The organism is Dietzia timorensis (assembly GCF_001659785.1).
GTDB lineage: Bacteria > Actinomycetota > Actinomycetes > Mycobacteriales > Mycobacteriaceae > Dietzia > Dietzia timorensis.
Genome location: NZ_CP015961.1, coordinates 2583054 through 2638896, shown reverse-complemented (window position 1 = coordinate 2638896; position 55843 = coordinate 2583054). Strand labels below are relative to the sequence as shown.

At 66.1% G+C, this 55843-nt stretch carries 58 protein-coding genes (2 of these 58 only partly in view); 41 read left to right on the top strand and 17 right to left on the bottom strand.

Annotated features, from left to right (window positions below):
• The 5 genes from BJL86_RS12225 to BJL86_RS12205 form a co-directional block, all read left to right on the top strand.
• Window positions 1–258 carry the end of a sigma 54-interacting transcriptional regulator gene (locus tag BJL86_RS12225; protein WP_197487548.1) on the top strand. It extends 1161 nt beyond the left edge of the window, so only the last 258 of its 1419 coding nucleotides appear in the window; the start codon falls outside the window, past its left edge; it ends in the stop codon at window positions 256–258.
• A gap of 5 nt (window positions 259–263) precedes the next feature.
• On the top strand, window positions 264–2258 hold the full coding sequence (locus tag BJL86_RS12220) for a vWA domain-containing protein (protein ID WP_067472863.1): 1995 nt from the start codon (window positions 264–266) through the stop codon (window positions 2256–2258).
• Window positions 2259–2308: 50 nt separating this feature from the next.
• Window positions 2309–2971 (top strand): pentapeptide repeat-containing protein, encoded by a 663-nt coding sequence (locus tag BJL86_RS12215; protein ID WP_067472860.1) that lies wholly within the window; start codon window positions 2309–2311, stop codon window positions 2969–2971.
• 142 nt (window positions 2972–3113) lie between these two features.
• Entirely contained in the window at window positions 3114–4226 is a 1113-nt protein-coding gene (locus tag BJL86_RS12210) for a ferredoxin reductase (protein WP_067472857.1), read from the top strand.
• Between the two features lie 10 nt (window positions 4227–4236).
• A complete protein-coding gene (locus BJL86_RS12205) occupies window positions 4237–5478 on the top strand; it encodes a fatty acid desaturase family protein (protein ID WP_067472854.1) in 1242 nt (413 codons plus the stop codon).
• 45 nt (window positions 5479–5523) lie between these two features.
• Here the strand turns inward: BJL86_RS12205 and BJL86_RS12200 are convergent, their stop codons facing one another.
• The 4 genes from BJL86_RS12200 to BJL86_RS12185 form a co-directional block, all read right to left on the bottom strand.
• Window positions 5524–6168, bottom strand: a complete 645-nt coding sequence (locus tag BJL86_RS12200; RefSeq protein ID WP_197487547.1) for a M23 family metallopeptidase — start codon at window positions 6166–6168, stop codon at window positions 5524–5526.
• 96 nt (window positions 6169–6264) lie between these two features.
• Entirely contained in the window at window positions 6265–7491 is a 1227-nt protein-coding gene (locus BJL86_RS12195) for an ATP-binding protein (RefSeq protein ID WP_067472848.1), read from the bottom strand.
• Between the two features lie 126 nt (window positions 7492–7617).
• A complete protein-coding gene (locus tag BJL86_RS12190) occupies window positions 7618–8178 on the bottom strand; it encodes a GNAT family N-acetyltransferase (protein ID WP_067472845.1) in 561 nt (186 codons plus the stop codon).
• Between the two features lie 10 nt (window positions 8179–8188).
• Window positions 8189–8878 carry a class I SAM-dependent methyltransferase gene (locus BJL86_RS12185; protein ID WP_067472842.1) on the bottom strand — a complete coding sequence of 230 codons (690 nt, stop codon included), beginning with the start codon at window positions 8876–8878 and terminating at the stop codon, window positions 8189–8191.
• 80 nt (window positions 8879–8958) lie between these two features.
• Here BJL86_RS12185 and BJL86_RS12180 point away from each other — a divergent pair, with 80 nt between their 5' ends.
• Entirely contained in the window at window positions 8959–10437 is a 1479-nt protein-coding gene (locus BJL86_RS12180; protein ID WP_067472839.1) for an acyclic terpene utilization AtuA family protein, read from the top strand.
• Here BJL86_RS12180 and BJL86_RS12175 read toward each other — a convergent pair.
• The 3 genes from BJL86_RS12175 to BJL86_RS12165 all read right to left on the bottom strand — a co-directional run bounded on the left by BJL86_RS12175 (window position 10434) and on the right by BJL86_RS12165 (window position 13376).
• Entirely contained in the window at window positions 10434–10745 is a 312-nt protein-coding gene (locus BJL86_RS12175) for a hypothetical protein (RefSeq protein WP_067472836.1), read from the bottom strand. The genes BJL86_RS12180 and BJL86_RS12175 overlap by 4 nt on opposite strands.
• A 126-nt stretch (window positions 10746–10871) precedes the next feature.
• The gene (locus tag BJL86_RS12170; RefSeq protein WP_231887155.1) at window positions 10872–12593 is read right to left on the bottom strand and encodes a long-chain-fatty-acid--CoA ligase; all 1722 of its coding nucleotides are present in this window, start codon (window positions 12591–12593) and stop codon (window positions 10872–10874) included.
• 132 nt (window positions 12594–12725) lie between these two features.
• Complete coding sequence (locus tag BJL86_RS12165) at window positions 12726–13376, bottom strand: mismatch-specific DNA-glycosylase (RefSeq protein ID WP_067472832.1); 651 nt, start codon at window positions 13374–13376, stop codon at window positions 12726–12728.
• Window positions 13377–13513: 137 nt separating this feature from the next.
• Here BJL86_RS12165 and BJL86_RS12160 point away from each other — a divergent pair, with 137 nt between their 5' ends.
• The 5 genes from BJL86_RS12160 to BJL86_RS12140 all read left to right on the top strand — a co-directional run bounded on the left by BJL86_RS12160 (window position 13514) and on the right by BJL86_RS12140 (window position 19585).
• Window positions 13514–15040 (top strand): CoA-acylating methylmalonate-semialdehyde dehydrogenase, encoded by a 1527-nt coding sequence (locus BJL86_RS12160; protein ID WP_067472829.1) that lies wholly within the window; start codon window positions 13514–13516, stop codon window positions 15038–15040.
• Between the two features lie 48 nt (window positions 15041–15088).
• Window positions 15089–16240, top strand: coding sequence for an acyl-CoA dehydrogenase family protein (locus BJL86_RS12155; protein WP_067472826.1), 1152 nt, complete (start codon window positions 15089–15091; stop codon window positions 16238–16240).
• Window positions 16240–17112, top strand: coding sequence for a 3-hydroxyisobutyrate dehydrogenase (gene mmsB, locus BJL86_RS12150; protein WP_067472823.1), 873 nt, complete (start codon window positions 16240–16242; stop codon window positions 17110–17112). The genes BJL86_RS12155 and mmsB overlap by 1 nt, the downstream gene beginning before the upstream one ends.
• A 13-nt stretch (window positions 17113–17125) precedes the next feature.
• A complete protein-coding gene (locus BJL86_RS12145) occupies window positions 17126–18022 on the top strand; it encodes a LuxR C-terminal-related transcriptional regulator (RefSeq protein ID WP_067472820.1) in 897 nt (298 codons plus the stop codon).
• A 132-nt stretch (window positions 18023–18154) separates the two neighbouring features.
• The gene (locus BJL86_RS12140; RefSeq protein WP_082908398.1) at window positions 18155–19585 is read left to right on the top strand and encodes an MFS transporter; all 1431 of its coding nucleotides are present in this window, start codon (window positions 18155–18157) and stop codon (window positions 19583–19585) included.
• 78 nt (window positions 19586–19663) lie between these two features.
• On the opposite strand, the gene BJL86_RS12135 is transcribed toward BJL86_RS12140, so the two are convergent.
• A complete protein-coding gene (locus tag BJL86_RS12135; protein ID WP_067472813.1) occupies window positions 19664–21286 on the bottom strand; it encodes a class I adenylate-forming enzyme family protein in 1623 nt (540 codons plus the stop codon).
• Between the two features lie 110 nt (window positions 21287–21396).
• On the opposite strand from BJL86_RS12135, the gene BJL86_RS12130 reads away from it, so the two are divergent.
• The 17 genes from BJL86_RS12130 (at window position 21397) to BJL86_RS12050 (ending at window position 41783) form a co-directional block, all read left to right on the top strand.
• Window positions 21397–22260, top strand: coding sequence for a TIGR03084 family metal-binding protein (locus tag BJL86_RS12130; protein ID WP_231887154.1), 864 nt, complete (start codon window positions 21397–21399; stop codon window positions 22258–22260).
• Window positions 22261–22262: 2 nt separating this feature from the next.
• Window positions 22263–24035, top strand: a complete 1773-nt coding sequence (locus BJL86_RS12125) for an acyclic terpene utilization AtuA family protein (protein ID WP_067472809.1) — start codon at window positions 22263–22265, stop codon at window positions 24033–24035.
• Window positions 24032–25195: an acyl-CoA dehydrogenase family protein gene (locus tag BJL86_RS12120; RefSeq protein WP_067472806.1), complete on the top strand. Its 1164-nt coding sequence runs from the start codon at window positions 24032–24034 to the stop codon at window positions 25193–25195. Before BJL86_RS12125 ends, BJL86_RS12120 begins: the two co-directional genes overlap by 4 nt.
• Window positions 25192–26790 (top strand): acyl-CoA carboxylase subunit beta, encoded by a 1599-nt coding sequence (locus tag BJL86_RS12115; RefSeq protein ID WP_067472803.1) that lies wholly within the window; start codon window positions 25192–25194, stop codon window positions 26788–26790. Before BJL86_RS12120 ends, BJL86_RS12115 begins: the two co-directional genes overlap by 4 nt.
• Before the next feature lie 7 nt (window positions 26791–26797).
• Complete coding sequence (locus BJL86_RS12110; RefSeq protein ID WP_075844993.1) at window positions 26798–29026, top strand: acetyl/propionyl/methylcrotonyl-CoA carboxylase subunit alpha; 2229 nt, start codon at window positions 26798–26800, stop codon at window positions 29024–29026.
• Between the two features lie 50 nt (window positions 29027–29076).
• On the top strand, window positions 29077–30270 hold the full coding sequence (locus BJL86_RS12105; RefSeq protein ID WP_067478288.1) for an acyl-CoA dehydrogenase family protein: 1194 nt from the start codon (window positions 29077–29079) through the stop codon (window positions 30268–30270).
• 44 nt (window positions 30271–30314) lie between these two features.
• The gene (locus tag BJL86_RS12100; RefSeq protein ID WP_083657642.1) at window positions 30315–31184 is read left to right on the top strand and encodes an enoyl-CoA hydratase family protein; all 870 of its coding nucleotides are present in this window, start codon (window positions 30315–30317) and stop codon (window positions 31182–31184) included.
• Entirely contained in the window at window positions 31169–31807 is a 639-nt protein-coding gene (locus BJL86_RS12095; protein WP_231887250.1) for a TetR/AcrR family transcriptional regulator, read from the top strand. Before BJL86_RS12100 ends, BJL86_RS12095 begins: the two co-directional genes overlap by 16 nt.
• A gap of 325 nt (window positions 31808–32132) precedes the next feature.
• Window positions 32133–32504 (top strand): 30S ribosomal protein S12, encoded by a 372-nt coding sequence (gene rpsL, locus BJL86_RS12090; RefSeq protein WP_067475782.1) that lies wholly within the window; start codon window positions 32133–32135, stop codon window positions 32502–32504.
• Complete coding sequence (gene rpsG, locus BJL86_RS12085) at window positions 32504–32974, top strand: 30S ribosomal protein S7 (protein WP_067475785.1); 471 nt, start codon at window positions 32504–32506, stop codon at window positions 32972–32974. The genes rpsL and rpsG overlap by 1 nt, the downstream gene beginning before the upstream one ends.
• Window positions 32975–33257: 283 nt before the next feature.
• A complete protein-coding gene (gene fusA / locus BJL86_RS12080; protein ID WP_067475787.1) occupies window positions 33258–35369 on the top strand; it encodes an elongation factor G in 2112 nt (703 codons plus the stop codon).
• A gap of 192 nt (window positions 35370–35561) precedes the next feature.
• Window positions 35562–36752: an elongation factor Tu gene (gene tuf, locus BJL86_RS12075; RefSeq protein WP_067475790.1), complete on the top strand. Its 1191-nt coding sequence runs from the start codon at window positions 35562–35564 to the stop codon at window positions 36750–36752.
• A 187-nt stretch (window positions 36753–36939) separates the two neighbouring features.
• Window positions 36940–37602: a hypothetical protein gene (locus tag BJL86_RS12070; RefSeq protein WP_067475792.1), complete on the top strand. Its 663-nt coding sequence runs from the start codon at window positions 36940–36942 to the stop codon at window positions 37600–37602.
• A gap of 191 nt (window positions 37603–37793) precedes the next feature.
• A complete protein-coding gene (locus tag BJL86_RS12065; RefSeq protein ID WP_067475794.1) occupies window positions 37794–39269 on the top strand; it encodes a PepSY-associated TM helix domain-containing protein in 1476 nt (491 codons plus the stop codon).
• A 118-nt stretch (window positions 39270–39387) separates the two neighbouring features.
• Window positions 39388–40263: a helix-turn-helix domain-containing protein gene (locus BJL86_RS12060; protein ID WP_067475796.1), complete on the top strand. Its 876-nt coding sequence runs from the start codon at window positions 39388–39390 to the stop codon at window positions 40261–40263.
• 4 nt (window positions 40264–40267) lie between these two features.
• Entirely contained in the window at window positions 40268–40678 is a 411-nt protein-coding gene (locus tag BJL86_RS12055) for a VOC family protein (protein WP_067475799.1), read from the top strand.
• 364 nt (window positions 40679–41042) lie between these two features.
• Window positions 41043–41783: a DUF1345 domain-containing protein gene (locus tag BJL86_RS12050; RefSeq protein ID WP_082908586.1), complete on the top strand. Its 741-nt coding sequence runs from the start codon at window positions 41043–41045 to the stop codon at window positions 41781–41783.
• A gap of 19 nt (window positions 41784–41802) precedes the next feature.
• Here BJL86_RS12050 and BJL86_RS12045 read toward each other — a convergent pair whose 3' ends face one another.
• From BJL86_RS12045 to BJL86_RS12015, 7 genes are read right to left on the bottom strand one after another with little or no spacing between them, the layout of a single operon-like run.
• The gene (locus tag BJL86_RS12045) at window positions 41803–42366 is read right to left on the bottom strand and encodes a hypothetical protein (protein ID WP_067475804.1); all 564 of its coding nucleotides are present in this window, start codon (window positions 42364–42366) and stop codon (window positions 41803–41805) included.
• The gene (locus BJL86_RS12040) at window positions 42363–43034 is read right to left on the bottom strand and encodes a DUF6286 domain-containing protein (protein ID WP_067475807.1); all 672 of its coding nucleotides are present in this window, start codon (window positions 43032–43034) and stop codon (window positions 42363–42365) included. The genes BJL86_RS12045 and BJL86_RS12040 overlap by 4 nt, the downstream gene beginning before the upstream one ends.
• Window positions 43031–43759 carry an Asp23/Gls24 family envelope stress response protein gene (locus BJL86_RS12035; protein WP_067475809.1) on the bottom strand — a complete coding sequence of 243 codons (729 nt, stop codon included), beginning with the start codon at window positions 43757–43759 and terminating at the stop codon, window positions 43031–43033. Before BJL86_RS12035 ends, BJL86_RS12040 begins: the two co-directional genes overlap by 4 nt.
• Entirely contained in the window at window positions 43746–43925 is a 180-nt protein-coding gene (locus tag BJL86_RS12030) for a DUF2273 domain-containing protein (RefSeq protein ID WP_067475984.1), read from the bottom strand. The genes BJL86_RS12035 and BJL86_RS12030 overlap by 14 nt, the downstream gene beginning before the upstream one ends.
• Before the next feature lie 47 nt (window positions 43926–43972).
• Window positions 43973–44269 carry a hypothetical protein gene (locus BJL86_RS12025; protein ID WP_067475812.1) on the bottom strand — a complete coding sequence of 99 codons (297 nt, stop codon included), beginning with the start codon at window positions 44267–44269 and terminating at the stop codon, window positions 43973–43975.
• A 2-nt stretch (window positions 44270–44271) separates the two neighbouring features.
• The gene (locus BJL86_RS12020) at window positions 44272–44691 is read right to left on the bottom strand and encodes a hypothetical protein (protein ID WP_067475815.1); all 420 of its coding nucleotides are present in this window, start codon (window positions 44689–44691) and stop codon (window positions 44272–44274) included.
• A gap of 28 nt (window positions 44692–44719) precedes the next feature.
• Window positions 44720–45238, bottom strand: coding sequence for an Asp23/Gls24 family envelope stress response protein (locus BJL86_RS12015; protein ID WP_067475818.1), 519 nt, complete (start codon window positions 45236–45238; stop codon window positions 44720–44722).
• Window positions 45239–45943: 705 nt separating this feature from the next.
• On the opposite strand from BJL86_RS12015, the gene rpsJ reads away from it, so the two are divergent.
• The 11 genes from rpsJ to rpsQ are packed head-to-tail and all read left to right on the top strand — an operon-like array spanning window position 45944 to window position 51255.
• Window positions 45944–46249, top strand: coding sequence for a 30S ribosomal protein S10 (rpsJ, locus tag BJL86_RS12010; protein WP_067475988.1), 306 nt, complete (start codon window positions 45944–45946; stop codon window positions 46247–46249).
• A 40-nt stretch (window positions 46250–46289) separates the two neighbouring features.
• Complete coding sequence (gene rplC / locus BJL86_RS12005) at window positions 46290–46955, top strand: 50S ribosomal protein L3 (protein ID WP_067475821.1); 666 nt, start codon at window positions 46290–46292, stop codon at window positions 46953–46955.
• Window positions 46952–47641 carry a 50S ribosomal protein L4 gene (gene rplD / locus BJL86_RS12000; protein ID WP_067475824.1) on the top strand — a complete coding sequence of 230 codons (690 nt, stop codon included), beginning with the start codon at window positions 46952–46954 and terminating at the stop codon, window positions 47639–47641. The genes rplC and rplD overlap by 4 nt, the downstream gene beginning before the upstream one ends.
• Window positions 47638–47940 (top strand): 50S ribosomal protein L23, encoded by a 303-nt coding sequence (gene rplW / locus BJL86_RS11995; protein WP_067475826.1) that lies wholly within the window; start codon window positions 47638–47640, stop codon window positions 47938–47940. The genes rplD and rplW overlap by 4 nt, the downstream gene beginning before the upstream one ends.
• 42 nt (window positions 47941–47982) lie before the next feature.
• On the top strand, window positions 47983–48819 hold the full coding sequence (gene rplB, locus BJL86_RS11990; RefSeq protein ID WP_067475829.1) for a 50S ribosomal protein L2: 837 nt from the start codon (window positions 47983–47985) through the stop codon (window positions 48817–48819).
• A 14-nt stretch (window positions 48820–48833) separates the two neighbouring features.
• Window positions 48834–49115, top strand: a complete 282-nt coding sequence (gene rpsS / locus BJL86_RS11985) for a 30S ribosomal protein S19 (RefSeq protein ID WP_067475832.1) — start codon at window positions 48834–48836, stop codon at window positions 49113–49115.
• Window positions 49112–49516, top strand: coding sequence for a 50S ribosomal protein L22 (gene rplV / locus BJL86_RS11980; RefSeq protein WP_067475835.1), 405 nt, complete (start codon window positions 49112–49114; stop codon window positions 49514–49516). Before rpsS ends, rplV begins: the two co-directional genes overlap by 4 nt.
• Window positions 49516–50325 (top strand): 30S ribosomal protein S3, encoded by an 810-nt coding sequence (rpsC, locus tag BJL86_RS11975; protein ID WP_067475838.1) that lies wholly within the window; start codon window positions 49516–49518, stop codon window positions 50323–50325. The genes rplV and rpsC overlap by 1 nt, the downstream gene beginning before the upstream one ends.
• 5 nt (window positions 50326–50330) lie before the next feature.
• On the top strand, window positions 50331–50747 hold the full coding sequence (gene rplP, locus BJL86_RS11970) for a 50S ribosomal protein L16 (protein WP_067475841.1): 417 nt from the start codon (window positions 50331–50333) through the stop codon (window positions 50745–50747).
• A complete protein-coding gene (rpmC, locus tag BJL86_RS11965) occupies window positions 50747–50974 on the top strand; it encodes a 50S ribosomal protein L29 (RefSeq protein WP_067475844.1) in 228 nt (75 codons plus the stop codon). Before rplP ends, rpmC begins: the two co-directional genes overlap by 1 nt.
• Window positions 50974–51255, top strand: a complete 282-nt coding sequence (gene rpsQ / locus BJL86_RS11960) for a 30S ribosomal protein S17 (protein ID WP_067475847.1) — start codon at window positions 50974–50976, stop codon at window positions 51253–51255. The genes rpmC and rpsQ overlap by 1 nt, the downstream gene beginning before the upstream one ends.
• 95 nt (window positions 51256–51350) lie before the next feature.
• On the opposite strand, the gene BJL86_RS11955 is transcribed toward rpsQ, so the two are convergent.
• Window positions 51351–51710: a hypothetical protein gene (locus BJL86_RS11955; RefSeq protein WP_067475850.1), complete on the bottom strand. Its 360-nt coding sequence runs from the start codon at window positions 51708–51710 to the stop codon at window positions 51351–51353.
• A 174-nt stretch (window positions 51711–51884) separates the two neighbouring features.
• Between BJL86_RS11955 and BJL86_RS11950 the strand changes: the two genes are divergently transcribed.
• Complete coding sequence (locus BJL86_RS11950) at window positions 51885–52619, top strand: YceI family protein (protein WP_082908587.1); 735 nt, start codon at window positions 51885–51887, stop codon at window positions 52617–52619.
• Between the two features lie 77 nt (window positions 52620–52696).
• Window positions 52697–54448 (top strand): pyruvate dehydrogenase, encoded by a 1752-nt coding sequence (locus BJL86_RS11945; protein ID WP_067475853.1) that lies wholly within the window; start codon window positions 52697–52699, stop codon window positions 54446–54448.
• 81 nt (window positions 54449–54529) lie between these two features.
• Here the strand turns inward: BJL86_RS11945 and BJL86_RS11940 are convergent, their stop codons facing one another.
• Window positions 54530–55843: the 3' portion of an alpha/beta hydrolase gene (locus BJL86_RS11940; RefSeq protein ID WP_075844992.1), read on the bottom strand. The gene runs 105 nt beyond the window's last position; 1314 of the gene's 1419 nt are visible here — the last part of the coding sequence; the start codon falls outside the window, past its right edge — the gene reads right to left on this strand; it ends in the stop codon at window positions 54530–54532.

Below are 55843 nucleotides of genomic sequence, written 5' to 3'. Positions count from 1 at the left end.
GGACTCGACCTGGGGCCGCTCGTCGACGCGTTTGACGGCTCGCTCCTCATCACCACAGGCGGTTCGGTGACGGCGCGCGAGTTCCTCGATTCGCTCCCCGAACTCGAAGAACCGGGCCTCTACGACGAGATCGCCGAGCGACTCGGCGCGACGAGCGAGGGGGAACGAGCCGGGGCGATCGAGCTCGCTCTCGAAGGTCTCTACCTCGCCCAGCGGCTGTCGAAAGACACTGGCGACGGCCAGACGGTGTACGGATAATTACGATGGCCAGGCCAGAACGACCTGCACGGTACGGCCGCTACCTGGGCGGCCCCGACCCGCTCGCCCCGCCGCTGGACCTCGGCGAGGCGCTCGATGCGGTGTCCGAAGGCGTGATGAGCGGGTACTCGCCGAAACAGGCGCTACGCGAATTCCTTCGCCGCGGCGGACGCGAACAGCTGGGGCTCGACGACCTGTCCGGCCAAGTGCAACAACGACGCCGAGAACTCTTGCGCCGGCACCGCCTCGGCGGCACCCTCGATGAGGTCGCGAAGCTCCTGGACAAGGCCCTACTTGCCGAACGAAGCCAGCTCGCCCGCGACGCACGCATGGATCCCACCGATCGCACGCTGCGGGAGATGACCATCGAGAACCTTCCCGAATCCACGGCTGGAAAAGTGGCCGGTCTCTCCGAATACGAATGGGCCTCGTCCGACGGCCGAGAGACGTACAAGCAGATCCAGGATCTCCTCGGCCGCGAGGCTCTCGAATCACGCTTCGCGGGGATGAAACGCGCGTTGGAGAACGCGGGCGAGTCCGAGCGCGAGGCCGTGACCGAGATGCTCGAAGACCTCAACGAGCTGCTCGAACTCCACGCCCGCGGCGAGGACACCGACGAGGACTTCGCCGACTTCATGTCGCGCTACGGCGACTACTTTCCGGAAAATCCGAAGGACGTGGATGAGCTCATCAATGTGCTCGCACAGCGGTCGGCGGCCGCCCAGCGCATGCTGCAGTCGATGAGCGAGGAGCAGCGCAACGAGCTGATGAACCTGTCGGCACAGGCCTTCGGCTCGGCGGACATCCAGAATCAGCTTTCCGCGCTGGATGCGAACTTGCGACGCCTGCGCCCGGACGAGGACTGGGACGGCGCGGCGGAATTCACCGGCGACGAGCCGGTCGGCTACGGCGAGGGCACGTCGGTGATGGCCGAGCTCGGCGAGCTCGATGCACTATCCGATCAGCTCGGGGACTGGGGGCCGGAGTCCCCGCTGTCCGAGCTCGACATCGAAGCGCTCGAGCGCCACCTCGGCCACGAATCGGCGGTAAGCGCGCGCACGCTCTCCGGGCTCGAGAAATCGATGCACGACTCCGGATACCTGCGCAGCAATGCCGAGGGAGATCTTCGCCTGTCACCCGCTGCGATGCGCAAGCTCGGGAAGTCGCTGCTGCGTGACGCCGCGACGCGGCTGTCCGGCCGCACAGGCACCCGCGACACACGCGCATCCGGAGCCGCCGGCGAGCAGACCGGCGCGAGTAGGCCGTGGCAGTTCGGGGACACCGAGTCCTGGAACGTGCCGCGCACCATTTCCAATGCGATCACCCGCACCGCAGGGGAGGGCGAGGATCCGCGCGAAGGGCTGCGATTGGCGCCGTCAGACATCGAGGTAAACGAGACCGAGGCGCGTACGCAGGCGGCCGTCGTGCTGCTCGTGGACACCTCGTTCTCGATGGTCATGGAGGGGCGCTGGGTGCCGATGAAGCGCACGGCGCTCGCGCTGCACCACCTCGTGAGCACGCGATTCCGCGGCGACGACCTCGAGCTCATCACGTTCGGGCGGTACGCGCAGCGGGTGGAGATCGGTGCGCTGCTCGAGCGAGACGTCGAATACGAGCAGGGCACGAACCTGCACCATGCGCTGCTGCTCGCGGGGCAGTTCTTCCGCAAGCATCCGACGATGCAGCCGGTGCTTCTCGTCGTCACCGACGGCGAGCCGACCGCGCACCTGGAACCCGGCGGCGAGCCGTGGTTCTCCTATCCGCCGGCGCGCGAGACGATCGCTACGACGGTCGCCGAGCTCGACCGGATCGCGCGCTTCGGCGCGCAGGTCACGTTCTTCCGGCTCGGCGAGAACCCGGGGCTCGCGAGATTTCTCGACGCTATGGCGCGTCGCGTGCACGGCACCGTCGTCGCGCCCGATCTCGAGGACCTCGGCGCCGCGGTCGTGGAGGAGTTCCTCAGCTCCCGGTTCGGCCCCGATTTCGGAGACATCGACTAACGGGCTCACGGAAGCCGACCGTACCGACACGCGACGAAGGAGCCCCGCCGATGGCGCGCACGACGCCGACCAAACCTCCGGTCATCAAGGCACTAACGCTTGGCGACCTCAAGGACGCCGACGCTGTGGAGCTCGGCGCCGGAGGTGACTATATGGACCTCGGGTTCTCCGGCGCAGATATCTCCGGACTCGACCTGGTGGGCGCGAACTTCGATGGCTGTGAGTTGTCGGGAATGACGGCGGACGGCGCGAAACTCTCGGACATCCGCGCCGTCGACACCCGGATCACGGGCGTAAACGCGCCGACCCTCAACCTGGCGGGTTCCTCGCTCGACACCGTGGTCTTCGAGGGGTGTCGTTTCGGGGCGATCGACATGGTGGAGGCGTCCCTGCGCTCTGTGCGCTTCACCGAATGCAAGATCGAGTGGATCAACCTGCGGGGCTCGCATCTTCGCGACGTCGAATTCGTCGGGTGCAAGTTGGGGGAGTTCGATCTCGCCGATTCGCGCCTCTCCAGGGTGCGGTTCGGCGAATGCGCGGTCACCGAATTGGACCTCGCCCGTTCCGAGCTTTCCCATGTCGATCTCCGGGGGCTGGAGGTCTTCGCTGTGCGTAACGCGGCCGACCTCGCCGGCGCGACTATGTCCGCGGAGCAGGTGGCGCAGATGGCCGAAGTATTCGCCGCGCACCTCGGAATCCATATTGAGAATTGACCCCGCGCACATCTAAAAGTGCTGGTCAATTTATCGGAGGGGTTGATTCCACACGCGTTCACCGTCTCGTGTTAAAAAAGTCACAGTTGGACGGTAAAGTATGATTTGTCAAGCTAAGGGGTGGCCGGACCAAAGGAGAGACATGGACTTTGTGAAGTGGAGCAAACGGCCGGCCGCCGGTGTCGGCTCCAATCGTAAGGGCATGAATGTCGTACGCGGGCTTGCCGCGCGTGCCACGACTCCTCTTCTCCCGGACGACTATCTCGGGTTGGTCAACCCGCTGTGGTCGGCCCGAGAATTGCGGGGCCGCGTCGTCAGCGTCGAGAAGGAAACCGAGGACACCGCGACGGTGACGATCCGCGCGGGATGGGGCTTTCCGGTCAATTACACCCCCGGCCAGTACGTCGGCATCGGAGTACAGATCGGCGGGCGTTGGCATTGGCGTTCCTACTCGCTCACATCGTTGGGGGAGTCCGGCGACAAGGTCATCTCGATCACCGTGAAGGCGAACCCGGACGGCTTCTTGTCCTCCCATCTCGTCGACGGGGTCGCGCCGGGGACGATCATCCGTCTCGCCGCGCCAAAGGGGGATTTCCACCTCCCCGAGCCGGTGCCGGACAAGATCCTGTTCGTCACCGCGGGAAGCGGCATCACTCCCGTGATCGGGATGCTCCGGTGGCTTGCAGCTCGCGGCGATCTCCCCGATATCGTCCACATTCATTCCGCGCCGACCCGCGAGGATGTCATCTTTCGCGAGGAGCTGGAAGCGCTCGAGGAATCGCCCGGCGGTTACACGTTGGTCCTCCAGCTCACCCGTTCCATGGGCAAGTTCGATGTGGCTCGCCTCGACGATGCCGCCCCGGATTGGCGGGAACGCGAGTGCTGGGCGTGCGGCCCCGTGGCGCTGCTCGACGACCTCGAAAACGAGTTCGAGACGCAAGAGTGTAGGGATCAGCTCCACGTCGAGCGGTTCACCATCGCCCGCACGGATCACGGCGGTGAGGGAGGCACGCTGACCTTCTCGATCTCCGACAAATCCGTGACTCTGGACGGTGCGACCACGATCCTCGAGGCGGGCGAAGAACTCGGCATCCAGCTTCCCTTCGGCTGTCGAATGGGAATCTGCCAAACCTGCGTCGTCCAACTCGCGAGCGGTTACGTCCGGGACTTGCGTACCGGCGAAGAGCGACGCGAGGGCGAACGCATTCAGACCTGTGTCAGCGCCGTGTCCGGCGAGTGCACCATCGATCACTAGGAGGCAAGACATGGCCATTACCGACATCGACGAGTACGCCCACCTGACCGAAGAGGACATCGAGAATCTCGGCGCCGAACTCGCGCAGATTCGCAAGGACATCGAGGAAAGTCGCGGGGAAAGGGATGCGAAGTACGTGCACCGGGTGATCGCCTGGCAGCGCGGGCTCGCTGCCGCCGGCCGCGCGAGCCTGTTCTTCAGCAACTACAAACCCGCATGGCTCGCGGGAACCGCGATGCTTTCGGTGGCCAAGATCCTCGAGAACATGGAACTCGGCCATAACGTGATGCACGGGCAGTGGGATTGGATGAACGACCCCGAGATCCATTCCTCCTCGTGGGAATGGGACAACACCTGCCCGAGCGTGCAGTGGAAGCATTCGCATAATTTCGTCCACCACAAGTACACCAACATCGTCGGGATGGATGACGATGTCGGATACGGGATTCTGCGCGTGACCCGCGACCAACCGTGGGAGTGGTGGAATATCGGTAACTCCTTCTACAACCTCCTACTGGGAACGTTCTTCGAGGTCGGTGTTGCGCTGCACCATGTCGAGGTCGCCAAGTTGCGCGAGAAGGAGAAGACCTGGCGTCAGGCGTTCAAGGACCTGGGCATCATCGGCCAGAAGGTGGGTAAGCAGGCCGCAAAGGACTACCTCATCTTCCCTTTGCTCGCCGGACCGAATTGGAAGAGCACGATCACGGCGAACTTCACCTCCAACATCGTGCGCAACTACTGGTCATACATGGTGATCTTCTGCGGGCACTTTCCCGACGGTGCGGAGAAGTTCACGATGGAGGAATATGAGGACGAAGACCAGGCGCGCTGGTACCTGCGTCAAATGCTCGGTTCGGCCAACTTCCATGCCGGTCCGGTGATGCGTCTCATGAGTGGCAACCTCAGCCACCAGATCGAGCACCACATGTATCCGGACCTGCCGAGCAATCGGTACGAGGAGATCGCGGTCCGCGTGCGCGACATCTGCGAACGCTACGACCTGCCGTACACGACCGGCTCGTTGCTCAACCAGTACTGGCAGTCGTTCCGCACGATCGCGAAGCTGTCCGTGCCCAATGCCATGCTAAAAGCCACCTCGGACGATGCCCCCGAAACCGCATCGGAACTCCGGTTCGCGATTCTCGAGGGCATGAACTCACACTTCGGCGTCGACCCGGCAACGGGGAAGCGGCGCGGCCTGCGCACGGCGCTCCGGGAACTGAGAAACGCGCCGGTTCGCGCGGCGAACTAGCGGCCGACCGAAGCGCTCGCTCGTCGGCGTCGGGGACCGCCGGGCTCAGACGTCGACGATTTCCGATTCTGCCGGCAGCTCTGGGGCGCCCGGGTGGCGGAACGCGAGCGGGAGCCCGTTCGCGTTCCGCCAGTCCGTGGAGTCGGTGACCTGAAGATGCACGTGCGGTTGCGTGCTGTTTCCAGAATTCCCACAGCAGGCCACCTGCTGCCCGGGCTCGACGAAATCACCATCGCGCACGCACACACTGCCGCGTTGCAAATGCGCGAGCAGGACGAAGGGCCCCTCCCCGGAAATGTCGATCACGACATAGTTGCCGGCCAGACCATGCACTCCTTCGCGCAATCGTTGCGCCTGGGTGAGTAGATATGGCACGAGCGTGAGTTGGGACCGCCGGGCGACATGGTCGTGTGCGCCGTCATACGATTCGACGATGCGGCCTGCGATCGGCGCGTTGACCGGGGCGCCGAAGCCGACGAACTTCTCCGGTGGTTCCGTGCCGAGCGCCGAGCCGAGGGATAACGGCGCGCCCCTATGGTCGTCCCCCACGGCGACGAAATCTATCGCGTACGTCGAGCCCATGAGATCCGTGCCGTGGCTCGGGATCCGGCGCGCGGGGCTGTTCCGGGCGAGCCAGCGCCCGGTAAACGGATACGACAAGACGAGGGGATCGGCGGAGGAGAGAGGCACCACTCCATAGTGCCCATGGCCGGGATACACCGCCGGAAACGACGAGGGACGTTTCGGTGAACGATTAGGCGTCGAAAGCTCGTAGCTCCCGCCGATTCAGGAACCGGGGAAGAGGAGCTTGGCGATCTCCGAATGCCGCGGCGGCTTATGTATCGGCGCGAGATCCGGGATAGAGGTGCCCTCGGTGTACACGTGTTCCTGCAGGTAGGGCACCGCGAAATCGAGTCTGCCGTGCTGGGGGCGATACATGACGCCGGCGGACACGAGCGCGGTGAGGGTGTTGTTCGCCGTCTGCTCGGTCCAGCCTAGGCGCTCGCGCACCGTGCGCGCCTCGGTGGGTAGCTCGAACTGGGCTGCCGCCGTGAGGTATTCGCGCTGGCGCTCGGTAAGCCCCTTGAGCGCCGTCCAATGCAGTTGTTGGCGCATGTGCTCGCGAAACCGCGGAATCGCAGTCGTCACGTCGTCGACGTCGACCGTTGCAGCGTCGCCCGCCTCGCGCTCGGACACCGAATCCCACAATTCTCGGCCGAAAAGCTGGATGAGGTGCGGGTTCGACTGCGTCACCTGGGCGGCGAGATCGGCGGCGTCGTCGGAGATGCGGCGTCCGGCGTCATAGAACGGGTCGAGCAGCGCCGTGCGCGTGTCCGGCAAGCCGAGAGGTCCGAGCTCGATGGATTGAGCGCGGCGCAGGAACGTGGTGCGCGGCTCCTCGAGAAGGGCGTGGACATTCGGTGGCAGCCCGGCGCCGACGAAGACGATGGGGAAGTTGTCGCGGGTCAGAGTCTGGGTCACCGCGGCGATCTCGGCGAGGTCCTCGAGCGCCTGGCGATGCATTTCGTCGACCGTGAGCAGCACGCCGGTGGGCCTGCCGGTCACGGCGGCGGCGGTGTCGACGAGCTCGCGCAGCCGCGATTCCAGCGTCGGCTTGCTCGGATGGATTTTCGTGCGTGTCGTCGAGATCTGCCCGACCGAGGCGATCTGCACGCCGGTGACCTGCGCCCGCTCGCTCTTTCCGCCTTCGAGCGTGCGGAGCATCTCGGGAATCTCGGTATGGATGATCTTCTCCACGAGAGTCGAAGACGCCGTCGTGGAAAGGGGGAGCCAGCCCTGCTCGAGCGCCGCGTCGACGGCCAGGCTGAGCAGCACGGTCTTGCCCATTCCGCGGTGCCCGCGGAGGAGGAAGTGCTCGCCGCCTCCGTCGACCATCGCATCGGTGATCCGGCCGATATGGATATCGCGCCCCGCGACGATCGGAGGCATCCGGCCGAAGCCCGGCCGAAACGGGTTGGCCTGCCGCCCGGGTGCGGCATTCGCGGTGCTCATGGACAGACCTCCCGATGACGCCGGACGCCGGATTCGCGCAAGCGATGCATGTATCGCAGTGTAGCCGCTACAGATGCTGTGGAGATGTGTATCTCGGTGTACGGCTCCGGGGCGCCACCTTCTCGATCAGAGTTCGACGACGAAGTATTGCGAGCGTGAGCGGCGTTCGGGATCCCACTCGTACAGCCTGGGCCCGGGTTCGACCTCGGCCTCCCTCGCGCCGATCTTGCGCATTGCCGCGCGCGAGCGGACGTTGGCAACGTCGGCACGCAGCCGCACGGCCGTAAAACCGTGCCGGGCAAGGGTGGCGAAAAGCGCGGCCTTGACCTTCGCATTGGCGCCGGTTCCGCGCGCCGTGAGGGACAGCCAGGTGTAGCCGACCATGCAGGTGCGCTCCGCAAGGTCCCAGTTGTAGAGGCTTGTACTGCCGAGCGGTTCGGCGGCGTTCCACACGCCGTACGTCACCCGCGGGGCGTCCTCGGCGAGGAACTGGGCAAGGCGCCCGCCCCCTGCGGGGATGGAGGTGAAGTAGTAGAACGTCTCTCGGATCGACTCGGGCGGCACCACTCCGTCGATCTCCTCGACGTCTGTGGCGTCCCCGCCGTGCTCGGGCGCGCGCAGGCGACGCAGCTCCAGCCCCTCGGCGGGGATCAGGTCGGGAAAGTCGATGGACGGAGAGTCGGACATGGCGCGAATATTACGCGCGCGGCGGCATCGGCGCGCCGATCTCTCCCGAGTCCCGGCGCAGCACGCGCAGCGAATCCTGGACGGCGACCTCGGTAAACTGCCCCGTCGCCAGAGCGCGCTCGTAGATCTCGAACGGCGGTCGGCCACCGTCCGCGGGATCGGGGAACACGTCGTGGATGAGCAGCGCTCCGCCGACCTCCACCCACGGCGCCCAGCCCTCGAAATCCGCGTGGGCGGCGGCCTCCGAATGCCCGCCGTCGATGAACACGAAGCGCGCTGGAGTCGACCACACCGACGCCGCCGCGGGCGAGGAACCGACGAGCGGGAGGACGGTATCGTCGAGCTGCGCATCCCAGAGCGTATGACGCAGGAGACCGAGGGTCTCGATGCGGCCGGTGTGCGCGTCGACGAGCTCGGCGTCGTGGTACTCCCAGCCCACCTGGTGTTCCTCGGAGCCGCGGTGATGATCGACGGTGACGATTCGGGCGCCGGCGGCGCGCGCGGCCTCCCCGAGCAGCACGGTCGAACGACCGGCGTAGGTGCCGATCTCCACGCCGACAGCGGGACGGGGGCCCTCGCCGGCGCCGACGAGATACGAGTAGGCGATCTCGTGCAGCACCCGCCCCTCGTCGAGCGGCATGAAACCCTTCGTGGACTCGAAGACGTCGAGCGCGGACTGCGGGATGGCGGGAGCGTTCATAGATTCCAACCTAGCCGGTTGCCGCCGCATGGCCTGCGACGGCGGTACGGTTGGAGACATACTTTCCGAAGGAGGCGAGGATGTCCCAGCCCGTCGCGCAGGCGCCGCAGGCGCGCGGCGATGCCGCCCTGCGTATCGCCAACATGTCCGCCCGCCGAGAAGACCGGGCGGGCGCGATGCGCGACTTCATCGCCGGGTCCCAGTTCGATGTGCTGGCGATGGACTTGCTCTCCGACGTCGCGATGGTGCGTCTCGCGGAAGAGGTATCCGTAGGTGGGGACGGCTTCGAGACCACCTTCCTCACCCAACTCGAATACGCCGTCGACATGGTCGCCGGTCGCGGCGTCACGATCGTCACCAACGCCGGCGCGCTCGCGCCCGAGACGCTCGCCGCGAAGGTGAGCGAGCTGTTGGCGGCGCGCGGAACGGACATCGCGGTGTCGTGGATCGATGCGGGGGAGTGCACTCCCGACCAGCTCGCCGGGCAGGTTCCCGCGGGCGAGCCGGAGCCGAAGGTCGCGACCGTTTCCTACGGCGCCTTCGGCATTGCGCACGCGCTCGACGGTGGCGCGCAGATCGTCATCACCGGGCGCGTGTCCCGGGAGGCGCTGGTTCTCGGCGCCGCGATCGCCCACCATGGCTGGACGCGTGACAATCTCGACGCCCTCGCCGGCGCCGTGGCCGTGGGGCATGTCATCTCTGGCGGGCCGGGCGCGACGGGCACCTCCCGCGGTTCGACCGATCAGACCCGCTCGGCGATAGACCCTGTCGCCGGGGGTTATCCCGTCGCCGAGATCCATGCCGACGGAACCGCCATCATCACTAGGCACCCCGGCGCGATGGGGTCGGTCACCGTCGGCACCGTCACCGATCAGCTCCTCGACGGGATCGGCGGGGCCCGGTATCCCTCGCCGGATGTGGTCCTGCGTATCGACAGCATCGCGATCGGCCAGGAGGGCTTCGATCGTGTCGTCCTACGCGGCGCGCGCGGAGAGCTACCACCGGATGCGCAGGCAGTCGTGTTCGTGTGGGAGACCGGGGCAGGCGATGATGCCCTCGTGCGCCGAGAGCTGCGCTGGCTCTCCAGGGAGCTTTCGACCTGCGTCGTCACGCATCCCGACGGCTCCGGTGAGCCCGTCGGCGGTCCGTTGCGCACCGCTGCGGTGGGCAAGGGCGACGCGCGCGACGCGCTGACCCTCGTGCCGGAACTCGACGCGACGGTCCCTGGCGGCCGCACCCGTCCCACCGCTCTCGGCACGCTCGCGGGCGTGCGCGTCGGTGCCGTCGGGGCGGGCTGCAATATCGCTATCTGGGTGTGGGACGACGCCGCGTTCGCGTGGTTGCGCGAGGCCTTCGACATCGCCGCGATCGAGTCGGCCCTTCCGGCCGTGTCCGGCTACGTCAAGAAACGCTACGAGCTGCCGAACCTGCGCTCGGTCAACTTTGTGGTTGACGGCGCGGCGCCGGAAATCATCTCGCGCACGATGGCCTCGATCGGCGACGAGCTGCGACGCGCCGACGTCGACGTTCCTGCTGAGATGCTCGAGGTCAGTCCCTAACCGGAGGCTGCGTCCGCGGCCGCACCTGCGTCCGACCCGTCGCCGTCTTCGCGTGGCCAGTTCCCGACGCGGAACACCCGCCCCCACTCGTCGACGAGCCGCGCGCAGGCGCGCGCCGGGGAGACTAGGAAAATACCCGAGTAGCCGCCCTCCTCGACGCGCATGGCGATCCGTTCAGCTTCTGCCTGGCTGCCTGCGCGGATGGCGATCTCGCGCCAGTCGCTGTTCGGCGAGCGCGGGTAGAGCGTGGTGGAAAAGATCTCCTGGTCTGAGTACGTGGGTGCGTGGTGGCCTCGCGTGGCGAACATGGATCCTCCTCGATTGCCGGTGCACCGCCGGTCGCGGGGTGCTGTTATCGAGAATGAGCGGCGCCGCATGGATGAACCTACGACGCCGCTCAGAGTTCGCTGTGCGCTACAGCGAAGCAGCTCCGATCACGCCTCGTCGATCATGTCCAACACCTGCTGGCGCACCTCGACGCGGCGGATCTTGCCCAGTTGGTCCTCGGCGAGCTCGTCGAAGGCGAAGAAATCGCGCGGTACCTTGTAGCGGGTGAGGTTTTCTCGGCAGTGCTTCTTCAGCGCGTCGACATCGAGCGTCGCACCGTCTGCGAGGACAACCGCGGCGACGACCTTCTCGGAGCCGTCGTCCTTGGGAACCCCGACCACGGCGACCTTCGCGATGGAGTCGACCTGCGCGATGACATCCTCGACTTCCTGCGGATGAACATTGAATCCGCCGGTGATGATCATCTCCTTGACGCGGGAGACGATCTTGATGAAGCCATCGGAATCCATGACCCCGACGTCTCCGGTGCGGAACCAGCCGTCGACGAACGACTCCTCGTTCGCCTCCGGTCGATTGAGGTACCCGCCGAATACCTGCGGGCCCTTCGCGATGATCTCGCCCTCCTCGCCGATCCCGACCTCAACGGTCGGGTCCTCGGTGCTCACGAACTTGATGTCGGTATCGGGAATCGGCAGCCCGATGTAGCCAGGGCGACGGTCCTCGTTCGCCGGATTGATGACGAGAATCGGCGAAGTCTCCGACAGCCCGTAGCCTTCGATGAGCACGCTTCCCGTCGTGTCCTCCCACCGCTCGATGACGTCGGTCGGAAGTGAAGCCGCACCGGAGAACGCCGCGCGCACGTTATCCAGCGCGTAGCCCTTGGACTCGGCGATATCGAGGATCGTGTTGTAGAGCGCTGGCACGCCGGGCACCCACGTGAGCGAGTGTTTCTTCAGCGTGTCGGTGAGCAGTTCCTTGGTGGGCGAGGGCAGCAGCACGATCTGACCGCCGATGAACGGCGCGAGGGTCATGTTGAGCGTGAGGCCGTAGGCATGGAACATCGGCAGCGCTGCGAGCATGACGTGCTGGATGTCCTCGCGCAGCGTGGGCACCCACGCGATGCCCTGCTTGACGTTGGCGCGCAGGTTCTCGTGGGTGAGCGGCACACCCTTCGGCTTGCCCGTGGTGCCGGAGGTGTAGAGCATGAGCGCCGCCGCGGACTCGGACACTTCGGCGGCCTTCGTGACCTTCTTGCCCTTGCGCACCGACGCCTTGTCCATGAGCTTGTTGAAGTCCTCGTGCCGCGGCGCGTGCTCGCTGAGCTGGGCGCGCATCTTGCGCAGTGGCGGCAGCGGAAGCGCGAGCGGGATCCGCTTCGACAGCGGCATCTCGGCAATGAGGTCGACCGCGATGATCGTCTCGACGGGAGCCTCGGATGCGACCTTGTCGATGACGTCGGCGGCCTTGTTCCATACGACGGCGACCTTGGCGGCATGGTCCTGGAATGGTGCGGTGAGCTCGGCGGCCGTATACAGCGGGTTGTGTTGGACCGCGCACGCCCCCAGCGACAGCGTCGCCCAGAACGCGATGACGTTCTGTGGGCTGTTGGGTAGCACGATCGCGACCGTGTCCCCGGAGCGCACGCCCTTGGCGTGGAGGACCGCGGCGAAGCGGTGCACCTTCTCGCCGAGCTCGCCGTACGTGGTCGACTTGCCGAAGAACGACAGTGCGCTGCGCTTGCGGTACTTCTTGACCGCCTCCCCGAACGTGTCGACAAGGGTGTCGTGGCCGTAATCGAGATGCAGCGGCACCCCGTCGGCGTACGAGTTCTTCCAGATCTTGTCGGTGGTGTCGGCGATCGTGCTCACAGGCGATCCTCCAGGGTGCTCTAGGCGGATGTGGTTCTTCGTTCTATATCCGACAACGTACCTGTGAATTCCCAGATAATGCGCCTCGTTAGATCGCGCGACGAAGCGCGCGAGCGGCCTGCGTTGTGTGCACTAATCGGAGGCCGCATCCGTGGCAGCGTCCCATACCGTCTGCCATTTTGCCGCCAGTGAGTCGATGTTCTCGTGGGCATTGAGCCCGCTGGGCTGGGGGACCGCCCACAATCGCACGCCGCCCGGCCAGCCCCCGATCGCCGTGGTGTCCTGTTCGCCGAGGACGGCTTTCCGGTCGTCGAAAGCCACCCGGAACGCGGTGATTCCCGCGACCGCGACGACATCGGGGCGTAGCTGCGGCAGTCGCTCCACCAGTCGGCGGCCGCCCGCTCGCAGTTCGTCCTTGCTTAGTTCGTCCGCGCGCGTCGTCGCCCGTCCGACGAGGTTGGTGATTCCGATTCCGCGGAGCGCGAGGTGGCGTGCGTCGTCATCGGACAATCCCAACGAGGCGTCGATCTGGTGCCCGGTCAGGCCTGCGCGGTGGAGGGATGGCCAGAAACGGTTTCCGGGCCTGGCAAAGGGGCCGTTGACGGCGGCCGTCCACAACCCCGGATTGACCCCGACTATGAGCATGCGCAGCCGGGTCCCGGGTGCGGGAAGAACGTCGTCGATGGCGTCGGGGTTCGGCGTGGCGAATGCCGGCAGGTCGGCGTTGGTGGGCTTGCGCCCTCCCATCGGGGAGGGGCGGCGTGGGAGAAATGGTTCTGACATCGCTTCCATGGTGACACGCGATCGCGCAGGGGAGGCCCAATAACGGTTAGTGCTAATTCACTGGAATCTCGGCACCGTGGGCTGTAATGTGGCGCTCATCACGTAGAAGCACAGACTTTCGTCAAAGGAAGGCACTCATGGCCGAGCTTCGCAGGGTTACCCATTACATCGACGGCAAGCGAGCAGAGGGAGGAGGCGGCCGCGAGGCCGAGGTGCTCAACCCGAGCGTGGGGCGCGCGCAGGCGCTCGTCCCGCTCGCTTCGAGGGCGGAGGTCGATGACGCCATCGCCCGCGCCGCGAAGGCGCAACCCGGCTGGGCAGCGACCAACCCGCAAAAGCGCGCCCGCGTGCTCATGCGCTTCGTGGACCTCGTCAACGCCCATGCCGACGAGCTCGCCGAGCTCTTGTCGATCGAGCACGGCAAGACGGTGCCCGATGCGCATGGCGATATCCAGCGCGGCCTCGAGGTCATCGAGTTCTGCATCGCCGCCCCGCACCTGATCAAGGGTGAGTACTCGCAGGGCGCAGGGTCGGGAATCGATGTGTACTCGATGCGCCAGCCCCTGGGTGTCGTCGCCGGGATCACCCCGTTCAACTTTCCGGCGATGATCCCATTGTGGAAGCTCGGGCCCGCGCTGGCCTGCGGTAACGCGTTCATCCTCAAGCCGTCCGAACGGGATCCTTCTGTTCCCGTCCGGCTGGCCGAGCTGCTCACAGAGGCGGGCCTGCCCGACGGCGTGCTGCAGGTCGTGCACGGCGACAAGGAGGCGGTCGATGCGATCTTGGAGAACGAGACCGTCCAGGCCGTGGGCTTCGTCGGCTCGACGCCGATCGCGCAGTACATCTACACGGAGGCCGCTCGCAACGGCAAGCGCGCCCAGTGCTTCGGCGGCGCGAAAAACCATGCGATCGTCATGCCCGATGCCGACCTCGACCAGGCCGCCGACGCGCTGGTCGGCGCAGGGTTCGGCTCCGCCGGCGAACGCTGCATGGCCATCTCGGTGGTCGTGCCCGTCGGCGAGAAGACCGCCGATGCCCTCGTGGAGAAGATCGCGGAGAAGACCCGCGAACTTCGCGTGGGCCACAGCCACGATTCGAAGGCCGACTACGGTCCGCTCGTGACGTCGGAGGCACGCACTCGCGTGGAGAACTACATCGCCGCGGGCGAATCCGAGGGCGCCACCGTGGTCATCGATGGTCGCGGTGCCGGAGCCGCCGACGCCGAGTTCGAGGGCGAATCACTGGGGGAGGGCTACTTCATCGGTCCCACACTCTTCGACAACGTCACCTCCGACATGTCGATCTACACCGACGAGATCTTCGGCCCGGTCCTCTCGGTCGTCCGCGCCGAGGACTTCGAGCAGGCGCTCGCGCTGCCGAGCGAACACGACTACGGCAACGGCGTGGCGATCTTCACCCGCGACGGAGACACCGCGCGCGAATTCGTCGACCGCGTGCAGGTGGGCATGGTCGGCGTCAACATGCCGATTCCCGTGCCGATCGCCTACCACACCTTCGGCGGCTGGAAGAAGTCCGGATTCGGCGACCTCAATCAGCACGGCACCGAGGGAATCAAGTTCTATTCGAAGGTCAAGACCGTGACCCAGCGGTGGCCGTCCGGCGTCAAGGAAGGCGCCAGCTTCGTCATGCCGCTCATGGACTAGCGACCCACTCGCGTCACAGTAACGTCAAGAAAGGGGACCCGTTCCCTCATGCCAGTGATGACCCCCGACGAGCAAGCGATCGTCGACGCGACCGCCGAGTTCGCGCGCAAGCGCATCGCCCCCAAGGCCCTCGAATGGGACCTGGACAAGCACTTTCCGAAGGACGTGATCCGCGAATCCGCGCACATGGGCGTGGCCGCGATCTACACGTCCGAAGAGCATGGCGGCTCGGGGATGCGTCGCCTCGACGGCGTGCGCATTTTCGAAGAACTCTCCCGCGGGTGCGCGGCTACCGCCGCCTATCTGTCGATCCACAATATGTGCACGTGGATGATCGACGAGTTCGGCACCGACGCCCAGCGTGCCGAGTGGATCCCGAAGTTGGCAACGATGGACCTGTTCGCCAGTTACTGCCTCACCGAACCCGGGGCCGGCTCGGACGCGGCGGCACTGAGCACGAAGGCCGTGCGTGACGGCGAGGAGTACGTGCTCACCGGGACCAAGCAGTTCATCTCCGGTGCCGGGGATAGCGATCTCTACGTAGTCATGGCGCGCACGGGAGACTCCGGGCCGAAGGGGATCTCCGCGTTCCTTGTCAGCGCGGATATGCCCGGCGTCGACTTCGGTCCGAACGAGAAGAAGATGGGCTGGCACGCGCAGGCCACCCGACAGGTGATTCTCGAGCAGGTACGCGTCCCAGCGGCCAATCTCATCGGAGAGACCGAGGGGACCGGGTTCACCATCGCGATGCGCGGACTCAACGGCGGCCGTATCAACATCGCCGCCTGCTCGCTCGGCGCCGCGACCGAGGCGTATTCGAAGGCCGTGAACTATGTACGCGAACGCGAGGCCTTCGGCCAGACACTCGCCGACCAACCGACGGTCCGTTTCGCGCTGGCCGAGATGGCGACCAAGCTGGAAGCCTCTCGACAGATGTTGTGGCGCGCCGCCCGCGCCCTCGATGACAAAGACCCCGACCACGTCGAGCTGTGCGCCATGGCGAAGATGTTCGTCACCGAGACCTGCTGGGACGTCGCCGACCAGGCACTCCAACTCTTCGGCGGTTATGGCTACCTGCACGAATACGGGGTGGAGAAGATCCAACGCGATCTGCGAGTCCACCGCATCCTCGAAGGAACCAACGAAATCATGCGCATGGTGGTCGGCCGGACCGTCGCCACGCGCGGACTGGGAGCATGATGAGCACGATCGCATTTCTCGGACTCGGAAACATGGGCGGGCCCATGGCCGCAAATCTCCTGGCCGCAGGGCACGCCGTGCGCGGCTTCGACCCCGCGCCCGCGTCGCTTGAGGTCGCCGTTTCCGCGGGGGCGACCGGATGCGACAGCGCCGCCGACGCTGTGCGCGGTGCCGACGTCGTCATCACGATGCTGCCCAACGGCGCACTTGTCTCCCAGGTCTACGACGAGATCCTCGGTACGGCCACCGACGGCGCATTGTTCATCGACAGCTCCACTATCTCCGTCGACGATGCCCGCGCGACCGGCGAACGCGCCCGCGCCGCCGGTTTCGCCCACATCGATGCGCCTGTGTCCGGTGGGGTCAAGGGCGCCACCGCGGGGACGCTCGCATTCATGGTCGGCGGCTCGGACGAGGAGTTCTCTCGCGCGAAAGAGGTCCTCGAGCCGATGGCCGGCAAGATCGTGCACTGCGGCATTCCCGGCTCGGGGCAGGCCGCGAAGCTCTGCAACAACATGATCCTCGCCGTCCAGCAGATCGCAGTCGGCGAAGCCTTCGTGCTCGCCGAAAAGCTCGGCCTCTCCGACCAGGCGCTCTACGACGTCGTCACCGGCGCGACCGGCAACTGCTGGGCGCTCGAGGTCAACTGCCCCGTCCCCGGACCCGCCCCGTCGTCCCCGGCGAACAACGATTTCCGCCCGGGCTTCGCCGCCGGGCTCATGCGCAAGGACCTCGGCCTTGCGATGGACGCCGTCGAATCCGCCGGCACGACCGCGCCGATGGGCGCTGCGGCGGCCGCGATGTACAGCGAGTTCGCCGAGGACAACGCCGACAAGGACTTCAGCGCGATCATCGGCAAGCTCCGCGGATAGAAGAATAGAGAACATGTCCACGCAAACCCACTTCCGACCCAGCGACTCCGAGGCGCTGGGCGCCGCCTTCCGCGAGCTGCACAAGCGCAGCGAATTCGACGTCGTCTTCGGCGGGGAATGCGTCGAAGGATCCGTCGCGCTCGACAACGTCATCGGTGGGCGCAGCCAGGCGCTGCGAGAAGTCGAGGTGGAGAGCGGGCGCGGGCTCGGAGGCCGGGTGCTCAAGACCCGGCGCCCGGCCGAGGTTCGCGACTACGAAAACTGCGACGCCATCACGACGCACTACCGCCACGCCGTCAATCGCGAGGGCCTGCGCACGATCATCGCCATGCCCGTCGTGGTCGGTGGGAGAGTGCGCGCGATGCTCTACGGCGGCCTGCGCGCGGTATCCTCGCTAGGCGACGCCACTCACAAGGTGTTCGCGGGCGCCGCGAACAGCCTCGCCATCGAATACCGGGTGCGCGACGACGTCGACCGGCGCCTGTCCATGGCCGAGGTGGCATCGGCGGAGGTCCGGCACGGGCTGGAATCGACCGACCGTGAGCGCCTGCGCCTGCTCCACGGCGAGCTCCACGCCATCGCCGCCGAACTCGGCGACAACGACCTCGGGCGCAGAATTCTCGCCGCCGGCGACTCACTCGTCCGCGTCGGAATGGGGCAAAGCGCCGCAACGTGTGACGCAGGCGCACCACCGGGAATGACGTCGGAGGGTCGCAAATTGTTGTCCCCGCGAGAAATCGCCGTCCTCAGCCAGGTGGCGCTGGGTTGTTCGAATGCGGAGGTCGCGGTGCGGCTTTCGCTGTCCCCGGACACGATCAAGACCTACATGCGCAACATTTCCGGCAAGCTCGAGACGCGTTCTCGGATGGAGTCCGTGGCCCGGGCGCGGCTGCTCGGTTACCTGCCGTAAACCCTCTACTTTCGGGTTTAAAAACTGTGGTCTGCATCACATTAGGATTTCGTTATCGCCGGTATGAGGCGATAGACGCCAATCACTGCGCCGGCCACCAGCGGGCGCCGTCACGCCCGAGGGGTAACCACGATGCACACCCACGAACCCACCTCCTACCAACCGGACTCCCCGCCACCGCAAAGGGAAGAAAATCCCAAGAAGGTCTCACTCGCCAGAGTGGCCGCCGCGAGCTCCATTGGTACCACGATCGAGTTCTATGATTTCTTTATCTATGGCACTGCGGCTGCCCTGGTATTTCCCCACGTATTCTTCGCCGACCAAGATCCGGCGACTGCGACCCTCGCTTCATTCGCGACCTTCGCAGTAGCGTTCTTCGCCCGTCCCGTCGGTGCGATTGTCTTCGGTCACTTCGGCGACAACATCGGCCGCAAACGCACTCTCGTGTGGACCCTTCTGATCATGGGAATCGCAACAGTATTCATCGGACTGCTCCCCGGGTATGACACCGGTGCATTCGGCCTATTCTCAGATGGCATCGGTATCTGGGCGCCGATATTGCTTGTGCTCTGCCGGTTCTTCCAGGGCTTCGCCGTAGGCGGCGAGTGGGCCGGGGCGACGCTGCTCACCGCGGAGTACGCTCCCAAGGGCCGTCGTGGGATGATGGGAATGTGGCCGCAGCTCGGCCCTGCCTTCGCCTTCTGCCTCTCCTCGGGAACTTTCCTCCTCTTCACCTTCGCCGCCTCGGGCGAGATGGATGCCGACAGCGCGTTTCTGCAGTACGGCTGGCGTATTCCGTTCATTCTGTCAGCAGCTCTCGTCGCGGTCGGGCTGTGGATCAGGCTCGCCGTCGAAGAAACCCCGGTATTCAAGACCGTCGAGATTCGTCAGACCACCGAGACCGTACGACGCCTGCCGTTCCTCGATGCGATCAGGCACCAGTGGAAAGAAATTCTCATCGCCGGCGGCGCTCTGGCCTCACTATTCTCGCTTTTCTACATGGGCACCTCTTTCCTCACCAGCTATGGCACAGCCAATCTCGGGCATTCGCGTGCATTCGTGCTCGCGATGGGCATGATCGGTTCGGTGTTGTTCGGCGCCGCAATCGTGGCCTCGGCGATGTGGTCCGACACAATCGGACGCCGCAAGGTGATCGGAGCATCCTGCGTGCTCGCCGTCCCCTGGACGCTGTGCCTGTTCCCTGTGCTCGACAGCGGTTCGCCGGTGGCTTTCGCGGCCGGCCTGTGGATCACCCTCATCATTTTCGGCATCGCCTACGGGCCAACAGGGGCTGCACTGCCAGAAATGTTCCAGGCGCGCTTCCGCTACACCGGGGCGGGTCTTGGATACAACCTCGCGGGAATCCTGGGCGGAGCAATCCCGCCCCTCATTGCCGCACAGCTCGTCGGAAGCGGGGACAGCTTCGGTGTTGGCATCATGCTTGCGGTGCTTTCGGGCATATCGGTGTTGTGCGTGGTCGCCATGCACGAGTCCTCGCGCAACGACATCAATGCCGGGGCGCAAGACGAGAGCGACGAGGAATCGGCCACGCTTGTCACCTAGTTGCGACCGACGCCGAGCGGGCCTTGCGGTGAGGGTGCTTGCTGCAAGGCGCGCGGGTGCGATCACGACGTGGCGAGCTTATCCAGTCCCAGAACTGCGCAGTTCGACTTTCCGGATCTTGCCCGTCGCGGTCTTGGGGAGCTCAGTGACGATGTGCACCTCCCGCGGGCGCTGCGCGCTCGACAGTCGTTGCGCGCCGAATTCGAGGATCGATTCGATGAGCTCGACCTCGGCCGGCGCACCGGTGCCGGGCACGATGACCGCCACGACCTGTTCGCCCCATTTATCGTCCGCCCGGCCGATCACCGCAACCTCCGCGATGTGCGGATGATCCGCGAGTATGCGCTCGACCTGAAGGGAAGACACGTTTTCCCCTCCGGACTTGACCACGTCCTTGACCCGGTCGGCGAACCACACCACGCCGCTCGAATCGATCCGGCCGAGGTCCCCGGAGTGCATGTATCCGCCGGCGAACGCCTCGGCGTTGGCGCCCGGGTTATTCCAATACCCCTCCATCACGGTCGGGCCGCGATAGGATAGCTCGCCATCGGTGTCCGCGCCGAGAACGTCGGGGCCGCCGGGCGTGGTAATGGCGTGGAACGTCGACGGGGACGGATGTCCCCAGGCGCCGGCCTTGTCCGGATAGTCCTCCGGCCACTGCAGCACCGTCGCCGGGGTGCACTCGCTCATGCCCGAACCGAGCACGATTTCCGCCTGCGGTATCGCCGCCGATAAGCGGGAATAGGCCTCTTCCGACATCGGCGCCATCGCGTACACGACATGGTCGAGGGAGGCGAGCGATGTCCCGGAGGACTCGGCCTCGGCGACGGCGGCCTCCAGCATCATCGGCAGCGCCAAGATCATGTTCGCCTCCACCTCGGCGATGGCCTCCACAAATGTCGCGGGGTCGAAACCGGGTAGGAGGCGAATCCTGCCGCCGACGCTGAGGTAGCTCATCAGGACCCCGTTGAGTCCCGCGGTGTGAAACAGCGGCAGCGCGAGTACCGTCGACGCCCCTTTCGCACCCCACGATCCGCCGAACAACACCGCGTTCGTCAGACCTGCGAATGACACCGCCAAATGGCTCGTGAGCACGCCCTTCGGTCGGGACGTCGTGCCGGAGGAATACAGGCACTGGACGATCTGTCGGTCGGTGATGATCGTGTCCAGCGCGCCGTCATCGGAGCTCAGCACATCCTCGCAACGATGCAGCTCGGCAGGAGAACCGTCGATCGGATCCAACGACTGCCCTGCGGGCAGATGGGTGACGACGACGTGGGTGATTGCCGGAGCGAAGGCCAGCCCCTGCGTGATCAGGGGAAGTAGCGACGCGTGCACCACGAGGACTCGGGTGCCGGAATCGGTGAGCGCGTGCAAGATGTTCTCCGCGCCGGCGAGAAGGTTGACCGGCAGCGCGACCATACCCGCCTTTGCCGCGGCGAAGTAGGTGGCCACGAACTCTCGCGAGTTCGTGGAGAAGATCGCCACCGGCTCGGTCTCCTCGATTCCCAGTGAAAGTAGACCGCGGGCGAAGCGGTTGGAGTTCGATTCCAGCTCGGCGTAGGTCCATGAGCCGTCGTCGTCGATCAGGGCGGTCCTGGGGCCGAAGGATTGCGCCCCGCGCGAGGGGATGTCGCCGACGCTGCAGCGCCGCGCGAGGGCGTGGGCGGACGGGTCGATGCCGGAAAGGTCGAGTTCCATGGCTACTCCGATGCTGTGGTGTGTATCACAACTCCAGTGTGCGGATGCATTGCGAGAAAAGCAAGCAATCATGATTGCTTTTTTCGCGGATAGGGTGCATGGTGGATTTCGTGACGGACAACGATGTGACCCACGGCATAAGGCAGAGCCCGGCCCCGCTGGACGGCGCGCTGGACACACTGGCCGCACTCGGTCGACAGCTCGACGAGCTCGTTGCGGCAGCGGGGGATGAAGGCTGGCATGCCGACACTCCCGCCGAGGGATGGGATGTGGCGACGCAAATCGCGCACCTCCACTGGACCGACCGGGCGTCGCTCGCGGCGATAGGGGACAAGGCGGAATTCGACGCGCTCGTCGAAGGTGCGATGGCCGACCCCGAGGGCTTCGTCGACTCAGGGGCCAGGGAGCTGGCGCTCCTGCCGCGCGACGAGCTCGTGGCAAAGTGGCGTGCGGGAAGGGATGAGCTGGTTGCTCGGCTCGAATCCCTCGATCCGGGAACGCAGATCGCCTGGTTCGGCCCACCTATGCGGCCGAAGTCGATGGCCGTGGCGCGCATCATGGAGACCTTCGCCCACGGATACGACGTCGCCGACGGTCTCGCCGAGGTACCGCCGGGCGCCCCGGTGGCGAGCCGCGCCCCGGGCTTCAAGGGAACCCCGGCAGAGATCGCCGCGCTGGCTCTCGTCGCCCGCATCGGGTACCGCACGCGGAACTTCTCCTATCAGATGAACGGCGAGGAACCGCCCGTCTCGGATCTCGGTCTCACCCTCGCCGCACCGGATGGCGGCACGGTGACTTTCGGCCCCGAGGACGCGGAGCAGACCGTCACCGGCTCACTGCGCGACTTCTGCCTCCGCGTCACCCAGCGCATCGCCTTACGCGACACCGATCTCGTCGCAACCGGAGCCGACGCCCGCCGCTGGCTCGACATCACTCAAGCGTTCGCCGGGATGCCCGGCAAAGGAAGGGACTGATCATGTCCACCGGCACAAGGCCCGTGCGCATCGGCAACTGTTCGGGGTTCTACGGGGACCGCTTCGCCGCGATGGAGGAAATGCTGAGCGGCGGTGACCTCGACGTCATCACCGGCGACTACCTCGCCGAACTCACCATGCTCATCCTCGGCAAGGACACCCTCCGCGACCCCGATCTCGGATACGCGAGGACATTCCTCCGCCAGCTCGACGACTGCCTGGCCCTCGCGCTCGACAAGGGTGTTCGCATCGTCGCCAACGCCGGCGGGCTCAACCCGCACGGTCTCGCCGCCAAGGTTCGCGAGCTCGCCGCGGCCCAGGGGCTCGACGCTCCCGTTGCGGTCGTCGACGGCGACAACCTCATCGAGCGCAGAGACGAGCTCGGCGTGCCGGGTGCGATGACCGCGAACGCCTACCTCGGTGGGTTCGGAATCGCGCGCGCCCTGGAGGAAGGCGCCGCCGTCGTCATCACCGGACGCGTCACCGACGCCTCACTCACCGTCGGACCCGCTGCATGGTGGCACGGGTGGGGGCCGGAACGCCTCGACGAGATAGCCGGGGCGATGGCCGCCGGGCACGTCATCGAATGTGGCACGCAGGCCACCGGCGGCAATTACGCATTCTTCGATGACGGCGAGGTAGGCGACCTCCTGTGGCCGGGCTTTCCGCTGGCGGAGGTCGCGGAAAACGGCGATGCGGTGATCGCCAAGCATCCGGGAACCGGCGGCGCTGTGACGGTGGGAACCGTCTCGGCGCAACTGCTCTACGAGGTCGCCTCGCCCAGCTATTTCGGCCCCGACGCCACTTTGCGGCTCGATACGATCGACCTGTTCCAGGAGGGCCGTGACCGGGTGCTCATCTCCGGGTGCCGAGGCGATGCGCCTCCCGAGACGTACAAGGTCGCCACGACTACGGTCGGCGGATGGCGCAACGAGATGACCTTCCTGCTCACCGGCCTCGATATCGAGGCCAAGGCGGCGCTCGTCGAAACACAGCTTCGCGCGCGGCTCGACCCGGCGCCGGAGCACCTGGAATTTCGTCTCGCCCGCACCGATCATCCCGACGCAGACACCGAAGCGGCGGCCTCGGCGCAACTCACTGTCGTCGCACGAGACAAAGACGCCGCTAGTGTCGGCAAACCCTTCTCGGCCGCAGCGGTCGAGCTCGCGCTCGCCAGCTACCCCGGTGCAACGCCCACCGCGCCTCCCGGCAAGGGCGGCCCGTTCGGCGTCTACGAACCCAAATTCATCGACGTCACCACCGTCGAACACCGCCTCACGCTGCCCGGCGGCGAAGAGATCGTCATCGATCCGTCGCCCCTGGCGGGCGAACCATCGCGGGTAGACGAGACAAAGGTCGAGCAGGAAGGCTCCGGCGGAGTTGTGCCCGAGGTGGGCGGCGGCAGTGTCCGCGCCCCGCTCGGCCGGGTAGCTGCCGCGCGGTCTGGGGACAAGGGCGGCGACGCCAACATCGGCGTGTGGGTGCGCACCGACGAGCAATGGCAGTGGCTGCGCACCGCCCTCACTACCGAGGTGCTGCGCGAGCTGCTCCCCGAGGCCCGTGAACTCGATATCGAGCGCCACGAGCTGCCGAACCTGCGGGCGCTGAATTTCGTGGTCCACGGCATCCTCGGACGCGGCGTCGCCGAGGGCTTTCGCTTCGACCCCCAGGCAAAGGGCCTCGCCGAGTGGCTGCGCTCGCGCGTCGTCACCATTCCCGCGCACCTCCTTCCCGCCGGATACGATCCCCGAGATGACGGGGTGAGCGCGAAATGAGCACCACCGACTACTGGACCTCTGACCACGTCCGCGACCTCGCCGAGATGGTCACCGGATTCGCGCAGCGCGAGATCCTCCCGAACCAGGACGCATGGGAGCGCGACGGCCGGCTGCCACGGGAACTTCACCGCAAGGCCGGCACCCTCGGGCTGCTCGGCGCGAGCTTCCCGCACGACGTGGGCGGCGAGGGCGGGGATATGCGCGACTCCGTCGTCATCTGCGAGGCGTTGCATACCGCCGGGGTCTCCGGCGGGGTGTTCGCGTCCCTGTTCACGTGCGGCATCGCGCTGCCGCACATGGCGCAGGCGGGCTCGCCTGCACATATCGAGCGCTGGGTCCGGCCCACGCTGGCGGGGGACAAGATCGGGTCGCTGGCCATCACCGAACCCGGTGGCGGATCTGACGTCGGACACCTGCGCACTCGGGCCGTCCGCGATGGTGACCACTTCGTCATCGACGGCGCGAAGACGTTCATCACGTCGGCGCCCCGCGCGGACTTCCTCGTCGTCGCGGCACGCACCGGAGGCGAGGAATTGCGCGGCGCGGCCGGACTCAGCCTCGTCGTAGTCGAGCGCGATACCCCGGGACTACACGTGTCCGAACCGCTGGCGAAGATGGGGTGGCGCGCCTCGGATACAGGCGAAATCTCCTTCGACGGATGTAGAGTCCCCGCCGAGAATCTCATCGGCGAGGCCAATTCCGGCTTCGCCCACATCGCCGGCGCCTTCGTCACCGAACGCATCGCGCTCGCCGCGCAGGGGTACTCGCACGCCCAGCGTTGCCTCGACATCACGCTCGACTGGGCGCGCACGCGAGAGACGTTCGGTGCCGCGCTCATCACCCGCCCCCAGATCCAGGACAGTCTCGCCGAGATGCACCGCCGGATCGAGGTCGCGCGGACCTACACCCGGCACGTCGCCGATCTCTATGTCTCCGGACACGACGCCATCGCCGAGGTGTGCCACGCGAAAAATACCGCCGTGGAATGCGCCGAATGGGTCGCGAACAAGGCGCTTCAATTGCACGGAGGCCTCGGTTTCATGGAAGACACCGAGGTCAACCGCCAGTACCGCGATGTTCGCCTGCTCGGTATCGGCGGAGGCACTACCGAAATCCTCACCACGCTCGCAGCCCGCAGATTGGGGTTTGACCGATGACCATATTGAAATCGAACGTCGACACCGGCGCCGAGGAATTCCGCGCCGCCCGTGAGGTCATGCTCACCCGCTGGGACGAGATCGCCGCCGAACACGCCAAGGCACTCGAGGGCGGCGGCGAGGCGAAACTCGCCAGGCACCGCAGCCGCGGAAAACTCACCGCGCGCGAACGCATCGACTCGATTCTCGACGTCGGCTCCCCGTTCCTCGAAGTCGGCGCGCTCGCCGGGTGGGGGTCGGACTTTCACGTCGGCGGTTCGGTGATCGCGGGCATCGGCACCGTCTCCGGCGTCGAATGCCTACTCGTCGCCAACGACCCGACGATCCGTGGCGGCACCTCGAACCCGTGGACGCTGCGCAAGACGCTGCACTGCAATCACATCGCCGAACGCAACAACCTGCCGGTGATCAGCCTCGTCGAATCCGGCGGCGCCGACCTGCAGACACAGAAGGAGGTGTTCATCCCCGGCGGGCAGATCTTCCGTGACCTCACCCGCCTGTCGAAGAAGGGGATACCCACGATCGCCGTGGTCTACGGCAACTCCACAGCGGGCGGTGCCTACATCCCGGGAATGAGCGACCACACCGTCCTCATCGACGGCCAGTCCAAGGTGTTTCTCGCCGGTCCTCCGCTGGTCAAGGCCGCCACGGGAGAGATCGCCGACGACGAGACACTCGGCGGCGCCGGCCTCCACGCGCGCGAATCGGGGCTCGGCGACTACCTCGCGGCCGACGAGCTCGACGCCGCGCGCATCGCGCGCGGCATCGTCCGCCGGCTCGGCCACTCCAAGCAGGGCCCGGCGCCCCGGCCGGCATTCGACGAGCCGCTCTACGACCCCGAGGAGCTGCTCGGCATCGTCGGCGAGGACCTCAAGGTTCCCGTCGATCCGCGCGACGTCATCGCCCGCGTCGTCGACGGTTCCGACTTCGATGAATTCAAACCCCTCTACGGTTCCTCGCTGGTCACCGGTTGGGCCGAGATTCACGGATATCCGGTCGGGATTCTCGCCAATGCACGCGGCATCCTGTTCTCCGAGGAGGCGCAGAAGGCGACGCAGTTCATCGAGCTCGCCAACCGCTACGACCGCCCGCTCATCTTCATGCACAACACCACCGGCTACATGGTCGGCTCCGAATACGAGCGCGGCGGGATGATCAAGCACGGTTCGATGATGATCAACGCCGTCGCCAACTCCGAGGTGCCCCACATCTCGCTCATCACCGCGGCGTCGTACGGCGCCGGCAATTACGGCATGTGCGGCCGGGCATTCGACCCGAGATTCCTGTTCACCTGGCCGAGTGCGAAGTGCGCCGTCATGGGTTCGGAGCAATTGGCGGACGTCGTGACCACGGTCGCCTCCGGCGCCGCGGCCTCGCGGGGAACGCCGATCAGCGAGTCGGACCTCGCCGCGATGCGCGACTTCGCGGTGGCCCAGGTCGAGGAGCAATCGACCCCGTTGTTCCTGTCGGGATTGCTGTATGACGACGGAGTGATCGACCCCAGGGACACCCGCGCAGTCCTGGCCCTGAGCCTGTCCGCGATCCACACCGCGCCCGTAGAGGGCACGGATTCCTTCGGCGTTTTCCGGATGTGAGGCGAGCATGATTTCGACGACCACCAACAACACGCACGCGCATGATTTCGAGCGTGTCCTCATCGCCAATCGCGGCGAGATCGCCCGCCGCATCATCACCACCGCCCGCGAGATGGGTCTGGGCACGGTGGCTGTATTCACCGCCGCCGACGCCGCCTCCCCACACGCCACCGAGGCCGACCTCGCGGTTGAGCTCACCGGCGACACGCTCGCCGACACCTACCTCTCGGCCGAGGCGCTCATCGACGCCGCCCGCGCGTCGGGAGCGGACGCGGTCCACCCGGGCTACGGCTTCTTGTCCGAGAACGCCGACTTCGCCCGGGCCGTCATCGGCGCAGGTCTCACGTGGATCGGGCCGGACCCGGACGCGATCATCGCGATGGGCTCGAAAATCTCGGCGAAGGAACTCATGGGAGAGGCCGGGGTGCCGCTGCTCACCGACCTCGACCCGGCTACCGTCACCGACGCGGAATTCCCCGTCCTCATCAAGGCCTCCGCCGGCGGAGGCGGGCGCGGAATGCGCGTGGCCCGCACACGCTCCGAGCTCGACGCCCAGGTAGCCGAAGCCAAACGTGAGGCGAAGAGCGCTTTCGGCGACGACGCCGTGTTCTGCGAGCGCTACCTCGAGACCGGCCACCACGTCGAGGTGCAGATCATGGCCGATCGGAACGGCACCGTGTGGGCGGTGGGTGAGCGCGAGTGCTCGATCCAGCGTCGCCACCAGAAGATCATCGAGGAATCACCGTCCCCGCTCGTCGAGCGACTCCCGCACGTGCGCGATGCGCTGTTCGAGGCGGCCCGGGCGGCGGCGAGCGCGATCGGGTACATCGGCGCGGGGACGGTCGAATTCCTCGCCACCGACGACGGCGAGTTCTTCTTCCTCGAGGTCAACACCCGACTCCAGGTCGAACATCCCGTCACCGAGGCGACGAGCGGATTGGATCTCGTGCGGTTGCAGTTCGAGATAGCCGCCGGCGCCCCGCTGCCCGCGGACGAGCCGCCGCGCTCGGCGGGACACGCCATCGAGGCACGGCTCTACGCCGAGGTCCCCGCCGCCGACTATCGACCTGCGGCGGGCACGCTGCATGCCCTCGAGTTGCCGGGCCGGGCGCACCGCTTCCGCAGCCCCCACGGCGAGCGGGCGTACGTGCGCATCGACTCCGCGGCCGGCGAGGGGCCGCTCGAAGTCGGTACCGACTACGACCCGATGATCGCGAAGATCATCACCTTTGCCCCCACGCGCGCCGACGCCGTCCGCGCGCTCGCCGCGCAGATCCGAGGTGCCCGGATTCACGGCATCGACACGAACCGCGACCAGCTCGTGCGGATCCTCGACCACCCGGATTTCGCCGAGGGCACCGCGTCCACCGCGTTCCTCGGAGAAGCCGGCGAGGAGGTCCTCGCGCCCGTGGTCGCAGGGGAAGAGCTGGGCCGATGCGCGGTCGCCGCCGCGCTCGCCATCGAGGCCGGCGAGTCCCGCGCGACGTCCGCCGTCATCGCAGCCCATCCCTCGCTGCGCGGATTCCGCAATGTCGGTGCCGCCGAGCGGGCCACCGAGCTCGTGCCCGCGACCGGCGCGGAAGCCCCGGCGGTGCGTGCCGTGCTCACGGCCCGCCGCGCGGGCGCCGAGCCCGAATTCGCCCGGACCGTCGCCGCCAGATCCACCCATGACGCCGGAGGCCCTGCGCGCCCCTGGAGTATCGCGCTCGCCTCGGGGCAGGCCACCGCCGGAGAGGACGAGCTCGTGGCAGGAGCGCTCGCCGCGGTCCTCGGAACCGTCGAGGCACCGGCCGGCGCGGGCGGGACGGAGGCGGAGATCCTCGTGCGCAGCGCCGGACTCGACGGTCGCTACGTCGTCACCGTGCGCGGCGGACAGATCGACGTCGACGGCCCCTCCGGCGCCACCCGGTTCGCGCTCACTCCCCGCCATCCGGATCCCAACGCCGCCGCGAGCGCCGGATCCCTCCTCGCGCCCATGCCCGGCAGCATCATCGGAGTCGACGTTGCCGAGGGCGACGCCGTCACCGCAGGCCAGCAGCTGCTCAGGCTCGAGGCGATGAAGATGGAGCACACCGTCACCGCGCCCGAGGACGGTATTGTCTCCGAACTTCCCGTGTCCGTGGGCGACAAGGTCGACGCCGGGCAGACTCTCGTCGTTATCGACGCGGGAGGCGACCAGGACAGCGACGCAGACAGCGACCGCGGCCGCAGTGCCGCCGGCGAATCGGACCACTAGGCGCGCTTCGCGCCTCCGCCGTCAGAGACGAAGAAAATGATTGGAAACCCATGACCACCAAGGCAACTACCGCCGCCGATATCGCCAACCCGATTGTCGACACCGACGAGCAGGCGCAGCTGCGCGAGCTCGCCCGCGACGTGGGCCGCAAATACGGATTCGAGTACGTCGCGAACGCGTCGAAAACGGGCGCAAAAACCACGGAACTGTGGAACGAGATCGCGGAGCTCGGGCTCGTCGGGCTCAATCTGCCGACCGAATACGGCGGCGGGGGAGCGGGACTCACCGAGTTGTGCATCGCGCAGGAGGAGCTGTCCGCGGCGGGCGCCGGCGTGCTCATGCTCGTCGTCTCGCCGGCAATCAACGGCTCGATCATCGCGCAATACGGCACCGAGGAACAGAAGCAACGGTACCTACCGGGCATCGCCTCGGGAGAGAAGATCGCCGCGTTCGCGATCACCGAGCCCGACGCCGGTTCGAATTCCCACGCCATCACCACGACGGCCACCTCGGACGGGGACGGCTACATCATCCGCGGACAGAAGACCTATATTTCGGGCGTGGACCAGGCGGATTGGGTGCTCGTCGTCGCGCGCCTGTCGGACGCGAGGACCGGGAACCTGCAGCCCGCGCTGTTCATGGTGCCCACCGACACCCCTGGCCTGCAGGCGACGGAAATCGAGATGGAGGTGCGCCTGCCCGAGCAGCAGTTTCAGCTGTTCTTCGACGACATGCGAGTGCCCGCCGACGCGCTCATCGGCGACGGCGACACCGCGCTCACGATGCTCTTCGCGGGGCTCAATCCGGAGCGGGTCATCGCGTCGGCGATGGCGCTCGGCAATGCGCGCTACGCGATCGGCAAGGCCGTCGACTACGCGAAGGAACGGCAGGTGTGGGGCAAGCCAATCGGCGCGCACCAGGGGCTCGCGCACCCCCTCGCGCAGTGCCAGATCGAGCTCGAGCTCGCGCGGCTGATGATGCGCAAGGCCGCCGCGCTAGTCGACGCAGGCCGCGACGCCGAGGCGGGCGAGGCCGCGAACATGGCGAAGTACGCCTCCGGTGAGATCTCGGCGAAGGCCGTCGACCAGGCAATCCAGACGCTCGGCGGAAACGGTCTGAGCACCGAGTACGGTCTCGCCGGGATGCTCGCGGCCTCGCGCCTGCCCCGGGTGGCTCCGGTAAGTCGGGAAATGATCCTCAACTTCGTCGCCCAACACAGCCTCGGCCTGCCGCGCAGCTACTGACGCGCGACCGAAAGTCCAAGGCACGAGATCAAGGAGGCACGACCATGGCAGATAGCGACTCCGACGTCAGAGGCGGGGTGGGCGAGGGCGAGACGAGATTCGCCGACGCGGTGCGCTACCGGCGCGAGGGCATCACGGCACACATCACGCTCGATACGCCGGCCAACCGCAACGCGCTGTCGACGCCCCTCGTGACCGGGCTCCGCGAGGCTTTCGCGGCCGCAGCGGCCGACCCCGGCGCGCGCGTGGTGCTGCTCGGCCACACCGGCGGCACGTTCTGCGCGGGCGCGGATCTGTCCGAGGCGAGCGCGTCCCCCGAGGACCCGGGAGAGGCGGTCGCCGAGCGGACCCGCGTCTTCCTCGATCTGTTGCGGGTAATCCTGACGTCGGACGAGCCCGTTATCGCGGTCGTCGATGGCCACGCCCGTGCCGGCGGGGTGGGTCTCGTGGCGGCCTGCGACTTCGCGGTCGCCACGTCCCGCGCGACCTTCGGAGTCACCGAGGTCCGCCTCGGCCTCGCCCCGGCGATGATCTCGCTGCCACTGCGCCACCGGATGGCACCGCGGGACCTACTGCGCCACATGCTCACCGGAGAGAAGTTCGGCCCGGGCGAGGCTCTCGCATCCGGATTGCTGTCGCACGTCGCCGACGGGGATTCGGACGAACGCGCCGAGTCCGAGCCGTCCGACGGCATCGGTGCGCTCACCGCGGGCATAGTAGGGTCCTTGCGGAAGAGTTCGCCGGCGGGAGTGTCGGCGACGAAGAAGCTGGCGGTCGCCCCGCTGCTCGCCGAACTGGACGCCGAGGGGGCGCACGTGGCGCAGGTGTCGGCCGAGATGTTTCTCGGCGCCGACGCCGCGGAGGGGATGACCGCCTTCCTCGAAAGGCGGGATCCATCGTGGGCGGTCGAATAGTAGCCCCCGCGGCCTCGCGGCCGGGACGGTCGCCGAAGCAGGACCGCAGCAAGCGCACCCGCGACAAGCTGCTCGAGGCCACGATCGACATGCTCGCCCACCATGGCTGGCCCGTGACGACGGTCGGCGCGGTCGCCGAGCGGGCCGGGGTCTCCCGCGGCGCCGCCCAACACCACTTTCCGACGCGCGAGGACCTGATGATCGCGGCGCTGGAATACATGGTGCGCGAGCGCAGCAGCCAGCTCGACGCCTCTTTCGGAGGCGCGAGACCGAGCACCGAGCCGGAGCGCACCCAGTTCGTCGTCCACCACATCACCGAGCACTACACCGGGGACCTGTTCAAGGCGGCTCTACAGGTGTGGACGGCCGCGACCGCGGACCAGGCGCTGCGCGAACGCATCGTCCCGCTCGAGGCAGAGCTGTCCCGCCACCTCTACGACCTGGCCGTAACCCATCTCGGAGCCGATACCTCAGACCGTCGTACACGACGCCTCATCCGCGCGACGCTCGACTTCGCGCGAGGGCTCGGGCTCGCCGAAGCGCTCATCGATGACTCGGAACGAAGGGCCGGGATGCTCGACTCCTGGGCCGCGGAACTGGCCACGATCAAGCGCGTAAACTGAGCACGTACCGAACACTCCCGGACGCCCGGCGCCGGGGAAGGCGCGAGCGATTGCCCAGGTAGCGAGGTTCACACGGGGCTGCTTTTGACCTGTGAACTGCGCTTTGATTACTCTTTTAGATCGTGCTCGCAATATGCGAGCGGGACTACCCGGATACCTAGTAGGCCAGCGAGAGCGGCTGAGTCGTTCCAGCATGCGCACCGAAGGCGCCTGACGGGAGCGCGAGGAGTAGTTCCGCGAACAGACATTGTGCCAAATCCTCGCGAGGGGTGAGCGTCGCCGGTACCGGCGCGCGTCCGCCTGTCGCATAGCAGAAAGTCGGTTTATGCCAACTATTAACCAGCTGGTCCGCAAGGGCCGCTCTAGCAAGTCCGCGAAGACGTCGACGGCGGCCCTCAAGGGCAGCCCGCAGCGTCGCGGCGTGTGCACCCGCGTGTACACGACCACTCCGAAGAAGCCGAACTCCGCACTTCGTAAGGTCGCCCGCGTGCGCCTCACGAGCGGTATCGAGGTCTCGGCCTACATCCCCGGCGAAGGCCACAACCTTCAGGAGCACTCCATGGTGCTCGTGCGCGGCGGTCGTGTGAAGGACCTCCCGGGTGTCCGTTACAAGATCATCCGTGGCTCCCTGGATACCCAGGGCGTCAAGGATCGCAAGCAGGCTCGCAGCCGCTACGGCGCAAAGAAGGAGAAGTAATGCCTCGTAAGGGTCCCGCCCCCAAGCGCCAGCTCATCAACGATCCGGTCTACGGTTCGCCGCTGGTGACGCAGCTCGTCAACAAGATCCTCCTCGACGGCAAGAAGACCACCGCCGAGCGCATCGTCTACTCGGCGCTCGAGCAGTGCCGCGAGAAGACCGGAACCGACCCGGTCATCACGCTCAAGAAGGGGCTCGACAACGTTCGCCCCGCGCTTGAGGTCCGCAGCCGCCGCGTCGGTGGCGCGACCTACCAGGTCCCGGTCGAGGTTCGCCCGGGCCGCTCCACCACGCTGGCGATGCGCTGGCTGGTGACCTTCTCGCGCCAGCGTCGTGAGAAGACGATGGTCGAGCGTCTCGCCAACGAGATCCTCGACGCCTCGAACGGCCTCGGTGCCGCGGTCAAGCGCCGCGAGGACACCCACAAGATGGCCGAGGCCAACCGCGCCTTCGCGCACTACCGCTGGTGATATTCCAGTGATGCACCCGGGCCGATCACTTTCCTGCCGCCGGCGCTTCGCCGCGCGGGAGAAGTGACCGGCCCGAGTGGTGCCCGGGGAGGGCACAATAAACTTCTGGCTCCGATGCTGCACATCGCCGAGCCGGGCAGTAGTCTGAATGGTCGGAGGATTTACATCTTCTGCCGTCTACAGGCGCAAGCTAAAAAATAAACGGCAACTGCTAATCAGGAGGCCATGGACGCGTTAACCACGTGGACGGCCTCAAACGACCAGACACGATCGGGGTAATTCCGTGGCACAGGACGTGCTGACCGACCTGAACAAGGTCCGCAACATCGGCATCATGGCGCACATCGACGCCGGTAAGACGACGACCACCGAGCGAATTCTGTACTACACGGGCGTCAACCGGAAGATCGGCGAGACCCACGATGGCGCGTCGACCACCGACTGGATGGAGCAGGAGAAGGAGCGCGGCATCACCATCACCTCCGCCGCGGTGACCTGCTTCTGGAATGACCATCAGGTCAACATCATCGACACCCCCGGCCACGTCGACTTCACGGTCGAGGTCGAGCGTTCGCTCCGCGTCCTCGACGGCGCAGTCGCGGTCTTCGACGGCAAGGAAGGCGTCGAGCCGCAGTCCGAGCAGGTCTGGCGTCAGGCCGAGAAGTACGACGTTCCGCGTATCTGCTTCGTCAACAAGATGGACAAGCTCGGCGCGGACTTCTACTACACGGTGCAGACCATCGTCGACCGCCTCGGCGCGAAGCCGTTGGTCATGCAGCTGCCGATCGGTGCCGAGGACGATTTCGACGGCGTCGTCGACTTGCTCACGATGAAGGCCATCACGTGGCGTGGCAAGGTCGAGATCGGCGCGGAGCCGACCTACGAAGAGATCCCCGAGGATCTCAAGGAGAAGGCCGAGCAGTACCGCGAGCAGCTCATCGAGGCCGTTGCCGAGTCCGATGACGAGCTCATGGAGAAGTACTTCGGCGGCGAGGAGCTCTCCCTCGACGAGATCAAGGCTGCAATCCGCAAGCTCACGATCAACTCGGAGATCTACCCGGTTCTCTGTGGCACCGCCTACAAGAACAAGGGCATTCAGCCCATGCTCGACGCCGTCATCGACTACCTCCCGACCCCGCTCGATGTGGGCGAGGTCCACGGACACAAGGTCGGCGACGAAGAGGTCGAGATGACGCGTAAGCCCTCGAAGGAAGAGCCGTTCTCGGCCCTCGCCTTCAAGGTTGCCTCGCACCCGTTCTTCGGCAACCTCATCTACGCGCGTGTCTACTCCGGTCGGGTTACCCCGAGCACCCAGGTACAGAACTCGACCAAGGGGAAGAAGGAGCGCATCGGCAAGCTCTTCCAGATGCACGCCAACAAGGAGAACCCGGTCGAAGAGGCCGTGGCCGGCAACATCTACGCCTTCATCGGTCTCAAGGACGTCACCACAGGTGACACCCTGTGTGACATCAACGACCAGATCGTCCTCGAGTCGATGAGCTTCCCGGATCCGGTTATCCACGTGTCCATCGAGCCGAAGACGAAGGCCGACCAGGAGAAGCTGTCGACCGCGATCCAGCGTCTCGTCGACGAGGACCCGACCTTCACCGTTCGCCTCGACGAGGAGACCGGCCAGACCGTCATCGGCGGCATGGGCGAGCTTCACCTCGACGTCTTCGTCGACCGCATGAAGCGCGAGTTCAAGGTCGAGGCCAACGTCGGCATGCCGCAGGTCGCCTACCGCGAAACGCTCAAGGGCGTCGTCGAGAAGTACGACTACACCCACAAGAAGCAGACCGGTGGTTCGGGTCAGTTCGCCAAGGTCCAGATTCGCCTCGAGCCCCTCGAGGACGAGAAGATCGAAGAGGGCGAGACCTACGAATTCGAGGACAAGGTCACCGGTGGCCGCGTGCCGAAGGAATACATTCCCTCGGTCAACGCCGGTATCCAGGACTCGATGCAGTACGGCATCCTCGCCGGCTACCCGATGGTCAACGTCAAGGCGACGCTCCTCGACGGTCAGTACCACGAGGTCGACTCCTCGGAGATGGCCTTCAAGGTTGCCGGTTCCATGGCGTTCAAGGAAGCGGCTCGGATGGCGAAGCCCGTCATCCTCGAGCCGATGATGTCCGTTGAGGTGACGACCCCCGAGGATTACATGGGTGACGTCATCGGCGACATCAACTCCCGCCGCGGCCAGGTCCAGTCGATGGAGGAGCGCACCGGCGCCCGCGTCGTCAAGGCCTATGTGCCGCTTTCCGAAATGTTCGGCTACGTCGGTGACCTCCGGTCCCGTACGCAGGGCCGAGCCAACTACTCGATGGTCTTCGGACACTACGCAGAGGTTCCGGCTTCTGTGTCCAAGGAGATCATCGCCAAGGCGACCGGGGAATAGTCCGGTAGGGGTGTGTTAACCTGCGAGGCACCCTGTCTCAACAGGCAACACGCCTTACCGGCGGCCTTCGGTCGAAACCTCCGGGTGGCCGCCGGAACGTGCCGTCAGGCACAGTAAGTAAAGTCAGTACAAGCTGAAACCGAATGTGCTCACGAACCACGTGAGCCCATACCAGTCCAGGAGGACAAACAAGTGGCGAAGGCGAAGTTCGAGCGGACGAAGCCGCACGTAAACATCGGCACCATCGGTCACGTTGACCACGGTAAGACCACCACGACCGCGGCCATCACCAAGGTGCTTGCAGACGCATACCCCGAGGAGAACTCGGCGTTCGCGTTCGACATGATCGACAAGGCTCCTGAGGAGAAGGCTCGTGGTATCACGATCAACATCTCCCACGTCGAGTACCAGACGCCGAAGCGGCACTACGCTCACGTCGACGCTCCGGGCCACGCCGACTACATCAAGAACATGATTACCGGTGCTGCCCAGATGGACGGCGCTATCCTCGTTGTGGCCGCCACCGACGGCCCGATGCCGCAGACCCGTGAGCACGTGCTGCTCGCGCGCCAGGTCGGCGTTCCTTACATCCTCGTCGCGCTCAACAAGTGCGACATGGTCGACGACGCCGATCTCCTCGAGCTCGTCGAGATGGAGGTCCGCGAGCTCCTCGCTTCGCAGGAGTTCGACGAGGAGGCTCCGGTCGTTCAGATCTCGGCGCTCAAGGCGCTCGAGGGCGACGAGAAGTGGTCGAAGTCGATCGTTGAGCTCATGGAGGCTTGCGACGAGTCCATCCCGGACCCGCAGCGTGCCACCGATCAGCCGTTTCTCATGCCGGTCGAGGACGTGTTCACGATTACCGGTCGTGGCACCGTCGTTACCGGTCGTATCGAGCGCGGCCAGATCAACGTGAACGAGGATGTCGAGCTCATCGGCATCAAGGACAAGGCCACCAAGACCACCATCACCGGCATCGAGATGTTCCGTAAGCTTCTCGACTACGGCGAGGCCGGCGACAACGTTGGTCTCCTCGTGCGTGGTCTCAAGCGCGAAGAGGTCGAGCGCGGCCAGGTCGTCATCAAGCCGGGCGCCTACACCCCGCACACCAACTTCGAGGGCCAGGCCTACATCCTGTCCAAGGACGAGGGCGGCCGTCACACGCCGTTCTTCAACAACTACCGTCCGCAGTTTTACTTCCGTACGACTGACGTGACCGGCGTTGTTACCCTCCCCGAGGGCACCGAGATGGTCATGCCGGGCGACAACACCGAGATGAGCGTCGAGCTCATCCAGCCGGTCGCTATGGACGAGGGCCTCCGCTTCGCCATCCGTGAGGGTGGACGTACGGTCGGCGCCGGCCAGGTCACCAAGATCGTCAAGTAATTATTCTTGACGCCCTTGTGAGGCACTAAGGCTCCGCAGCGAGCTCAGAGAGCCCCCTTTCCCCGCACGGGGAGAGGGGGCTCTCGGCATTTCCATACACAGGGGCGCCGCGAGGCGAGCCCAGTGTGCCCTCATATACTTTCCTCAAGCAATTGCGCCGTTTGAACACCGCGACGAGGAGGGTCGAGTGAGCTTGCTCCCGTCCTCGTGCCGCGACCGCGGGCCAGCGGCCGATACCGGTTTCGAGGCTGCCCCGGGAATCGTGCTCCTGCTCTCTTGCCTCCTGACGTCGATCGTCGCTCACACCCAGGCCGGAGGAATGGCACCGGGCCCCGGAGGACTTCTCGTTACCGGACTTGCGCTCGGGCCGCTCGCGCTCGCCGTCAATCGTTTCGCGCACGTTCCCATCGCCCTGCTTTTCGCGGGACTGCTCGGACAGCTCACCGCCCACGTCGCGCTGAGCATCGTCACGCCTGCCCACCACGCCGCCTCGCATGCCGCGGCGACGACGCACCTCGACGGTTCCCACGCAGCCCACCACCAGGCAGCGATCATGACCGGCGACGGCACGCAGTGGTCGTTTAACGACGCAGTTCTCGGACACATCACGGGTATGGGTGCCGGGATGGCGTTCGCCCACCTTCTTGCGGCGCTGGTCACCGCGTGGCTCGTCACCGCCGGTCTCCGGGGACTTCGCCGCGCCGCGGGCACGGTACTCGCCGTCATCCTGCGCATCGTCGTTCCCGAGACGCCGCCGTCCGCACGCGCGCCGCGCGCTACACGCGTGGCGACTCCGAAGGAGCCCTTCCTCGTCGTCCTGGGCGGTAGGGCACCGCCCGCGCTTTCGTAGATACCCGCACTCCTCCCGGCTAAGGCTTCCTTCCGGGAGGGCATCACCGTGCCCGAAGGCCCCAGCCCTCGCGCGGCAACTCTCATCTACCACCGCATCTCACCTGCGGCGGCCGGGCCTTGAGCGACTGCATAACTCGCGCTCGGCTCCATGCGTCGCCGTCTGCATGCGGACGACTACGAAAGCTCGACATGACCCAAATCGATTCCGCACGTCCACTCGAGGGACCGGGGCACGACCCGGATCCCACCGTCCCTGCCCCGAAGACACCACCCACGACCGACGACGCCGCCGCGGCACTTCGCGCCCTCGCGCGTCGCGTCCACTTCTACGCGGGCCTGTTCATCGGCCCGTTCCTCCTGATCGCCGCCGTATCGGGGTTCTTCTACGCCCTATCACCGTCGATCGAAAAGGTTGTCTACCACGACCTGACCACCGCGTCCTCGTCCGAACACAACGTCGACCTCGAGAACCAAGTCGCGACTGCGCGGCAGGTCTTTCCCGCCCTGGAACTCAACTCGGTACTCCCGGGAACCGACGGCCAGAACACCCGCGTCCTCTTCGACGACCCCACCCTGGAATCCGAGTCCTACACCCGGGTCGCCTTCATCGACCCGGCGACCGGCAACGTCGACGGCGAATCGGTCCAATACGGCAGCGGACAGGCCCTGCCTCTACGGACGTGGCTGTCGGAGATGCACCGACGCCTCCACCTCGGCGAGCCCGGCCGACTCTACTCCGAACTCGTGGCATCCTGGCTCGCGCCGATCACCCTCTTCGGCCTCTACATCTGGTGGGATCAACGCCGCAGGAGCGGAGCGTCCATGCTCCGCAGGACAGCCGCCGACCGCAATGCCCGCCGCGGCAGCAGGTCGAGCACCCGGTCGAAGCACGCCGTCCTCGGCACCTGGGTCGCCATCGGGTTCCTCGGCCTGTCGGCGACGGGACTGACGTGGTCCACCTACGCCGGCGCGAACGTCTCCGATCTGCGCGCCGCCCTCAACTGGACCACGCCGACCATGGCGGCCACCGCCGGAGCCGGAGAGCACGCCGACCACGGCGCAGGCGCGGCCCACACCGAACACGCCGACCACATGGCCGCCGGCGCGGGCCACCACGAGGCTGCGACGGTCGACGACATTCACGCCTCGGCACTCGACGCAGGACTCACTGATCCGATCCAACTCACACCTCCCGCCGGCCCCGGCGAGGAGTGGACGGCTACAGAAACACGACGCTCCTACGCATACGGACCGGACTCCGCAGCGGTGGACCCGCACACCGGGGAGGTCGTCGAACACCTCGACTTCGCCGACTATCCGCTCGCCGCGAAACTCGCCGACTGGGGCATCCGGGCACATATGGGCTTCCTCTTCGGCATCGCCAACCAGATCCTGCTGGCCGCGGTCGCCGCAGCGCTCGCGCTCATCGTCCTTCGTGGCTACGCGATGTGGTGGAAGCGACGGCCTTCTCGAGGAGGCGCCCTGCCCACGATGCCCCGCCCGGGCGCGCTGCTCCGCCTGGCACAAGCACGACCACTCATGACGGCGGGCGCCGCGATCTTTGTCGTCGGGCTCTGTGTCGCGGTCCCTCTGCTCGGGATCTCGCTGGCCGCCTTCGTCCTTTTCGACGTAGCGATTGCGTTGATCCGGCGAGCGCGGACCTAGCAGCGATAGCCGCGTACCCGGACCGGCGCCGGGTGCGCGGCATGTCCGCCGTCATGGACGGGTGTTTTCGTGCGCGTCGGTGGTCGAGCGGTGGCGTGGGGAGGGGCCGCGGAGAATAATGGCGTCCACGCACAACGGAGGTGAATCCGTCATGTTCGTGCTCGATAGCGACGCCGCCGACTTGAGCGGCTTCGTCGAACGGATCGAGGCCTTCGACCTCACCGTGCCCGAGGCCGCGATCCACTTCGGCGTGCCCAGTGGCGTGCTCACCGTGCTCATCTCCATCGACGAACCCTTCGATATCGGCTGGGCGGGTGACGACGAATCGAGCACATTCCCCGTCCTCGTGGCCGGGCTCCACACCACGCCGTCCCTCGTCCGCACCCACGGGATACAACGCGGAATTCAGATAGCGCTGACCCCGCTGGGATGCCGCGCGCTATTCGGCATGCCGTGCGGCGAGCTCGCGCGGGAGCTCGTCACCGCCGACATGCTCGGCGACAACGCGTTCGTCGCCCTCCACGAGCGAATAGCGGAAACGACCACGTGGGACGCGCGCTTGGCGATCTTGCGTGGCTTTCTCCAGGAACGCGTTGCCGGCGGTGTCGAGCGATCGTCGCTCGGGGACGGGCTCGGCATAGCCGGAAGCGCGGCGGCGGAGGCGTGGTGGTTGCTTCACCGTTCGCGGGGGAACGCGCGAGTGTCGGAGCTCGCCTCGACGGTGGGCGTGAGCAGGCGGACTCTGCTCGCGGGTTTCCGCGGAGAGTTCGGGGTGGGCCCGAAGGAAGAAGCGCAGGTGCTTCGGTTCTGCCGCGCCCGCGACCTCGTCGAATCCGGCACGCCTCTCACCGAGGCGGCTGCTGTGGCCGGCTACGCGGACCAGGCGCATATGAGCCGCGAATGGGCGAAGATCGCCGGGCTGCCCCCGAGCCTGTCTGTAGGTAACCCGTTCCCAATTCTTCAAGACCTGCCCCCTGGAGCGAGCGCATACTAGGTCCATGACTACGTACTCGCCCACAGTGTTTCCCTCCTTCCAGACCTCCGACGCCGAAGCGATGATCGGCCTTCTCGACTCGCTCGGGTTCGCCGAGCGCATCCTCGTCCGCGACGACAAGGACCCAGCCCGCGTGGTGCACGCGGAGTACCGCTGGCGCGAGACCGGTGGGCTCATGTTCGGCAGCGCCCGCGGAGACAGCTCGATCTGGGACCGGACCGGGGGAGCGATGCTGTACCTCGTCGCCGTGGACGACGCCGAGGTCCACCGGCTCCACGCGGTGATCGACGGCATGGGCAACGACGTCGCGAAGGTCGAGGCGGCGCCGGAATCCAAGCCCTACGGCGGGATCGACTTCTCCTTCGTCGACTTCGACGGAAACTCCTGGTGCATCGGCTCGTACGCCGGCGCCTGAACGAAGACCTGTTAACGGCGGATTACCGCAATGGTTTCGGCCGTAAAGTATTCGTTTCGCCGACGACCCGGCGACGTAATAGCAGGCCCATAATCTCGACAGTGTTCCTCGGGGAGGAGATCTTCTCGGGGAAACATAGTCGCGGAGGGCAATTCGGCCCTCCGTTTCGAACTACGAAAAGGATTCCCCATGGGTTTGGTATCTGGACTTGTCGGTATCGTCGGCGACCTTCTTCATCTGCTGCTCGGTGGTCTGTAACGACGAATAATTCCCGCGGGAATCGTTGATCAACGTTTCAGGGCGCCTTCTCGACACGAATCGAGAAGGCGCCCTGCAGCGTTGTCATCCTGGGCACAATGAACACATGCCTGCTGATTTTTCGCGGATACGCAGATTCCTACCGTCGATGACCAACGACTATTGGCGGCAAAACGTCTCCGCGTTGCTGGCGCTCGTGTGCGCCGGGGTGTTCTTCGCGGTGCGGCTCAACGACGGCGGAATCGGCGACGCCGACAACGAGGGCTGGGCGGGCGTGCCCGACTACGTCATCCAGTTCGCGTTGCCGGGATGGGTCGCCTTCTGTGCGATCTACTGCGGGCTCACGCACCGAGTGTTCGCGAAAATGGGGCCGGACGAATTCCGAGAGACCGCGCAATCGAAGGCGCGGGCGGACAACAAATGGTGGCACTCGTGGGTTGGGTCTACCGACCCGGCGGGGTGGACCGTTCTCGGCGCGATCGTGGCCACGGTGTTCGTCGTCGTCCTCGCACAGAACGGGTATAGCCGCGAGGATTCGATCTACATTTTTCTGGGCCTGGCGGTCGCGGCGGGGTCCTGGGTGCTCATGGCCTACTCGTATTCGCTGACCTATATGCGCGCGCATGGTGCGGGAGAGGTCGTGGAGTTCCCGTTCGACGAACCGCCGGTGTTCGAGGACTTTCTCTCCCATGCGGTCTTCGTCTCGACGTTTCTGGGGCCACAGGCGCGGGTGCGCTCGCGGAGCGTCCTCAACGCGATGCGCACCCATGCCCTGCTGGCGTTCATGTTTAACGCCGTAGTCGTGGCGATGACGGTGAGCCTTCTCTTCGGAACGTTCTCCGGGTAGAGCGGCCCGCCAACGTGCGCTACTGCTCGCGCGCGGCCTTCTCGATTCGCACGAACACGCGTTGCGCCAGGTGCGGCTTGTCGAAGGACTTAGCGAGCACCGCGCCGTTGATGCGGGCGGCCTTTTCGACTCGGTCGAGCGCCACCGAAGGGGCGCAACGCAACGTGATCTCCATCGTTGGCACGCCTTCGCGTTCGTGAACCCGATGGCTTGCCTTACGAACGCCCTCGATCCGGGTGAAGGATTGCGCGGTGGCGCTGGCGACGGCGTGGACGTCGGCGCTCAGCTCACCCGACGGGGATGCGCCGTCAAGCACCCAGGTGCCGATACCGTGCCGTGCGGCGAGACCAAACAGGCTGGAGAGTGCGACGACTGCGGCTACCGCGCACGTGATGCCCAGCGCCCAGGGCCACCAGTTGGCCTCCGGCCATGCGGTGACGTCGGGGACGGGACCGCCGGTCAAGCGATCCCGAACGTCGGCCACGTCGAAGTGCCACGCGAGGAGCGCAAGACCCGCCGCCAGAATGATCAGCGAGAAGACGATGACGGTCAGACGTGTGAGGACGGAAGCGCGAGTAGTCATCGGCTTTCACCTCCCCGAGTACGAACGACAAGTGTCTTGTTTCCCGCGAGCGAGCCGACGATCGGCGCGAGTTCCTGCCGGACGGCCAATTCCACGTCCGACAGGTCTCGACCGCCGGCGTGCACGTTGGCGACGACCTTCTTGCGGCCGACGACCGTGGTGCATCCGGTGACCCCGGAGACGCGGCCGGCGTGCTGCGAGCACAGCCGGGCGATGGACGTCGGGGTCAGCCAGAGCGCGGAGTCCTCGCCGTATCCGACATGGGAACGTTGACGGCGGCGGAGGGCGGAAATCAACATCAATAGCCCGAGCACGGCAACCGCGCCAGCGACCCAGGGGAGTGGGCGCCAGGACAGTGGCCCGTCGAGTCCGTTCTCGACCCACGGCCCGAGGATCGGGGTCCAGCCCTCGCGCAGGGTGGCGTACAGCTCGTATCCGGCGAAACCCGCGAGCCCCAGCAGGGCGAGCGAGAGAAGCACGAGGACAGGCCTGGCTGCGGGCGCCCGTCGCGGCTCCCGCCCGACCGTCACAGCGTTGGGCGCGGTGGCGAGCTCCTCGTTGGTGTAGATCGTTGATGTCTGGCCGATCTTTCCACCTGGGGTGAAGGTGATGCGGCTGTCCTCGTCGGTGGTGGCCGAATCGGACGCGGCGGTGGAGTCGTCATTCATTTCCGTCCCCCTTTTCGGCGTCGTTCCTCGGCGAGGTCGATGTTCGGGTGTCGTACCGGCGGGGGAGGCGGAGCCTGCGGGACGAACAGTGGCGGCCGCTCGGGCGCCGACGGGACGTCGACCTTGGTACGGGTCGGCGCGGACACCGATGCCACCTTCGCCGGTACCGGGATACGCGGCGAACGGAAATGCAGCTCCGAGACCTCCGGGGTGTGCAGCTGCTTCGGACGCGGCGTCGCGGGCGCCTTCGCCGCGTGAGGACTGGGCATCACCGCCGGCCGCGGGGCCAGGCGTGAAGAGGTGACCGGCTCGGAAAGCGGCAGCGCAACATCGTCGAGCACTGTCTGGCCAGGCACGACAGCGCCGACGTGGACATCGACCTGGATGCTCTCGGCGGCAGTGTGCGCCTTGAGAACCTCGCGGATCGCACTGCGTACCGACGTTGCGAGCTCGGTGATCGGAGCCGGCCACATCGCGGCGATATGGACCTCCGCGCTGACGCGGTCGCGTCCGGTTCCGACCTCGACGCGCGGATACGAGCGGCCGGTGAGCCGATTGAGTCCCGATGTGTGTTCGATGGACCCGGAGACCGACAGCGCGGCCTGCCTCACCACGCGCCGTAGCGAACGGGTGGAAGCTTCGGTGGATCCTCGATCGGTCGCCGAGCGTTCGACGTCCCAGTTGGTTCCCTCGTCGGCGCCGGCCGTCGAGCTATCCACGGCCACGCCCGCGGACCACCGCGGACAGATCGATCAGGCCGTCGAGGTGAGCTCCGGCGACGCCACCGATGACGGCGAGCAGAAGCGCAAACACGAAGGCGCCGACGCCGCCGATGATCCCGGCGATCGCGAGCAAAAGCCCGATCACCGCGCAGATTGCGGTGTATTTCATGGTCTCTCCCGGTGCTTTGAACATGGTCTGGTGATTCTTCCTAGCGACTATCGTTTTCGCGACGCGATGGATAGCGCCAACGATGCCCCGACGGCCACGATCCCGGCGGCGGCCGTGACGACGACCGCGAGCGCCTGGTCGAACGACTGCTCGGAGGCGGCCTTCGCCTTGTCTCGGTCCGGGGTCAACCCGTGCTTGCGGTCGACCGCTTCCAGCGCCTCGATCAGCGCGTCGGCGGATCCGCCGTGATCCGGGTGGTGGGCGAGGACGGCGGCGCGCCGATCCCTGCGATACGCCGACTCGTCCTTCGGCGTCCGTCCCGAGCTACTTCGCTGTTCGGCCATCGCTACTCATCCTCGGCCGGTTCGTCCGGAAGCTCGAGGTCGGCGAACACCAAATCGAGTTCGCCCTCCCACTGACGTGCAAGCGCCGACCGCACGTCCCGCTCGACCTCCGGAATGGGACGCTGCCCATCGATGACGACGGAGGCACGGAGCCTATCCCCGCGGACCTCTACGCGCGGCTCGCCGACAGAGCGAGGAGAGTGCGCGGACAGAAACGGGCTGATGACACGAACAATCCCCGGCACGCCGGAGATCGTCTCGGCCGCCAGATGCGCCGCCTCGGCGTTAACCTGCGCCGGCGTCCGTACCTTCGAGGCCGTCGGTGCGCCACTCGCTCCGGAAACGGAGAGTCGCCCTGCCTGCGCGGGCGTGACGACGCGGCGCACCTGGCCGGTGTTTCGTGCGTGGTGTGGGTGGGTCATATCGACTGTCGTTTCGACGGCTCAGTGACTACTGAACGCGCGAGCGCGTTTCGAGCGACTGCGTCTTCTGCTGATCGGCATCGTCGTCCTCGTCGTCCTCACCCGGCAGGTAGACGTCGGTGATCTCGACGTTGACCTCGGTCATCTCAAGGCCGGTCATGCCCTCGACCGCGGCGATGATGTTCTGCCGTACCGCCTCGGCGAGCTCGTGGATCGCCACGCCGTACTCGGCGATGAGACTGACGTCGACGGCAGCCTGTCGTTCGCCGACCTCGACCGAGACGCCCTGGCTGACGTTCGTGCGCGCGCCGGGGATGCGCTCGCGGAGGACACCGACCATGCGAGCAGGGCCTCCTCCGACGTCATGCACCCCACCGACCTCGCGCGTGGCGATCCCGGCGATCTTGGAAACGACGACGTCGGCGATCGTGGTGTTGCCGCGAGTGGTGTCGAGAGCTCCCTCCGATGTCGATGTCGAGGCGGCCTTGCCTGCGTCCGCGTTCGCGCCGCTCGACTGCGAGCCGGATGCGTTCTGATTATTTGCCATGATCTGAACTCCTTGGGAGATCGACTGTGGGAGTGCGTGTTTCGGGACAACAAGGCTAGCTGGTCGCACAATGTTGGCGCCAGGACACCTTGTCTATGACATTACTGCGAATGTAGAAACCATGCACTGCCATTCGGCAACATGCGCGCGGGGGCTCGGCGCAGGCGACGAGTGCGATAACAGGTGGCGCCGCACGGGCGAGAGCGGGAGAGGAACGCCACAGAATCCGAAGTTGGGCCGATTTGCCCTCGATCTGCGGCTGGTGCATACTAATCAAGTTGCCTCGACATGGTGACCCATACGCGTGCGTCCAAAACGGCCGTACGCGGGGCACGATGGCGGGGCGAGCACGACGAGTGGCAGACGAAACTCCTAGGAATTTCGTTTGCCGCAAAAGCGGGAAGGCGACACGCCCGACCGCGTGGACCAAGTCGTGACACATTCACAGCGGCAGCGGATCGGTGAGAACCACTGGTTATCTCTCTTCGGAGGGTGCCACACGAGGTTTTTGCTGCGTCCTCTGGGAGAGATCCTTCGCCATTGCTGACTTTGTGTCTGCGTCACGGCAAACGGTTCACCCAAGACGAAGCACCGATGAACCTGGCGTTGTCGAGTCGAGTGGGAAACCACTTCGATTCGGCCACGACAACAAAGGACCAACATCTGCTCTCGGGAATCCGGGGGCAGGGAGAAGAAGAGGACCAAGTGGCGGGACAAAAGATCCGCATCCGGCTCAAGGCCTACGACCACGAAGCCATCGATAAGTCGGCACGCATCATCGTTGATGCAGTGACCCGTACCGGTGCGCGTGTTGTCGGCCCGGTGCCGCTGCCCACCGAGAAGAACGTCTACTGCGTAATCCGCTCGCCGCACAAGTACAAGGACTCGCGCGAGCACTTCGAGATGCGCACCCACAAGCGTCTGATCGACATTCTCGATCCCACGCCGAAGACCGTGGACGCACTTATGCGAATCGACCTGCCGGGCAGCGTCGACGTCAACATTCAGTGATTTATTCGCCGACCTATCTGTGCAGCGGAGACAGTAAACAATGAGTAATTCCGAGATCAAGGGCCTCTTGGGCACCAAGCTCGGCATGACCCAGGTCTTTGACGAGAACAATCGGGTCGTCCCGGTGACCGTCATCAAGGCCGGTCCGTGCGTGGTGACCAAGATCCGTACCGAAGAAATCGATGGCTACAACGCCATTCAGATCGCGTTTGGCGCCATCGACCCGCGTCGCGTGAACAAGCCCGAGACGGGCCAGTTCGAGAAGGCCGGCGCCACCCCGCGCCGTCACGTGTCCGAACTGCGTCTGCCGTCCGCCGAGGCAGCTTCTGCCTACGAGGTGGGCCAGGAGCTGGGTGTCGACATCTTCGAGGACATCAAGTTCGTCGACGTCACCGGCACCTCCAAGGGCAAGGGCTACGCCGGCACCATGAAGCGTCACGGCTTCGCCGGTCAGGGAGCTTCCCACGGTAACCAGGCGACGCACCGTATGCCGGGCTCCATCGGCGGCGCGTCCTTCCCGGGTCGCGTGTTCAAGGGCATGCGCATGTCCGGCCGTATGGGCAACGACCGAGTGACCACCCAGAACCTCAAGCTCCACAAGGTTGACGCCGACGCCGGCGTCCTCCTTATCAAGGGCGCTATCCCGGGCCGCAACGGCGGCCTCGTGACGGTTCGCAACGCAGTGAAGGGCGGTGCTCACGCATGACCGCAACGGAGAATGCAGTGAACCTTTCCCTCGACGTCCGTACCCCTGCGGGTAGCACGGACGGCAAGGTTGAGCTCCCGGCCGCCATCTTTGGCGTCGAGCCGAACCTGCCGCTCATGCACCAGGTCGTCGTGGCCCAGCTGGCCGCGGCCCGCCAGGGCACGCACGCCACCAAGACCCGCGGCAACGTTGCCGGCGGTGGCCGCAAGCCGTTCCGCCAGAAGGGCACCGGCCGCGCCCGCCAGGGCTCGATCCGCGCACCCCACTACACCGGTGGTGGCACCGTGCACGGCCCGCAGCCGCGCAATTACGCGCAGCGCACCCCGAAGAAGATGATCGCCGCCGCACTCCGCTCCGCGCTGAGCGACCGCGTCGCCAACGATCGTCTCTTCGTGTTCACCGAGATCGTCGAGGGGCAGAAGCCCTCCACGGCCGGTGTCCGCAAGCTGCTGGCCTCGCTTTCCGAGCGGAAGAAGACCCTTCTGGTCGTCGGCCGCGAGGACATCGCCGCGTGGAAGAGCGTGGCGAACCTGGATAACGTTCATCCGATCGCGCCGGACCAGCTGAACACCTACGACGTGCTTAACGCCGACGATGTCGTGTTCACGGTCGAGGCTTTCCACGCCTACGTCGAGCAGGCCCAGCGCCAGCTCGCCGGCTCGTCCGCTAAGGAGGCTGCCAAGTGAGCACCGTCGCCGATCCCCGGGACGTGATCATCGCCCCGGTCGTCTCTGAGAAGGCCTACGGTCTCCTCGAGCAGAACGTGTACACGTTCCTCGTGGACCCGGCTTCGAACAAGACGCAGATCAAGATCGCCATCGAAGAAATCTTCGGTGTCACGGTCGCATCTGTGAATACCGCCAACCGCCAGGGCAAGCGCAAGCGAACTCGCTTCGGTTACGGCAAGCGCAAGGACACCAAGCGCGCCATCGTGACCCTCGCGGCCGACAGCAAGCCCATCGAGATCCCGGGGCTCACCGCGTAAGCGGTGTAACCGGCTCGTAAGTAGCTTAAGGACGAGATACGAATGGCTATCCGTAAGTACAAGCCGACGACCCCCGGTCGTCGTGGCTCGAGCGTTTCGACGTTCGACCAGATCACCCGCACCGAGCCCGAGAAGTCGCTCGTTCGGCCGCTGAGCAAGTCCGGCGGACGTAACGGCCACGGCCGGATCACGACCCGTCACAAGGGTGGTGGCCACAAGCGCGCCTACCGCGTCATCGACTTCCGTCGTAACGACAAGGACGGCGTGCCGGCCAAGGTCGCTCACATCGAGTACGACCCGAACCGCACCGCGAACATCGCGCTCCTGCACTACGCAGACGGCGAGAAGCGCTACATCATCGCTCCCCGTGGCCTCAAGCAGGGCACGATCGTGGAGTCCGGTGTCGGCGCGGACATCAAGACCGGCAACAACCTCCCGCTGCGCAACATCCCGGCAGGCACCATCGTGCACGCCGTGGAGCTGCGCCCGGGCGGCGGCGCCAAGATGGCCCGCTCCGCCGGTGCGAGCGTCCAGCTTCTCGGTAAGGAAGGCCCGTACGCAGTGCTGCGTCTGCCTTCCGGCGAGATGCGTCGCGTCGACATCCGTTGCCGCGCCACTCTCGGTGAGGTCGGCAACGCCGAGCAGATCAACATCAGCTGGGGTAAGGCCGGCCGCATGCGGTGGAAGGGCGTTCGCCCGACCGTCCGTGGTGTCGTCATGAACCCGGTCGACCACCCGCACGGCGGTGGTGAAGGCAAGACGTCCGGCGGCCGCCACCCGGTCAGCCCGTGGGGTCAGCCTGAAGGCCGCACCCGTAAGCCCAAGAAGGCGAGCGACAACATGATTGTCCGTCGTCGTCGCACCGGTAAGAAGCGTTAAGGAGGGAAACCAGAATGCCCCGCAGTCTTAAGAAGGGTCCGTTCGTAGACGAGCACCTCCTTGCCAAGGTGGACGCTCAGAACGACAAGGGCACGCATCAGGTCATCAAGACCTGGTCCCGTCGCTCGACCATCCTGCCCGATTTCATCGGCCACACCTTTGCTGTCCACGATGGACGCAAGCACGTGCCGGTGTTCGTGTCCGACTCGATGGTCGGCCACAAGCTCGGAGAGTTCGCGCCGACCCGCACGTTCAAGGGTCACATCAAGGACGACCGAAAGGCGAAGCGTCGATGAGCACTGAAACCACCGCCAATGAGGCCCGCACTTCGGCACGGGCCACCGCCAAGTTCGTTCGCGTGACGCCGATGAAGGCTCGCCGCGTCGTCGACCTGATCCGCGGCAAGGGCACCAAGGAAGCGCTGGACATCCTGCGCTTCGCCCCGCAGTCGGCATCCGAGCCGGTCGCCAAGGTTCTCGAGTCCGCGATCGCGAACGCGGAGAACAACTTCAACCTGGATCCCCGGACCCTGGTTGTGACCACTGCATACGCGGACGAGGGCCCGACCCTCAAGCGTTTCCGCCCGCGTGCTCAGGGTCGTGCTTTCCGTGTGCGTAAGCGCACGAGCCACATCACCATCGAGGTCACCACTCGCGAAGCGATCGAGGGTAATGGCCGTAAGGGAGGTGCTCAGTAGTGGGCCAGAAAATCCATCCCCACGGCTTCCGCCTGGGAATCACCTCTAACTGGACGTCGCACTGGTACGCAGACAAGCAGTACGCGTCGTTCGTCGCAGAGGACATCAAGATCCGCGACCTGCTCTCGAACAACCTCGAGCGGGCCGGCATCTCCAACGTGGAGATCGAGCGTCGTGACGAGCGCGTCACGGTGAACATCTTCACGGCCCGCCCGGGTATCGTCATCGGTCGCCGCGGCGCCGAGGCCGATCGCCTTCGTGGCGAACTGGAGAAGCTCACCGGTAAGCAGGTTCACCTGAACATCCTCGAGGTCAAGAACACCGAGGCCGACGCACAGCTCGTCGCTCAGGGAATCGCGGAGCAGCTCGCCAACCGCGTCGCTTTCCGTCGCGCCATGCGCAAGGCCATCCAGTCGGCCATGCGTCAGCCGCAGGTAAAGGGCATCAAGGTCATGTGTTCCGGCCGTCTCGGCGGCGCCGAGATGTCCCGTTCGGAGCGCTACCACGAGGGCCGCGTCCCGCTGCACACGCTTCGCGCAGAGATCGACTACGGCACCTTCGAGGCCCGTACGACCTTCGGTCGCATCGGCGTCAAGGTGTGGATCTACAAGGGCGATGTCGTCGGTGGACGCCGCGAGTCGGATCAGTACAACCAGCCGGCCGGTGGCCGTAACGACCGTCCGCGCCGCGAGCGCGGTGCCGGTCGCCCGCGCCGCAGCGGTGCCCAGGGCACCACGGCCACGAGCACCGAGACCGCACGCGCCAAGTCGAGCGCGGAGCAGGCCCCGGCCGAGACCAAGGAGGGCTAGACGCAATGCTTATCCCGAAGCGCGTCAAGCACCGCAAGCAGCACCACCCGTCCCGCAAGGGTCAGTCCAAGGGTGGCACCAAGGTGACCTTCGGTGACTACGGCATCCAGGCTCTCGAGCCCGCCTACATCACCAACCGGCAGATCGAGTCCGCGCGTATTGCCATCAACCGCCACATCAAGCGCGGTGGCAAGGTGTGGATCAACATCTTCCCGGATCGCCCGCTCACCAAGAAGCCGGCCGAAGTCCGAATGGGCTCCGGTAAGGGTTCCGTCGAGTGGTGGGTCGCAAACGTCAAGCCCGGACGCATCCTGTTCGAGATGACGTACCCGAACGAGGAGACGGCTCGCGAGGCCCTTCGCCGCGCGCAGCACAAGCTCCCCTGCAAGACCCGTATCGTTACGCGAGAGGAGCAGTTCTAATGGCTAGCGGAACCACCGCCCCCGAGCTGCGCGAGCTCGACGCCGCGACTCTCACCGAGCGCCTGCGGGAGTCCAAGGAAGAGCTGTTCAACCTGCGCTTCCAGCTTGCGACCGGGCAGCTGAACAACAACCGCCGCCTGCGGGTCGTGCGCCACGACATTGCCCGCATCTACACCGTCATGCGCGAGCGCGAGCTCGGCCTGTCGGCGGAGCCGGGTGAGAGCTAATGAGCGAGGAGAAAATGACCACCACTGAAGAGCGCAATGCTCGTAAGGTGCGCATGGGCTACGTCGTCTCCGACAAGATGGAGAAGACGATCGTGGTCGAGCTGGAGGACCGTGTCAAGCACGCCCTTTACGGCAAGATCATGCGTCGCACGACCAAGGTCAAGGTGCACGACGAGACCAACGACGCCGGCATCGGCGACCGCGTGCGGATCATGGAGACCCGCCCGCTTTCCGCCTCGAAGCACTACCGCCTGGTAGAGATCGTCGAGCGCGCGAAGTAAGAACGCCGCACCGCAGGCCGCTGGCCTGCAGTCCGGATCAGGCTCCCTCCGCCGTCATCAATGTGATGACGCCGGGGGGAGCTTTTCTTATGACCTCACGCCGTTCGCGCTTCGACGTCCTCGAGCATTTCGGTGATCCAGGTGCTCGCCGAGGCGATCTCTTCCTCAGTACCGTCGACCTCGAGGGCCACCGACTGCGGCAAGCCGAGTTCGCCGGCCGCGGCACTGGAGAATTCGAAGGTGAGCGTTCGGTCGTCAAGCCCGAAGGCCGCGATTCCACCTTCGACGACCACGCCGTCGGTGTTCACGACGACGTAATCGGAGACGGACTCGTACGGCGCGCGGATTTCGAACGAGCGATCAGCGCTTTCCGCCTCGATCGCGATGACGACCAACTCGTTCTCATCGCGAGGGGTGTACACGTCCACTCGGGCGACGTAATTCGTGGTGTTCATCCGGTCCTCCCTTTTCACTAGCCGGAAGGTGTACTTCCATGATCCGCTTCCGCATCCCAAATAGCGAGGCTCCTCAGTCGACCCCCAGTAGATCCACCTACTTTCGTTCAGGTGGCATGGCTACTTAGGGCACGCTTGGTATGTTGGAGTCTCGTCAACAGAACGGAAGCCGACATGCCCGAATCTCCTGTTACCGACCGCGCCGAGGTACGGGGGCCCAGGAAGGGCAAGCGGTGGGCCGTCGCCGCTCTGCTCGCAATCATTCTCCTCGTCGCGGCCCTCATGGTCGGGCCCCGCGTGTACTCGAACTTCGCGTCCTCGGACGAGGCCGCGCCCACTCTCGCGGGCGAAATACAAGACCGAACGGGCGGAGATAGCGGCAGTGGAGAGGGCGTCGATGTCGCCGAAGGGGAGTGGACGGTCGGGCCGGAGTCATACGCCGGCTACCGGGTGGACGAGATCCTGCGCGGAGAACCGGTGACGGTCGTGGGCCGCACCCAAGAAGTGACCGGCCAGGCCAGCGTCGCAGGCGAGGCCGTTTCCGACGCCACCATCGAGGTCGACATGGCCACCGTCGCCACCGACAATGGCCGCCGGGACGCGTACTTCCGCGACGCACTCGATGTCGAGGAGCACCCGGTTTCGACGTTCACGATCACCGAACCGATCGACCTTGGCGCGGTCGGTGAATCGCCGTCCACCATCGATGTGTCCGGAGATCTCACTCTCGGCGCGGAGACCCGACCCGTGATGGCGACGCTAGAAGTAGCTTCGCGAAACGGTCGGCTCGAGGTCGCAGGCACAGTGCCCATCACGTGGGCCGACTTCGGCCTAGACGCCCCGAACCTCGGCTTCGTCGAGGTTGAGGACTCGGGCGCGATCGAGTTCCTCCTGCATCTCGCGCAGTAGGCGTACGTTGGGGTCAGACCTAGCTGCGGCGCAGCTCCGGCCGCCGCGGCACGACGAACGCTTCCGGAAGGACTCCTATGGCCAAGACCTACGCCAAGCAGCTCGTCGAGACTCTCGAAGCACAGGGGGTCGAGAGGATTTTCGGGATCGTCGGCGACAGCCTCAACCCGATCGTCGACGCACTTGCCGATTCCTCGATCACGTGGGTGCACGTGCGCAATGAGGAAGCCGCAGCCTTCGCGGCCGGAGCCGAATCACTGGTCACCGGGAAGCTCGCCGTCTGCGCCGCCTCGTGCGGACCCGGCAACACGCACTTCGTGCAGGGCCTCTACGATTCGCATCGCAACGGGGCCAAGGTCCTCGCCATCGCCTCGCACATCCCCAGCCTGCAGATCGGCTCCCAGTTCTTCCAGGAAACCCACCCGGAGGCACTGTTCCAGGAGTGCTCGGGATACTGCGAGATGGTCAACTCGGCGCAGCAGGGAGCGAGAATCCTCCACAACGCGTTGCAATCGACGCTCGCCGGTGGAGGGGTGTCCGTCGTCGTCATCCCCGGCGACCTCGCCAAGGAACCCGCGCACGACGAACCCCAGCTTCGCTCCCGCTACACCACCTCGGTGCCGCTCGCGGTCCCGGCGGACCCGGAGCTTCACGCTCTCGCCGACGCCATCAACGGCGCCCGGAAGATCACGCTGTTCGGCGGCGCCGGCTGCAAGGACGCGTGCGCGCAGGTCTACGCGCTCGCGGAGAAGATCAAGTCTCCGGTCGGCCACGCCTATGGCGGTAAACAGTACCTGCAATACGACAATAAGTATGACGTCGGAATGTCCGGTCTTCTCGGCTACGGCGCCTGCGACGAGGCGTTCGACGAAGCCGAGCTCCTCATCCTTCTGGGCACCGATTTCCCATACAACGAGTTCCTGCCGAGCATCCCGACCGCGCAGGTCGACATCAACGGAGCGCACATCGGGCGCCGAACGAAGGTCGATTTTCCGGTCCACGGCGATGTCGGCGCCACCATCGACGCGCTTCTCCCGCTCCTCGACGCGAAGGACGATTCGTCCTTCCTCGATGCGATGCTGAAGAAGCACGCATCCAACCTCGAGCACGTGATCGAGGCGTACACGACAAACGTAGAGGACATGGTGCCGATCCACCCGGAGTACGTCGCCCGGATCCTCGACGAAGAGGCATCGCAAGACGCCGTGTTCACCGCGGACACCGGGATGTGCAACGTATGGCACGCCCGCTACATCACCCCGGGTCCCGGTCGTGCGCTGCTCGCCTCCCTACGCCACGGGACCATGGCGAACGCCCTTCCCCAGGCCATCGGTGCACAGGCGGCCGATCGCAACCGGCAGGTCGTGGCCATGTGCGGTGACGGCGGGCTCTCGATGCTGCTCGGCGAGCTACTCACCGTGTCGCTCCACGAGTTGCCCCTCAAGGCGGTCGTGTTCAACAACTCCTCGCTCGGCATGGTCAAGCTCGAAATGCTCGTGGAGGGCTTCCCGGACAGGGGCACCGACCACTCGGAGGTGGATTTCGCGGCAATCGCCAAGGCCTGCGGCATCGAATCGTTCCGTGTCACCCGGCCGGACGAGATCCGCCCCGCCATCAAAAAGGCCCTCGCCCACGATGGCCCGGCGGTCGTCGACGTCGTCACCGACCCGAACGCGCTGTCCATCCCGCCGGAGATCTCCCTCGAGCAAGTCAGCGGCTTCGCCCGCGCCGCCTCCCGCACCGTCCTCGAAGGCGGCGTCGGCCGGATGATCGACTTGGCCCGCTCGAACCTCCGCAACGTGCCGCGCCCCTCGACGTTCCGCCGGTGACATTCACCCGCAACAGCAACGAAAGCCGCCGCCCACTTTTTTGCGGGCGGCGGCTTTCGTCTTGACGCTCGGTGCTGAGAACTACGGCTGGGCGAGCTCCGGAAGCATGTAGTCCATCGCCTTATCGAAGCCGGGGGTAAACGTCGACCAGTTGTGCACCCCGGTCGGCATGAGGAATGTCTCGTGCTCCACGCCCGCACCCTTGAGGGCCGAGTCCATCTGGTTGGTGCATTCGCGAGTGCCGGCCTCGAGCACATAGCCGGAGAACAGCACGCCGGGATCACTGCCGTATCGCTTGGCGTCCTCGGCGCCGATGGCGCCGGTTGCCGCGGACATGAAGACCTTCGTGCCCTGCAGCTTCTCGGGGTGGTCCGGGAGGTTGCGGGCCTGCCACTCCGGCGCGTTACGGGGGCCCCACATGTTCGTCATGTTGCCTCCGCGGGTCTCGATGCTCAGTCGGAGCGTCTCGTACCCGAGGTCGCTCGTGGTGCTATAGCAGCCGGACACGCCGCCGGCCGTGGCGAAGAAGCCCGGCTTGGCAGCGGCGACCTGCAGCGCGGAACCGGCGCCCATGGATACACCGGTCACGCCGTACTTGCGGTCCTCGTTCTTACCGACCTCCTCGTCGAGGATTTGAGGGAACTCCTCGGTGAGGAAGGTGTCCCACTTGTTCCGGCCCAGGTGCGGGTCGTCTTGATTCCACTCGGTCCAGTTCGAACCGGGTGCGCCGGTCGGCGCGACGCCGATGACGTTGGCGTCGCGCACCCGGTTCGGGCCGCTGGTCAGCGTGCGGAAGCCCGAGGGATTGAGCGTGTCGACGCCGTCGAGGTAATAGAGGACGTTGGCGTCCTGCTGCTTGGACTCGTCGGTGGGGAGGTAGACCTCGACATCGACCTCGCGCTGCATTTTCGCCGACGACACAGTCCAGACCTCGAGGCCGTCACGCACGTTGGGATTCGACTCGGTCTTCTTTCTCACTACCTTGGTCTCGGTGATGTCCGGGTTCGGCTTCGGCACGGCGTAACCGGGGCCAGTGAGCGAGCCGACGCCGCGGGTCACGGCGTCCGGGCCGAGAAGGGTGCCGAGGATCTGGGTGCCCGAGGCGAGCGAACCGACGGGGATGAGCGACATCGCGAGCGTCGAACCCATGAGTGCGGGGGTGACGAGGCTGCCGGCGGGACCTGACATCGACGCGGTGCTCAGCGGTGCGACGCCGGTCGACAGGGGAGCAAGGGTCGGCGCGTCGGAATTGAGCAGGGAACCGTTGGCGATCAGACCAAGGCTGGACCGGGCAATGGTCTCGGCGGACTCGACCGACCCCGCGGGACCGGAACTCAGCGGCGGGAGGTTGAGCGAATCTCCCGAATTGCTCGACTGTGCCGAGGCCTCGGATAC

Excerpts from the sequence above, each read along its gene's own strand:
- BJL86_RS12220 (WP_067472863.1), top strand. The coding sequence starts at position 264 with ATGGCCAGGCCAGAACGACCTGCACGGTACGGCCGCTACCTGGGCGGC.
- BJL86_RS12215 (WP_067472860.1), top strand. The coding sequence starts at position 2,309 with ATGGCGCGCACGACGCCGACCAAACCTCCGGTCATCAAGGCACTAACG.
- BJL86_RS12210 (WP_067472857.1), top strand. The coding sequence starts at position 3,114 with ATGGACTTTGTGAAGTGGAGCAAACGGCCGGCCGCCGGTGTCGGCTCC.
- BJL86_RS12205 (WP_067472854.1), top strand. The coding sequence starts at position 4,237 with ATGGCCATTACCGACATCGACGAGTACGCCCACCTGACCGAAGAGGAC.
- BJL86_RS12195 (WP_067472848.1), bottom strand. The coding sequence starts at position 7,491 with ATGAGCACCGCGAATGCCGCACCCGGGCGGCAGGCCAACCCGTTTCGG.
- BJL86_RS12190 (WP_067472845.1), bottom strand. The coding sequence starts at position 8,178 with ATGTCCGACTCTCCGTCCATCGACTTTCCCGACCTGATCCCCGCCGAG.
- BJL86_RS12185 (WP_067472842.1), bottom strand. The coding sequence starts at position 8,878 with ATGAACGCTCCCGCCATCCCGCAGTCCGCGCTCGACGTCTTCGAGTCC.
- BJL86_RS12180 (WP_067472839.1), top strand. The coding sequence starts at position 8,959 with ATGTCCCAGCCCGTCGCGCAGGCGCCGCAGGCGCGCGGCGATGCCGCC.
- BJL86_RS12175 (WP_067472836.1), bottom strand. The coding sequence starts at position 10,745 with ATGTTCGCCACGCGAGGCCACCACGCACCCACGTACTCAGACCAGGAG.
- BJL86_RS12165 (WP_067472832.1), bottom strand. The coding sequence starts at position 13,376 with ATGTCAGAACCATTTCTCCCACGCCGCCCCTCCCCGATGGGAGGGCGC.
- BJL86_RS12160 (WP_067472829.1), top strand. The coding sequence starts at position 13,514 with ATGGCCGAGCTTCGCAGGGTTACCCATTACATCGACGGCAAGCGAGCA.
- BJL86_RS12155 (WP_067472826.1), top strand. The coding sequence starts at position 15,089 with ATGCCAGTGATGACCCCCGACGAGCAAGCGATCGTCGACGCGACCGCC.
- mmsB (WP_067472823.1), top strand. The coding sequence starts at position 16,240 with ATGAGCACGATCGCATTTCTCGGACTCGGAAACATGGGCGGGCCCATG.
- BJL86_RS12145 (WP_067472820.1), top strand. The coding sequence starts at position 17,126 with ATGTCCACGCAAACCCACTTCCGACCCAGCGACTCCGAGGCGCTGGGC.
- BJL86_RS12140 (WP_082908398.1), top strand. The coding sequence starts at position 18,155 with ATGCACACCCACGAACCCACCTCCTACCAACCGGACTCCCCGCCACCG.
- BJL86_RS12135 (WP_067472813.1), bottom strand. The coding sequence starts at position 21,286 with ATGGAACTCGACCTTTCCGGCATCGACCCGTCCGCCCACGCCCTCGCG.
- BJL86_RS12125 (WP_067472809.1), top strand. The coding sequence starts at position 22,263 with ATGTCCACCGGCACAAGGCCCGTGCGCATCGGCAACTGTTCGGGGTTC.
- BJL86_RS12120 (WP_067472806.1), top strand. The coding sequence starts at position 24,032 with ATGAGCACCACCGACTACTGGACCTCTGACCACGTCCGCGACCTCGCC.
- BJL86_RS12115 (WP_067472803.1), top strand. The coding sequence starts at position 25,192 with ATGACCATATTGAAATCGAACGTCGACACCGGCGCCGAGGAATTCCGC.
- BJL86_RS12110 (WP_075844993.1), top strand. The coding sequence starts at position 26,798 with ATGATTTCGACGACCACCAACAACACGCACGCGCATGATTTCGAGCGT.
- BJL86_RS12105 (WP_067478288.1), top strand. The coding sequence starts at position 29,077 with ATGACCACCAAGGCAACTACCGCCGCCGATATCGCCAACCCGATTGTC.
- BJL86_RS12100 (WP_083657642.1), top strand. The coding sequence starts at position 30,315 with ATGGCAGATAGCGACTCCGACGTCAGAGGCGGGGTGGGCGAGGGCGAG.
- rpsL (WP_067475782.1), top strand. The coding sequence starts at position 32,133 with ATGCCAACTATTAACCAGCTGGTCCGCAAGGGCCGCTCTAGCAAGTCC.
- rpsG (WP_067475785.1), top strand. The coding sequence starts at position 32,504 with ATGCCTCGTAAGGGTCCCGCCCCCAAGCGCCAGCTCATCAACGATCCG.
- BJL86_RS12065 (WP_067475794.1), top strand. The coding sequence starts at position 37,794 with ATGACCCAAATCGATTCCGCACGTCCACTCGAGGGACCGGGGCACGAC.
- BJL86_RS12060 (WP_067475796.1), top strand. The coding sequence starts at position 39,388 with ATGGCGTCCACGCACAACGGAGGTGAATCCGTCATGTTCGTGCTCGAT.
- BJL86_RS12055 (WP_067475799.1), top strand. The coding sequence starts at position 40,268 with ATGACTACGTACTCGCCCACAGTGTTTCCCTCCTTCCAGACCTCCGAC.
- BJL86_RS12050 (WP_082908586.1), top strand. The coding sequence starts at position 41,043 with ATGCCTGCTGATTTTTCGCGGATACGCAGATTCCTACCGTCGATGACC.
- BJL86_RS12045 (WP_067475804.1), bottom strand. The coding sequence starts at position 42,366 with ATGACTACTCGCGCTTCCGTCCTCACACGTCTGACCGTCATCGTCTTC.
- BJL86_RS12040 (WP_067475807.1), bottom strand. The coding sequence starts at position 43,034 with ATGAATGACGACTCCACCGCCGCGTCCGATTCGGCCACCACCGACGAG.
- BJL86_RS12030 (WP_067475984.1), bottom strand. The coding sequence starts at position 43,925 with ATGAAATACACCGCAATCTGCGCGGTGATCGGGCTTTTGCTCGCGATC.
- BJL86_RS12025 (WP_067475812.1), bottom strand. The coding sequence starts at position 44,269 with ATGGCCGAACAGCGAAGTAGCTCGGGACGGACGCCGAAGGACGAGTCG.
- BJL86_RS12020 (WP_067475815.1), bottom strand. The coding sequence starts at position 44,691 with ATGACCCACCCACACCACGCACGAAACACCGGCCAGGTGCGCCGCGTC.
- BJL86_RS12015 (WP_067475818.1), bottom strand. The coding sequence starts at position 45,238 with ATGGCAAATAATCAGAACGCATCCGGCTCGCAGTCGAGCGGCGCGAAC.
- rplC (WP_067475821.1), top strand. The coding sequence starts at position 46,290 with ATGAGTAATTCCGAGATCAAGGGCCTCTTGGGCACCAAGCTCGGCATG.
- rplD (WP_067475824.1), top strand. The coding sequence starts at position 46,952 with ATGACCGCAACGGAGAATGCAGTGAACCTTTCCCTCGACGTCCGTACC.
- rplB (WP_067475829.1), top strand. The coding sequence starts at position 47,983 with ATGGCTATCCGTAAGTACAAGCCGACGACCCCCGGTCGTCGTGGCTCG.
- rpsS (WP_067475832.1), top strand. The coding sequence starts at position 48,834 with ATGCCCCGCAGTCTTAAGAAGGGTCCGTTCGTAGACGAGCACCTCCTT.
- rplV (WP_067475835.1), top strand. The coding sequence starts at position 49,112 with ATGAGCACTGAAACCACCGCCAATGAGGCCCGCACTTCGGCACGGGCC.
- rplP (WP_067475841.1), top strand. The coding sequence starts at position 50,331 with ATGCTTATCCCGAAGCGCGTCAAGCACCGCAAGCAGCACCACCCGTCC.
- rpmC (WP_067475844.1), top strand. The coding sequence starts at position 50,747 with ATGGCTAGCGGAACCACCGCCCCCGAGCTGCGCGAGCTCGACGCCGCG.
- rpsQ (WP_067475847.1), top strand. The coding sequence starts at position 50,974 with ATGAGCGAGGAGAAAATGACCACCACTGAAGAGCGCAATGCTCGTAAG.
- BJL86_RS11955 (WP_067475850.1), bottom strand. The coding sequence starts at position 51,710 with ATGAACACCACGAATTACGTCGCCCGAGTGGACGTGTACACCCCTCGC.
- BJL86_RS11950 (WP_082908587.1), top strand. The coding sequence starts at position 51,885 with ATGCCCGAATCTCCTGTTACCGACCGCGCCGAGGTACGGGGGCCCAGG.
- BJL86_RS11945 (WP_067475853.1), top strand. The coding sequence starts at position 52,697 with ATGGCCAAGACCTACGCCAAGCAGCTCGTCGAGACTCTCGAAGCACAG.